The organism is Streptococcus sobrinus DSM 20742 = ATCC 33478, assembly GCF_000686605.1.
Taxonomy (GTDB): Bacteria; Bacillota; Bacilli; order Lactobacillales; family Streptococcaceae; genus Streptococcus; species Streptococcus sobrinus.
The window spans coordinates 1-45,206 of sequence record NZ_JMLC01000019.1; the positions used below are offsets into that span (position 1 = coordinate 1).

A 45,206-nucleotide genomic window follows, 5' to 3' on the forward strand; every position below is an offset into this window, starting at 1 on the left:
CAAATTGAGAGCATGCATTGGCAGTTGGATGTTGTCTTTCGTGAGGACGCCAACAAGACCTTGAATAAACAATTAGCTTTTAACTTGAACGTGCTGGATAAGTTTTGTTTAGCTGTGCTTAAACAGTTAGATGTTGGCAAGAAAATGAGTTTGAGACGGAAAAAATTCAACTTAGGGATGAACTTTGACCAGTATTTGAAGAAATTAATCTAGTCAAAAAAGTGATCGTCTATGGTAAAACAGAGAAGAAACATTCATGCGTTTGTCGTGCTTAATAGATGACCATAAGAGGTGGGCTTGACCACCTCTTTTTTTCTGTTTAACAGGATTTGGAAATCGACCAATTTAGGAACCATGGCCCAGAGATCTCTCGATTTTATTGGGCTTGCTCAAGGTTTATAGAGCTATGTGGCTTTCATTTCCTGGTTGACATTTCACAAAATGCTTATGATATAATGAGCTTACGATACTAAATAAATGAGGGTAGTTTATGGCTAAAAGTTCATCATATATTAAAGACGATCCATCCGGTTTCCCCTATGATTTTTACCAGACCCACTTAGCCTATGGACAGCCAGGAATCATGTACCACTGGCATCCTGAATTGGAAGTTTCTTACATCAGCAAGGGCAAAGGGACCTATCGCATAAATTATGAAGCTTTTGACTGTCAAACAGGGGATATCATGTTGATTCAACCCAATGCCATGCACTCTATTCAGGTAGCTACTGGACAAGAACTGACCACAAACACCTTTGGTATCAATCTGGACAATCTGGGGCGCTCTATTATTGACAAGTATAGTCAACGCTACCTACAACCTCTGCATAATGGTCATTTTAAATTGACGCCCCATATTCAACCTGATATGCTTGGTTACCAAGCCATTAAAACCTGTCTCTTCGACATTTTTACTTTAGTTAGTGAGCAGTCACTTTATTTTGATATGCTTTTAAAATCCAAGTGCCACGAACTGCTCTACCTACTCTTTAAGTACCGCTATATCAATCGCCACTATACAGACAATACCTATCAGAACTATCAAAAACTTAGGGAACTGATTGATTATATTAATGAGCATTATGCTGAGCATTTGACCATTTCCTTTTTAGCTGACTACTTTGGTTACAGCCGTACCCACTTCATGAGTATCTTTAAACAGCACACCGGCAGTAGCTGCCTTGAGTTCATCCTACAGTTGAGGCTCAACAAGGCCTGTGAACTGCTTGTGCAGACTAGCCTCACTATTCAGGATATTACGAGTCAAGTCGGCTTCTCCAACCAATCTAACTTTAATCGTCAGTTCAAGAAATACTATAAACTGACTCCCAGACAATATCGGCAAGAGTTTTCAGGAAAAATTTTGCGAGAATAGTGTTCCACTCCAAAACAAGATTACTCTATTCTGGGAAAACACAAAAAGGCTCTATATATCCTAAAAGGGATAATGAGCCTTTTCTTATCAATACTATTTGAAAATCAAAATCAGATAATTTGTGCTTACTAGTTTGCTTGACATTTTTAGAGGAATAGCGAACGAAGTGAGCTTGAAATGATATCTTCGCCCTAGTGATATGATTCACAACACCTGCGGGGTTGCGAATTACGGGAAATTGAGACCTTTAATAGAAGCTCATCATCAGCAAGGGAGTAAAGACATCAGCTGCTAAAGCAGCAAATGCCGCAGTAGTTGATTGCAGTCTTGGCACCACTTCGAGGTGCAGAAAGGACAGCTAGTCACCCTTGCTGGGGTAGTAAAATAGTCCGGTGGACTATTTTAGCCCGACACCTTGAAATTGGAAGTGAGGGACCACGAAGGTCTTGGAAGGTTTTGATGACTGTCAAAGCCCTTTCTATCTGACTCCCTAACGCCAATCGCTATGACGATTGACTAGCTCCCTCACTAACTCAGTTAGGCCAGTAAAATTGACTGTCCTAACTTCGTGTCACCATAAAACGCCTTTGGATTTAATAACCCCTTCCTCAAACGGTTTGTTCTTGCGTCCACACTAGTTAGAAGTGGCTGTTTTTTGCCTGAGCCTAGAAATGAAAAAGCGAAGGCTATCGAATTTTGAATTTGGTTAAGTATAAAAAGCTGTTATGGCATTACCACTGTCATCAAAGTCAGAGTAGTACTCAAAAATTATAAACCTTTCCTTTTATGCATGACAATGCAGCTCCTTCAGCCTTACCATGATAGATTGGAGGCATAATGCTTTTTCTTAAGGAATACGATCAGCAGTATAGCTATCATCCGATAAAATACGGGACAGAAAACGACGTGTCCGCTCTTCTTTAGGCGCTGTGAAGAACTCCTGAGGAGGAGCTGATTCAATGATATGACCACCATCCATAAAAACGATATGACTGGCAACATCTCTTGCAAAACTCATTTCATGTGTCACTACAATCATGGTCACACCCTCCTCAGCCAGTTGCTTCATAACCCCTAAAACATCTCCAATCAATTCTGGATCCAATGCAGATGTTGGTTCATCAAAAAAGATAACATCAGGCTTCACTGCAATCGCACGCGCAATGCCGATACGCTGCTGCTGACCACCAGACAGCTGATTAGGATGATAATCCTTATAACTTAGCAGTCCTACCTTCTCTAAAGCTTTTAAAGCTACTGTTTCTGCTTGTTCCCTTGGAATTTTTCTAGCAATAACAAGACCTTCCAAAATATTTTCCAGGGCTGTTTTGTTAGCAAAGAGATTATAATGTTGAAAGACAAAAGCTGTCTTCTTCCGAATAGTCAATATCTCTTTACGATTCAGGTCAGCTAGGTCATAAGACTGATTATCCAAAGTTAGCCGACCTTGATCGGCCTTTTCGAGATGATTGAGACAGCGCAATAAGGTTGTCTTCCCTGAACCACTAGGTCCCAGTATAACAATAACATCTCCTTTATTAACCTTTAAATCAACCTTATCAAGGACAGTCTTATCTCCAAATTGCTTTGATAATTTTTTAACATCTAACATAGATCCTCCTTAAGAAAAGTGCTTCTCTAAGGCTGAGAAGCCCCATTGGATGAAACCGCAGATAATAATATAAATAATGAAAATTACCAGATAAGATTCAAAATATTGGTAACCGTGAGCTGCTTCTACCTTGGCAATCGCCGTTATATCCTTAACCGTCATCACAAACACCAATGATGTCCCCTTAACGATATTAATGACTAGATTACAGAGATTGGGCAGAGCGTTTCGTAAAGCCTGAGGAAAGACAATCCTAAAATAGCTCTGAGTAGTGGTTAAACCAATAGACTGAGCCGCCTCTAGCTGTCCTTTATCAACAGTTAAAATAGCCGCACGTAAAATTTCTGATAAAGTTCCCGTTGTCATTAAGCTAAAGATAATAAAAGCATAATAAATAGGATTGAGTTTAAAAATATCAAGGCCGCTTGATTTTAAAAACGCATTTAAAATACTGGGTAAAAGACTGTAGAAAAATAAGATTAGGAGTATCGGCGGGGTTGCACGGATAAAGGCCAAATAGACTACCGAAAAAGCCGTCACACCTTTGATTTTATAAATTCTTCCTAATGCCAAAAAAAGGGCCGGTAAAAAACTTAATAGAAGCGAGACGACCATGATAGCTAAAGTAACAGGAACGCCTTTTAAGGAGAGTAAAAAAGTATGAATAATATAGTTAAAATCCATAAGCCCTCCTAACTATTTTCTAGATCTAGATGATGCTCCAGCAGATGAGAAGCCACTGATAAAATCAAGGCGAGTCCCCAATAAATAAAGGCAACAGCTGTATAAGTTTCCAAGGAATAATTGCCCAGATTACGGCTAATTAGTAAATTACCTGCTCCCATGACATCTACCAAACCAATCGTATAAGCTAAGGCAGCATCCTTCATCAAATTTAAAATAGCTGTTGTAATATTGGGCAGGGCAATTTTAAAAATCTGCGGTAACAAAATTCGTCTAAAGGTCTGATAGCCTGTCAAACCAATACTGAGGCCAGCTTCCATTTGTCCCTTAGGTACCGCTAAATAAGCAGCTTTAAAAACTTCTGACACAGATGCAGCAAAGAGTAACACCATGGTTACAACAACAAAAATCGTTCGTGACCAACCATCAACATCCAAATGGAGCCACCATGTCAAAAATTGAGGCAATCCATAAAAAACCAGAAAAAGCAAGACAATCGGCGGAGTACACCTTAGTGTAAATACATAAGCCCTAGCAAAACCAGCTAAACCAGTATCAGAACCTACCTGTGCCCAAGTCAGACTAGCTCCCAAAAGTGTTCCTAAGAACACCGTTAAAGCAATAACCCACAAGGTCACAGGGAGGGCAGACAAAATAATTGGAAGAACCTTAAAAATATAAGACGGTGTATAAGAAACCATGGCTTCCCCCCTTTATTTTGTTACATAATTGAAAACATCTTCTCCAAAATATTTCTTTGATAGCTTAGCTAGAGTTCCATCATTTTTCACTTCTTTAATAGCTTTGGTATAGTCCTTAACAAATTTTTTGTTGGATGTATTGCGATGAATCAAAGGGTAAGTCTCAATTCCTTTATAGGGAACCCACGTCAGCTGATCAGCGTATTTATGGTAAGCACCGTCCTTATCCTTAACAGCTTGTTCAAACGACAGCTTTATATCAAAATAAGCATCATAGCGTCCCTCAAGTACCCAAGCATAGGCATCCGCCATGGTAAAGCTTTCAGCAGCTTTAAGGTCTATGGTATGTTCCTTGTGTTTCTTATTATAATCTTCAATTACATTCCATTGGGCATTTTGAGGAGAAATAGGAACTAATTTGCCGCTTGATTGGGCAAAGGAATCAATATCTTTAAATTTTTCTTTATCGTCCTTGCGAATAGTAAAGCCAATAACACTGGCACCAATCGGATCATCAGGAATAATAAATTTTTGCGCCCGCTCCTTTGTATACCAAGCACCCTTAATCCCGATATCATATTTTCCGGATTCCAAACCAATTAGCAAATCTTCATCACTTGTACCGGTATAATCGAACTTATATTGAGGTAACTTCTTATCAATCGCTTTTAGAACCTCAACTTCATACCCTGTATGTTTTCCTTTATCATCAACATAATCATAAGGAGCATAATTCTGCGTATGGGCAATTTTTAAGGTTGTTACCTTATCACTATTAACTCCTTGTCCTGCAAAATGACGGCCGATAAAGGTACCGCCAATAAGTAAAACAAGAATTCCGCCTGCTATGAACCATTTTTTTGTGTTATTTTTTTGTGCCATCCATTGACCTCCATTCTACCAAGCAGCTGCTTCTTTTACCCAAGCTATGCGCTCAGCGCCGATATCACTTGGAATCGTGCAGTCAGCACCAATAATAGTGGCTCTCGTACCTGCTTCTTGTAAAAGTTCTTTCACACGCGCTTGAACTTCCTCTTTACTGCCACTGTACAACACTCCCTCTTGAGTATTGACAAAACCACCTAAAACAGGTTTTCCGCCAAAGAGCTCTCGTCCCTTGGACAGACTAACTCCTTCAGGCTTTACTGCCCAGTTATATACCTGCGCTGGATAGTCTTTAAAGAAACCGATATTGTTAGTAGCACCCTCATAGCCACAAATGTGAAGCACACTCACCCCGTCTATCTGATGAGCTGCTTCAAGAATTTTTAAATCACTCGGAGCTATGTAATGGCGGTAATCTTCGTCAGAAACTCTATCATCTTGAATAGACTGCACACTGAGATAAATACCATCAATTTTAGCTTCAGTAATTATCTTTCTGACTAAAATGGCAATATCACCAGCAATCGTATTTAGCACCCTTTTCAAGATTTGTGCATTTTCATGCAGAAAATCAGCAATAAAAGTATCTCCACTTGCTATCTGACCAGCTAACTGCCATTTGAAATAAGTTACAGGAGCGAAAATATTATAAATCGCAACGATGTCCTCCGTAAAACTATTTTTAATAGCCTTAACCAGCTCTACCTGTTGCTCAAACCAAGGATGGTCTTCACCAATAGAACTGATTTCAGATAAGTCTTGAATAGAGGAGACTCCTGTAGTAATTAGAGGGTTGGGATAAGTGAAAAAGCCATCGCTCATAATCTTAATAAAGTCAGGATCTACTTCCTTAATAAATTTACGATGTCCTTCAAGGTTCTTCTGAAAAATAGTGTGGTTATTAAGCCCTTGACCTAATTCATCTTCTGGCAAAAAATGGTACCAAAAACCGACCGGCACTCTGTCCACAGATTCTCCATGAAAGGCTTTTATGACTCTCTCTTTTCTACTGATAACCATAGACTTCCTCCTATAACATCCATTGCTTTTCTAAAAATATAAGTGTATTGAGACACCTACAAAACTTATTTTCATTCTATCACCTTCTAAGAATCTGTCTAATCTATATTTTTTATTCTCCGCTATAAATTTTTCTTATAGATAGCGTCGTGAGGCTAAAGTATTTTCAAGCGAGAACTATTGAACCAGTCTCCAATCACAAGCATTCAAAGAAACCTGATCCCCTGTTAAATCAGACGCCAATAATTGTTACCTCACCTTGGTAAACTTGTTGTCTTCTATTTTTTTCTGCAACCTCAAACAGTGCTCCTAAACTGGCACAAAGCTAAGACTTTAGAGTTCCCCAATAATATTGACTTCCTTTGCTTTTATTCCTTCCTATTCCCCTGAAATGAAGCCCATTGAACAGGTTTGGGCGGAGATTCGTAAAGACGGCTTCAAACACAAGGTCTTTAAAAACCTTAAAGAATATCATTAATCAGCTACAAGCGGCATCCAAGGACTTCATTGGCAGGATTTACAAACGATTGTCCACCAAAAGTGGACGGCCATTCTTTTCGAAAATATGACTTTCTTAAAGAGGAAAAAGATTTTCAGATTGTAATCTTATACTCTTTGAAAAACAAAATTAGCATTTGGGATATTTCTTAGGTTGTGCGGACGCAAGCAACCTCCTCCGGAGTTTCATTGCTAGTTTTTGAGCCTAGGGTCTCAAAATTTCCGTTATTCGTAACAGCGCAACTGTTACGAATAATACCACAAGGGCGAAAGTATCCCAATTTGTCTATTCTGTTTACATTAACTGAGATTAGAACAATGGATATTCTTTTGTAATAACTGCTATTTTTGAATTTAAATGAGTATTAACTAGAATCTTGGTTAAAATTTTTAAAAGGATGGTGGGGTTAGCTAATGACTATCTCAGTATCATGAGTACACATAAAAAGCCACTAGGAAACCTAGTAGCTCTTTTTATCCAAACTCAGCTACAAGCTTACTTTTTAAGGTTGTAGAATGAGTTGATTCCTTTATATTGAGCAACTTCACCAAGTTGATCTTCGATACGAAGCAATTGGTTGTATTTAGCCATACGGTCCGTACGTGACAGTGAGCCTGTCTTGATTTGACCAGCGTTAGTTGCAACTGCGATGTCAGCGATTGTTGAATCTTCAGTTTCACCTGAACGGTGTGATACAACGGCAGTGTATCCAGCTTCCTTAGCCATTTCAATAGCTTCGAAAGTTTCTGTCAAAGTACCGATTTGGTTAACCTTGATAAGGATTGAGTTTGCGGCACCTTCCTTGATACCACGTGCAAGGTAGTCAGTGTTTGTAACGAAGAAGTCGTCACCAACCAATTGAACACGGTTACCAAGACGTTCTGTGAGGGCCTTCCAACCTTCCCAGTCGTTTTCATCCATAGCATCTTCGATTGTGATGATTGGGTATTTGTTTACCAAACCTTCGATGTAATCGATTTGTTCTGCTGCAGAACGTTTAGCACCTTTTTCACCTTCGAATTTAGTGTAGTCGTAAACGCCATCTTCGTAGAATTCAGATGAAGCACAGTCGAAACCAAGCATGATTCCTTTTTCACCAGCTTCGTAACCAGCAGTTTCGATAGCCTTAAGGATAGTTTCTACACCATCTTCAATTCCGTCGAAACGAGGTGCGAATCCACCTTCATCACCAACGGCTGTTTCAAGACCACGTTCTTTAAGGATTTTCTTCAAAGCATGGAATACTTCAGCACCCCAACGAAGACCTTCCTTGAATGTTGGTGCGCCAACAGGCATAATCATGAATTCTTGGAAAGCAATTGGAGCGTCAGAGTGAGAACCACCGTTGACGATGTTCATCATTGGCGTTGGAAGAACTTTAGTGTTGAATCCGCCAAGGTAGCTGTAAAGTGGGATTTCAAGGTAGTCAGCGGCTGCGCGTGCTGCAGCGATAGACACACCAAGGATGGCATTAGCACCCAATTTACCTTTGTTAGGAGTACCATCAAGAGCGATCATTGCACGGTCGATTGCTTGTTGGTCGCGTACATCGTAACCGATGATAGCTTCTGCGATGATGTTGTTTACGTTGTCAACAGCTTTTTGAGTACCAAGCCCGCCGTAACGAGATTTGTCACCATCACGAAGTTCAACTGCTTCGTGTTCACCAGTAGAAGCTCCTGAAGGAACCATACCACGTCCGAAAGCACCTGATTCAGTATAAACTTCTACTTCAAGTGTTGGGTTACCGCGTGAGTCAAGGACTTCGCGTGCGTAAACATCAGTAATAATTGACATTACAATACTCTCCTTATGAGTTTAATTTTTTTACACCATAATAGTAACACAAACTTTGTTAATTCGCAAACAAGAACCGTATCATCTAAGAACTAAAACTGCCTAGCCATAAAGGTTCGTTGCAAAAGGAAAACCGATTATATATCCCACTTTCTCTGACACAAACAAGTCTTAGTAATTCACTTATCTTCAAATTCCAAGAACTAAAAACTAATAAGACTATTTTTCAAAATTTCTAAGCCCCTATTTCAAACTGGCTTAAGGCGGTCTAGCCATTCTCTCCTATTTTATGGTAGAATGAGTCTACGAGGTAATCTATGGACAATATAGAAAAGAAATTAATGGCTGCTGCTTCTGGGGAAACCAGACTCAAGCCTGATGAACAACGCCAGTACATTGGTACTTTTAGAGAGCGTGTCCTCTTAACTATTGATAAAAATATGGGCAACCGTGACGATGTCAAAGCGGTTTTTCCAAAAATCTTAGAGGATTTAAAGAGCAAGTACCCCGTCATCAAGATTAAATCCTGTGCCAATCTGACCCAGACCAATCAGGTCATCTACATGAAGATAGCTCAGGAAGCGGGTATCAGTTTCACCAATGTCAATGAAAAGGGCCAACACCTTTTTGACCTAATTATCCATACAGACAAGGCTGTTAATCTAGAGGAGACGGATATTTTCAAGGTCTATCCTCAGTACTTCCAAAAACCATCTGAGTCTGTCCCTGTAAAAAAGAGTTTCTGGAAAAAACTATTTAAGTAGGCTAATTGGCCGATGTCATTAAGTTAAGCCGCTTCATTCATTTTTTAGAATGGAGGGGCTTTTTTATTTTAGCTGACCTATAGCCAAGGACTATACCACTGAACTATAATTAACTATTTTTCAAATGGAGTCAGACAAGGTACAATATTTTCATAACATTTAGTAAAAAAATGAGGTGAGACAGATGACACAAGCAAAATTTCAACTGGTAGGATCACTCCTGCGACCGGCTAATCTCCGTCAGTATAAGACAGAAATTGAGCAACGCGATGATATTAGCTATCCCTTCTACGATGCTCTTCCTGGCTATCAAGAAACGGAAACTGCAGATATCAAAGAAATTGTGGCCCAACAAAAGGCTCATGATATTTCTCCCTTGACCGATGGCGAATTTGGCCGCTCCATGTGGCATCTGGACTTTATCTGGGGGCTCCAAGGTATTGAACGCTACATCGCCCAACAAGGTTATACCTTCCAAGACCATGAAGAGGGAGATTTTGAAACCCGAAAGGATATTGGTATCCGCATTACCACTCCACTTTCCGGTAAAAATCACCACTTCCTTGATATTTACAAGTTGGTGAAGGCAGAGGCTGGTGACCAACCGACCAAGCAAACCATTTGGGGACCTGCCCACGCTTACACAGAGCTGGCAATTTTCGATGAGCTTGCTGGGCCCGACCAAGTTTACAAGACTAATGAAGAGCTCAGGGCTGGACTCATTGGGGCCTATAAGGAATTTTTGAGCGAATATAAGGAAGCTGGCGGGGAAATCGTCCAATTTGATGACTGTCTCTGGGAGCTCTTTGATGCTAGCAATCCGCTGACACCATTTGCCGGTCTTAGCAATGAACAACTGGCTGGATTAGCAGACGACTTTATAGCCATCAACAATGAAGTCGCTGACTACGGCCACCAAATTGGACTCAAGGTCTGGACCCACAACTGTCGTGGTAATTACGAAAGTCGTTCGGCAACTGGTGGAACCTATGAGGCCATCGCTAAGAAATTCCTGGCCAACCAGCACTACGACCGCTTCTTCCTAGAATGGGATAACGATACCTCCGGCGACATTAAGGCACTGGAAGCATTGAAAGATAAGGATGCTGAGGTTGTTCTAGGGCTGATCTCTTCGAAAACAACTGACCTAGACGACGAAGAGCGAGTTTACAAGTTGCTGGAAGAAGCCAGTCAAATTCTATCTAAGGAACGCCTCTTTCTCTCCCATCAATGTGGCTTTGCTTCCTGTGATTCAGGAAATGAATTAGCCATTCCCCAACGATGGAAAAAGATTGAACAAGGTCAAAAAATTGCAGAAAAATTCTGGTCATAATCATAACCCCCCGTCAAACGAGTGGTTTGCACAGGGGCTATAAGCCCCAAAAGCTAGCCAGCGCCTAAAGACGCTGGCTTTCACTTTGTTCAAGCCTCACTGCTCTTGACGCGTCACTTGCCTCTTAAAGAGGCATTCGTATTACTTGCCATCACCCCTAAAGGGGTCTTCATATTCTTTGACGCTCAATTTATCAAGTGCAATATCATGTTTTTCTTGCTCTTGAATATATTTTTTAATAGTGGCTTCATTGAGTCCGACCGTACTCACATAATAGCCCTCTGCCCAGAAATGCCGATTCCCAAATTTATAGTTGAGGTTGGCGTGTTTGTCAAACATCATGAGAGCACTTTTACCTTTCAAATAACCCATGAAACTTGAGATACATATCCTTGGTGGGATGCTTACTAACATATGAACATGATCTGGCATCAGATGACCTTCGATAATGTCTACACCTTTATAATCACATGGCCTATGAAATATCTCTCCGAGACTACTCTTGTATTGATTATAGATGACTTTTCGTCTATACTTAGGGGTAAAGACGATGTGGTACTTACACATCCACTTTGTATGTGATAAACTATGTGCTTTTTTGGCCCCTCAACTTTTTTATTTCAAGGCTTCGGCAAAAATCATCCTCTGGATAATTTTTCTTCTCCTCCCGTTTTACAATCGGCTTGAACACCTTTATTGTAGCTCGTTTGGAGTTTTTTTGTGTATAATTATTGATGCACACCCGCATAGCGGGTGGTTTAGTTGTTTCGCACCTACGGAGCGAAACTGACTAAAGTCGCTAATTAAACATCCAATCTAGACCCCAACCTAGATTGGATTTTCTATGCCTCTTGGCGACTGCGAAGCAGAGCTTAGAGGCATTGATACAGTTTGAACAATAATGAGAACTAGGCTCCTAACTAATTTTTGGAGATTTTCGAAGACAGAAATCTAGGGCCACTACTCCTCTTCCCCCCCCCAGGATGAGAATTTCTTTCTAAATGACTTGCTTTATGCTAAAATCGGATTAAGTGAGGAGCAATATACATGAAAAATAATTATATCCACGAAATTAAGGTTTTTGAAAATCACGAACTGGAAACCCTTGACTATGGTCACGTCCTTGTAAAGACGCAAATCGTCAAATCATCTCTCAATTACTACGGCCATGCTCACGGTGGTTATCTTTTTACCTTGTGCGACCAGATTAGTGGCCTAACGGTAATTTCTACTGGCTTTGATGCCGTTACCCTCCAATCTAGTATCAATTATCTGAAAGCTGGAAACTTGGGGGATAAGCTGACTATTGAAGGAAACTGTACCCACGACGGTCGCTCAACCAAGGTTATCGAAGTTACTATCCGCAATCAAGATAAGGATATGGTGGCTAAGGCCAGTTTCACCATGTTTGTGACAGGCCAGCATCAAGAAGAAATTATCAAGTAGGATATATTTTGCAGGTTGTTACTACTAGTCTGAGACCGAAAAAGTCAAGTTGAATTTTTGACCCACCCACCACTACCTCATGGACAAAAGGGAAACAAAACCATCTAACTAGAAAAAGAGTGCTTTTTCGACACTCTTTCCTAGTCTTCAAAAAAATCTCTAAAGTCTGTTTGAATAAATCTAATATCGGGATGGCTTCTGGCCACCTCGTTTTTTGTCTTGTCTAGCCAGATGATTTTATTAGGATTCTCTTGCAAAACCAAGCCTGCCAAGGGATAGACTTCCAAGGTTGAGCCAATGACCAGAATACAATCACTCGACTGGGTCCAAGAAGCCGCTAATGCCAAATTACATGAATCAATGGCATCACCATAGAGGATAATCTGGGTGTCAACGTGGTCAGCCAAGATAGCCAAAGGGTCCCTGCTTGTCAGCCCGTGAGCGTGTTCCATAATGGCTTGCTCATCTCGCAGGTCAATTTCTTGCAGACAGATTTGACAAATTCCCTTATCGGCCTTGCCATGAAATCCAATCACATCCTTGGAACCGGCTAGGCGGTGCAGGCCATCAATATTTTGGGTCAAAACTGGAACAGTCTGTTTGGCGATCCAACGATGGACCTTGTTAGGCTCAAGCTTTTGGAGAAATTGCTGCTTGTGCCAGATCCAGAATTCCCTAGAATAGGCTTGGAAAAAGGGGCGGGACAAAATCTCCCGGGCTTGAAAATAACGATTATTAAGCTCCATTCCTTGCATGGTCGTGTAGTCAGGCACACCCGATAGAGTTGAAACACCAGCACCCGTAACAACTAGGGGCTGTTGAGCATCTTTGATTCGCTTTTCGAGGTCTTTTTGAGTCATAGTTTCCTCCAATCTCTTAGCTTTATTATACTACTAAATATACCTGTTTTAGATATTGCAGAGTCCTTAGGTATAAAAAAAGAGCTCCTAGGAGCTCTCGCTTATTTTGAAAAAGGAAGATAATCCTTGCTAAAGACGACTTGCTCTTCGGTCAGGCCCGTTAACTTAAGAAATTTAGCCTTGAAATCCTCCAAGGAATCTTCGGAATGACCATACCATTCGTCTCCGCTAGTGATGTACCACTTGGCAAGAGACTTGATTTCCTCAGTCACCTGAGGTATAGCAGACTTGTCTTTAAAGTTAACCATATAGACAACTTCAAAGACAGATGCTGCCATTTTATTTTTTAGACTTCTAAGTTTATCAAAAGCCATCTGTTTACCTACTTTCAATAAGTTAAGGAAATAGTCCAGAGAATGGCTCTATCTCCTAGGGCAACCACTAGTGTGGTTTGCCTAAACTTCTTACTAAGCCAGATATGCGAGCATTATTGGCTCTCTTATCTGGCTGTTGCTAAAGGATGCTGATTGCAAAGGACTTGCTATCAGTTTGTCCAGCCCTAACGAGACTGACATTTCGCTTGTCCTCGAAGTAATCGGACTCATCCAGGCAAGTTGAGAGACCACTCCAAGGCTCTAGAGCAACAAAGGGACTGTGGTTGGTCGTGGACCAGAGCACCAGATAAGGAAAATCCTCAAAATCAAGCCGAATGCCTTTATCATGTTTGCGAGAACGCAAACTAACCCGACGGGATTTAAGCTGATCCAAAGTGATAGCATCCTGGGTAAACAAGTCGTAGTTCAGCCCCAAGATCTTCTGCCGGTCTAGAAACGGACTACGGTCCTGCAGGTCTAGAAGGCCAGTATCCGGAAAGGACTTGGGCACTGAGCAGGTTTCCTCCTGCTCAAACTCTAAATAATAATCTTCATAATTTTCACCCGCTAGCAGGGGACAATTGAAACCTGGGTGCCCGCCAATAAAGTAGGGCATAGTTTTTTCGGTCTCATGATTAGTCACCAGGTAATCAACCCTTATGGTCTTGCCTGTCAGCCTGTAGCGGTTTCGTAACTCAAAGTGATAGGGATAGGCCTTGAGCATTTCTTCGGTCGCCTTAATAGAGAAGGTCACCGAATCATCAGTCACTTCATCTAGGGTGAAATACTCTTTTCTAACCAAGCCATGCCGAGGCATGGAGCCTGTAAAATGAGGCCGTTCTGCCGGTCGATAAACCGTCCAATTGAGCCTGAGACTACCACAGATGGGAAAGAGGACCGGTGCTTGACCCGACCAGAAGTCAGGATTACCCTGCCAAAGATATTCTACCCCATCCTTATCTTTAATGGAAGTCAAAGCTCCACCAAAGTCACTAAACTGGACCTGCAAGTCATCATTTTTTAAACTTACTACCATAAACTCCTCCATAGACTGAAGGAGGCTGGAATCTGCCCAAGCCTCCTAATCACATATAAACCAGCCAGTCTACTCAATTTTCTGAGTCTGAGCTAGTTGCTTGTACCAGTAGGCACTCTTCTTAGGATAACGTTCTTGGCTATCGAAATCAACATAGAAGAGGCCATAACGTTTTTCATATCCGTTGGACCAGGAGAAAACATCCATGAGCGACCAGATAAAGTAACCCTTGACATTGGCTCCATCCTTGATGGCATCCGAGAGGACCTCCAAGTGCTGTTTGACATAGTCAATTCGAGCATCGTCGTAGACAGTATTATCAACAAATTCATCCTTGTAGCCCAGGCCGTTTTCGGTGATATAGATTTTCTTGTAGTTGGGATAATCTCGTTTGACCCGCATGATTTGATCATAGAGGCCTTGAGGGTAGATAATCCAATCCCAGTCAGTCTTAGGAACATTGGTTGGAGCAACTCTGCGACCAACTCCCTTGATTTGATACTTGGAACTGCCTTTCTGCCCCTTACCGTTGTGAATGATTTCAGTCTCGCCATCAAAGGCAGCCATCCAGTCACTCATATAATAATTGATACCTAGAAAATCATTCAAGTCCTTGGCAGCTTCCAGAGCTTGGAAATCTTCTGGCCGTAAATCCAATTCTCCGCCATTGACTGCCAAGATGTGTTTGACTCCTTCCATGGTCCGGTCAGAATAATGCCCCAGATAGGTGGCATCAAGAATAAATTTATTATGAATAATATCTTCCAACTCGGCAGCACGCACATCGGCCGGATTATCAGGATCAAGAGGATACTTGGTTGGCAGAGCGTGAACCACACCAATTTCACCAGAATAACCTGCATCCTTGTAGAGTTTGACAGCACTGGAGTGGGCCAGCATCATATTATGGTGGGATTGAAAGACCTTGGCCAGGTCGTATTTAATACCCGGAGGAAATTTACCAACTAGGTACTGACCATCACCGATAGGACCAATTTCATTGAAGGTGGTCCAATAGTTGACCTCAGGGAATTCCTTAAAACAGAAGGCTGCATAATCTACGAAATGGTCGATATTTTCCCGATTGAGAAAGTCACCATTGGAATGGAGAGCTGCAGGTGTATCGAAATGGTGGAGGGTCACAAAGGGCTCAACATGTCGCTTGTGACATTCGGCAAAGAGCTTATGGTAGAACTCTACCCCTTTTGGATTGACCTGACCATAGCCGGTCGGGAAAATACGGGACCAGGCAATAGAAATCCGAATCCCATTAACCCCAAACTCCTCAGCCAATTTCAAATCAACTGGATATTTATGATAGAAATCACTAGCCGGTTCAGCCGTGTACCAGTAGTTTTCTTCCAAATACTTGTCCCAAGCCACAGGACCTTTACCATCCGTCTTGGTTGCCCCTTCCGCTTGGTAGGCCGCCGTCGCCCCACCAAAAATAAAGTCTTTTGGCAAAGTTTTCATTTTCAAACCACTCCTTAATCTTTAAACTGTTCTTCTACGAAGGCCAAGGCTCCTTTACCATCACGAGTCAATTTAATATATTGGGCCCCTTCTGTTTTGGCTAACTTAATACCCAACTTGTCGGTTTCAGCCTTCATATCGTCGTAGTTGGATGCCACTTGAGGGGCTAGAACAACCAATTGATACTGAGGTAGAATTTCACGGTGAGCCCCGTAGCTACCAGCGGCTGCCTTAACCGGTACATTGTATTCAGCGGCTGCCTTATTGAGAGCATTAGCCAAGAGTCCACTCGTACCACCACCAGCACAGAGGACTAGTACATTGGTTTCTTCTTGAATGTTTCCACTTCCGCCATTAGACTTGGCTTCTGAATTTTCTAAGATAGCATCAGCCTTCTTAGTATCAAAGTTGGCAGCGACCTTTTCCTTGAGAGAGTCTGCTACATCTCCACCTGCTGCTTCTTCCGCTAAAATTTGTTCATCATAAACCTTAAGGAATGGATAATAGATAGCAATATCAACAACAATCAAGAGAGCAGCAAGAGCAAATGATAAAGTTGCAAAACCTGTCCCCATAACAATTCCCAAAGGACCCGGAGTTGTCCAGGGTAGGTTGACACTAAAACTATTCATGTCCAGAGTATCAACAAAGAATTTGAACAACCAAACATTAACAATTGGTGTTAGAACAAATGGAATAAAGAAGACAGGATTTAAAACGATAGGTGCTCCAAAGAGAATTGGCTCATTAACCCCAAAGAAAGTTGGAACAACTGAGGCACGCCCGATGGCCCTGTTTCGTTTCGACTTAGTCAACCACATGAACATAAATGGTACAACCAGAGTTGCCCCTGTACCACCCATCGTAGCAATGAACATTTGAGTACCGGAGGTGATTACCTTGTCAGCATGTTGGCCAGCCTGCAATAATTGGTAGTTAGTTTCGACATTGGCATAAGAAATTGCAGCAATCGCTGGTTCAACAATAGATGGACCATGGATACCAACAAACCAGAAGAGAGCATAGGCACCAAAAATAATGGTAATTCCAAGATAACCATCTGCTGCCGAGAACAAGGGAGCCAAAAGGGTTCCAATTGATTCCGCGACATTTACACCGATAAGGGTGTGCACCACTAATTGAATGGCATAGAGAATAATGATTGAGAAGGCAAAAGGGAAAATATCTTTAAAGACTTGAGAGATATTTGGTGGAACCTCCTCAGGCATCCGAATGGTAACATTGTGTTTGACACAGAATTTATAAACATTAACAGTAATAAAGGCTGCAATGAAGGCAGTTAAAAGTCCCTTTGTCCCCATAAAGGCACTAAGGAAGCCACCTTCTTTGGCAGGATCTGCCGCCATAATCAGGAAGCCCGCCATTGAGGCCAACATGGTCGAAATAAAGTTAATTTGATTGGTGCTTTCCAAACGACGATTCATAGAATCTGTCAGAGATTTTGCCGTCGTTCCAGCAACCAAGAATCCGATAATTCCCATGGTGTAGTTGTAGGGAGTCATCAGACCATTTTCAATAGCTTTTGGCCAAGTGAAACCAAAAATATTTGGTACATAGGCAATTAAGAGGAAGATACTCGAAAACAGAATTACTGGCATGGCTGAAATGAAGCCATCACGAATAGCCCGCAAATAAATATTTCGAGACACCTTCTCAAAGAAAGGTTTTCCCTTTTCAATTTGAGCAATTAAGGTATTCATAGTTAATTTCCTCTCTTATATAGTTCGACAATGTGGTTAATCAAGTCTTTGATGACCATGGTCGTCATCAAGTGGTCTTGACCGTGCATCATGGTTACGCTGAAAGCAATGTCATCGCCAGATGCTTCTTTTTGTAGCAAACTGGTTTGAGCATTGTGAGCATCAACCAAACAAGCATCCGCTTCAGCAATTAGCCTATCTGTCTTTTCGTAGTCACCAGCCTGAGCCGCCTTCAATGCTTCAAGTAACTTTGAGCGGGCATCACCAGCATAGGCAACAATTTCGAAACCTAATAAGGTCGTTTCTTCTCTGTTCATAGTTTTCCTCCCTCTATGTTGCTTTAGAGAATTGGCTTATAGTAAGCGTTGAATGTGTAAGGCGATATAAAATCTTTCGCTTCGGTAGTTATCTATCCCTGTTTCGGTTGTAATAATCCGATAGATTTCATCAGCAATTTGATAAGCCTTTGGATAGGTCTGCTTTATCTGATCTTCCATTTCTAGCAAAGACAAATTATCGTCTCGACTTCTATCCAAGTATTCAATGAAATAAGTCAAATGAACCATCAAGCGGTCATAGAAATTGACATTAGTCTTAGTCCGTTTAATATCATATTGTTCCAGAATCTTTTGAACTTGTTCTAGAATCGTTTTCGCCGTACGGACCTTTAATTTTTTATCATCCACTTTTAAGCTCTTAGCATTAATAAAGTGCAGAGCAATTTTTCCAATCTCATCATCAGGGAAGTCAGCCAAGAGCTTACTTCTAAAGATTGCTAAAGCTTCTGTAGCCATCTGATACTCTTCTTGGTATTCTTGCGATAATTGACGAATATCACTCTTTTGATAGGTATTATCCAAGATAGCTTTGTATGAGCAGTAAATATGGTCAGTCAGGGTTACATACAGATATTCTTGAACAGGGTAATGATATTTGCTGGATAAGCTGTCAATTGCATCATAGGTGACCGTAATAAAATCAAGAGGGACATCCCTTAAGAGTGTCAAGAAATTTTCTTTGGACTCTGAGCTCTTTAGTGAAAATACTTTTTCAATTTTGTCGCTAACAATTAAGTCGCCTTTGGACTTCTTATATGTAATTCCCAACCCCATAACAACTGCTTGCTCTCCGTATTTATTTTTTACAAGGGCTACGTTATTATTCAGGGCCTGAACAATCCGATACATGGTTTTCCTCCTTTCTAATTTCAAACAAAAAGAGACCACAAACAAACCCAAGAAATTTACTAATTCTCCGATTCATTTGTAGTCTCGCCTAGTCTGATTAGTTACGATCCACCCTATTCAATTATGTACTTATATTAACATAAACAAGGAAAAATGTAAACCCTTACTTTTCATGATATTTTCAAAGATAATTTCAAGTAACCTTAGAAATACAATGCTTATCATTAAATGCTAGGCACTTCTCCTTCTCTAAACACAAATCACTTATCTACTGCTTTTAAGCCTTTTCCTGCCAAGAGGTGGCTGTTGCTTGTAGGATCTTGTTCAATTGGTCAATGTTTTGGAAACCTGTGGTCCGCAACCACTGACGGGCTGCTTCAGGACCATTTTCAATATAATCTTTAACGCTACCTGCCCAAGTGGCACGGCCACAGAGAACCCCGTTGAAATTAGCTCCAGACTCATGAGCAAAGACCAAGGTGTCTTGGAAGAGTTTAGCTGAAACACCTGCACTGAGGTAGATATAAGGCAGGTTGGTTGCTGCTTCTTGTTGTTTGAAGTAGTCAGCAGCTTCTTCCTTACTGTAGACCACCTCTCCATCACCAAAGCCTTGGACAAAGTTCATATTAACCGGAACTTCAACCTTGAGCACATCAATGTTAAAGCGGGCTTCTGAGAAAACCTTCATAGCCCCTAGAACCTTGTGCGGTTTAACTTTAGCAAACTCTGCACTCTTGGTATCCGCAATCTTTTCGTCATAGGCCAGAATTTCCAAGAAGAAAGGAATATCTTCGGCAAGGCATTCAGAGCCAACTCGTTCAATATAGGCTTGCTTTTGCTGATTGAGCTCTTCGCTACTATCCACATCATAGTAGAGCAAGAATTTAACAGCATCAGCCCCCTGCTCTTTCAAACGTTTTGCCGACCAGACATCCAAACAATCTGGCAGACGCTTGGTACTAGTAGTATCATAGCCCGTTTTTTCGTATGCTAAGAGAAGACCAGCATTTTTATCTAAAACCTTGGTCGCTGGCAGGCCATATTCAGGGTCCAAGAGCATGGATGAAGCATAGGGTGTTAATTCTTCTGCCACCAACACTTTCAACTCTTCCATTTGGGCAACGCTTGGCTCAGCATCTTGGTACTGAGCCATCAATCGCTTGAGGGCCCCCCTTTGGTCAAAAGCCAAGGCCGAAATGATGCCCTTGTCATCACTTAATTTTTCCATGTATTTGCGTTTTCCTTCAGTCAATACCATTTTACTTCCTCACAATATTTGAATTTTTCGTAACAACTAGGTTTATGGTCAAAATTATGGTCAATGAAAATCAAAAACAGACACGGGACTCACTAGAGAGGCAAGCTAACGATGCGATATTCTTGATTTTCCAAAACCATTAATCGTGGTATTCGCCACGGTTCCACTTATCAAGGAATTCCTTGAAGAAATCTGGGTCAGTCTGGTCTTTATTGGCTGTTTGCAAATGTTCGATTTTAGCAATCAGCTTCTTATTTTCTGGCGTTTCCTTATAATCGGCATTGATAAAGGCATCAATGATGTCATTCATCAAGAGGCCGCCAGTAATCTTGCCCCCGAAACCAATAACATTGGCATTTAGTTCTTCTTTGGCATAGAGGGCTGTCGTCATGTCTCTAACGAGGGCTGAGCGAATGCCAGGAACCTTGTTGACGGCATTATTAATCCCAACACCTGTCCCACAGATACAAACTCCTAGGTCAGCCTTACCGCTTGCAACTGCTTCACCAACCCGTTTACCATAGATAGGATAATGAGTCCGAACATGGTCATAGGTCCCAAAGTCAAGCACTTCATGACCTTTCGACTTCAGGAATTCAGAAACGGCCATTTTTTCATCCGTTACGATATGGTCACAACCAATAGCAATTTTCATTTTTTTCCTCCAATTCAAGTCAGTTCCCTAGCACATCTTATTTAGCATATCGACACGGATTTGGTGACGGCCACCATCATAGTGACCTTCAACGAAGCCCTTGGCGATATTCTTAGCCAACTCATCTCCAACAATTTCAGCTCCCATGGTAATCATGCGGGCATTATTGTGGGCCCGAGTCATATAGGCTGAGCGTTCGTCGGAAACTTCCGCTGCTACCATGCCTTTAATCTTGGTAGCTACCATGAAGGGACCAGCCCCATAGGCATCCACTACAATTCCTAGGTTACCTTCAGCCGCATTGACTTCCTTAGCCACAGCCAAGGTAACATCTACAAAATCTTCTTGGGAACTGTCGCTGACATCACGGACATCCAGCCCCTTATCTTCTAAATAAACCTTGATAAGGTCTTTTAATCTTTTGCCTGCCTGATCGGCACCAAGTACAATAGCCATTTTCGTTCTCCTTTGTTTGCTTTTGTTTGCTACGAGATTATAATAAACCTAAACAAACATTTTGTCAAGAAGAAATTGAACGTTTTTGTTTGTTTTAAAAACACGCTGCAAACCCTTTCGAATTAATACTTCTCGACTTTCTTTACAAAAATCTTCGAAAATTTTTATAAAAGTTTCTTGTGACTTTTTGTTTGTAAATGTGTTTTTTGCTTGTTTAATATGATATAATGGCATCACAATAAAGGACAGGAGTAGCTGAATGATAAAAAAAGAACGCTTAAATTGGATATTGGAACAGCTATCCCAGCATTCTATCATTACGGTCAATGACATTATGAATGCTCTCGATGTCTCCGATATGACCGTCCGTCGTGATTTAGCTCAATTAGAAAAAGAGCACCGTTTAATCCGTATTCACGGGGGTGCTCAAAGTCTTAATCAATTAAACCGTCAAGAAAAGACCAACCTGGAAAAGCAATCCCAACAGGTGGCTGAAAAGCGACAGATTGCGGCTTTTACCGCTAAGCGGATTCAAGATGGGGAGACTATTTTTATCGGCCCTGGAACGACACTAGAATTTCTGGCTCAGGAATTGGTCGACCGCAAGTTAAGGATCATTACCAACAGTCTGCCCATCTTTGAAATTTTGCAGGACAGTCCCAGCGTTGACCTACTCCTGATTGGTGGCGAGTACCGTCCCATTACTGGGGCCTTTGTTGGCTCCCTAGCTAGCAATAATATTGACAGCTTGGTCTTCTCCAAGGCCTTCATTGGAGCCAATGCCATCTATAAGGACGCTGTGGCCACCTATAGTGAGTCCGAAGGTACCATCCAAGAATTAGCTCTCAATAAATCCATTGAAAAATACCTCCTGATTGACCACAAGAAATTTGACTCCTACGACTTCTTCGTCTTCTATAAAACTAGCGATTTCAACTATGTCATCACCGATAGCAAACTGAGCGATGAGACCAAAGCTGAATATGAGAAACTGACCCATATTCTGAAAGCCGAGAAGAACTAAAATGCCCTATTAAAAGACCATCAAGTTTTAAACCTGATGGTCTTTTAAAGATTAGACGAGTAGGACTTTGGCATAAAGGGTGCTTTTTCGTATATACAAAATGATACTTCTATGCTATAATAGTCATAAATAAAAGTTGGAGGTTTAACCATGCCATTAACTGTCAATAAGTGGGGAAATAGTATTGCTATTCGTCTTCCCAAGCAATTAGTCCAAGAACTCAAACTACAAAAAGATGATATTTTAGATTATAAAATATCAAATAATAAATTAATTTTAGAAAAAAAATCCGAAATTCCCGAATTAACTGTTGAAGACCTTTTTAAGGACTACAAGGGAGAACCCGTAGATACGACTCCCTTTATTTTTGAGAGTAAGGGAAATGAACAATGGTAGAAATCAAGCAAGGAACTATAATAAAAATTAATCTAGACCCCAAGGAGGGACATGAACAAAGGGGCTATCGTCCTTATGTCTGTTTGAGTCATAGTGTGGTGCAAAATTATTCCAATATAGCAATCTTTGCACCAATCAGTAATACCAAGCGTGACTACCCTTTTTATGTCCCCCTCAAAGGTACCAAATCAACTGGCAAAGTTTTACTTGACCAGCTGGTAACAATTGATTTCAGAGCGAGAAAGTATAAATTCGTCGAAGATATTGCAGATTCTTTGCTCATTGAACTCCTATCACGTGTTAAAGTCATTTTTGAGAAAGAGTAGGGATTTCCATTTATAATGGCCATCAAGTTCAAATTTGGTGTTCTTTTCTTGTTCAACGTTCAATATTTACCAATGTCATTATTTGACAAGACTCCTAAAATTCGATAGATTAACTATGACATAAAGAAGTCCTGCCTTGACATTTGGCAACGGAAAAGCCCCCTACGTCTCCCACAAAGTGAAGTAGGAGGCTTTTTACTTGGCTTCGGTTGCCAAGTTCCGACCTAGTGACACCTAAACGTCACCTTTCTTATCTAGCCATTTAGAATTACTCAATTAGTTAATGATTTATGTTCATTTTCCTAATGTAGTCGTATTGAGAGAGTAAGTTGCTAATTTTGAATTTCAAAGAGTATTACTTAGGCGGTGTAGTTAGTGCCAGAAAGTGTTATAACATATCCGCTTCCACCAGAAAACGGCCAGAAATCTCTAGTCGTTTTTATCTATTTTTAAAATTAAAGCCAGCAAAATCTATCCTCCCCCTCACCCCTCTTCATCTGCCTGAAAATTGGTGGAGTGGCTTGACTTCCATTCTTTGATGTAGTTGAGGCGGTCCTTGATGCGGCTTTCATTGCCCTGGTCGGTTGGTTGATAATAGACATGGTCGGCCACGCTTTGGGGACGGGTTGGCATGGTGGTTAACTTATCATCATAGAAATGAGCTAGCTGATAGCCCTTGCCATAGCCAACTTCCTTCATCAGCTTGGTTGTGGCATTTCGCAAATGCAAGGGAACGGGCTCATTGAGGGTTTTCTTGATGTCTTTTTGAACGGCGATCCTAGCCTTATAGGTGGCATTGGATTTTGGGGCCAAGGAGAGATAAATCACGCACTGGGTCAAGTGAACATCGCACTCAGGCAAACCGATATAGCGACAGGCCTGAAAGACATTAATAGCTAGGTTGAGGGCATTATTATCGGCCAAGCCAATATCTTCGCTAGCAAATCGCACCAGACGTCTAGCGATATAAACAGGGTCTTCACCACCCGCCAACATTCGTCCCAGCCAATAGACGGCTGAGTCGGCATCACTATTTCGCATGGATTTGTGGAGAGCGGAGATGATATTGTAGTGCTCCTCGCCATCCTTATCGTACTGCAGGGTCTTGTTGCTCAGGAGGTCTGCGACCAATCTTTCGGTGATGGTGACTTCGTCCTGCTCCCTATCGCTGTTGAGCACCAGCATTTCTAGGGTATTGAGGGCGGTCCTGGCATCGCCATTGGCGTAGACGGTTAGGCTATCCAGGAGTTGGTCAGAGATTTGTACTTGAGTATTGGGAAAGGCTTGCTGGGAATTAAGAACTCGCTTAAGGAGGCCAAGAATATCCTCCTTAGTCAAGGATTTCAAGACAAAAACACGGGTCCTGGACAGGAGGGCATAATTGACCTCAAAGGAGGGATTTTCGGTCGTTGCCCCAATCAAAATGATACTTCCCTTTTCGACGTAGGGCAGAAAGGCATCCTGCTGGGCCTTGTTAAAGCGATGGATTTCATCAATAAAGACAATGGTCTTCTCACCAAAACTGCGATTTTCCTCGGCCTCATTCATGATGGTCCGAATCTCCTTGATACCATTCATGACGGCACTAAAGGTAATAAACTTGGCATTGGTTTTCTTGGCAATGATTTCTGCTAGGGTCGTCTTGCCAACACCAGGTGGGCCCCAGAAAATCATGGAGGAGACCTGGTCTTTTTCAATCATTTCTCGTAAAAATTTTCCCTGACCAACTAGGTGGTCTTGGCCGACAAAATCGTCCAAAATTTGCGGTCGCATCCTGCTGGCTAAGGGAGCAGATTCTTGCATATCTGCATCAAAAAGCGAGGCTTGGGGCATACTGTTTCTCCTCATTTAGGCTATTTTCCAATGACCAAGCGGCGACTATAAACAGCCTGACCAGAGTGCATGACGATGTCATCAACCGTCGAAACAATTCTGACACCACGGGTAACTGCTGGAGTCCAGTTGCGGTCAATAACGTCAGCTAAGTCAGCTTCATCCAGTTGAGCAAAATAGGCCTTGGTCCGCTCCATACTGGCCTGCAAGTAATCCTTAAGAACCTGCTTGTCCGAGACAACCACTTTAGCTGCCTCTTGAGGAGTGTGTCGCCAATCCTGGGTATCGTCTGGAAGGTCGAGATTAAACCGTTCCTTGAAGCCGGCTGTCTCATACAGTTGGGGCAAACCTGCCAGGGGTGAAATTTGGTAATCCAAGACCCGACTGCTGTGCCAGATAAGCCAAGTTACTGATTTAATCAGGGGTTTTGGCATGGTATTGGCTTCTTCTACTGTCATCTGGTCAAGGGTTTCAAGAAAACGCTCTTGGGCACGCTCTAAAGTGTCTATGGATAATTCTAAGGGAGACATATCTAACCTCTTTCTAGGGGGACTAGGTTAAGCGGGACAAAGAAAAAACTTGCCACTCAGCTACAAAGGCGTAAACAGACATGAGCTGTAAAAAATCGCCAGCCCCTCCGCTTTTTTAAGTACATATTTATATCCCTAGCTTACTCCTGCTTGGGCATTTCTGCAAGCTTTTACTGAAAAACCAGACGACTTAGGCTGTCTGGTCTTTTTTCTAGTTTTGGTCTACTTGGATTGGAAAATGCAAACTTGATAGAGGTCAGGCAAGCAGGGAGTGGCCGTTTCAAGTCTGCTAGCCCTTTGATTTCCATCCGGCAAAAGCTTGCTTGTCTTCCATGAGCCCACTTAAAAAGTAAGGAACTTTATAAATTCGACAAACATCCTTCTACAAAAAGAACTAAAACTAATCAAAAAACGAATGAATGTCAGTTATATTATCAATAACCACTATTATCATTCGCTTTTTATTATTCACTTTTGGCTTGGCTGACTTTTCAGTGAACTTGACTTCCTGAGATTTTTCCAACTAGCTTAAAAATCTGCCCGTCTAGGCTAATCTGTCAACTTGAGGCAGAAGGCATCCCAGGCTTGGAGTTTTTGCTTGTTCAGAGCTACTGCCACATCGGTATTGCTGATGAGGATGTCCTCAAAGGAGTCTGACCAGGCGAAATTCTGCTCTTGATTAGAGAAATTAACGACAACCAGATGGCTTTCCGAGTCCCGGACTCGTTTATAGGCAAAGACCTTGTCCGCCGTTTCTAAAAGCTCAAAATCTGCATCAATCAGCCAATCATTATCCTTACGCAGCTGAACCAGTTTTTGATAGGTATAAAAGATGGAATCTGGATCTGCTAGGGCAGCTTGAACATTGATGCTTTGATAATTGGGGTTGACCGGCAGCCAAGTCTTATCGGCACTAGAGAAACCAGCCTGCTTAGTGCTGTCCCACTGCATAGGAGTTCTGGCATTATCGCGACCAATCATGCGAATACTATCCATGATGGCAGCCATATCCTGACCCTTTTCCAAAGCTTCATGGGCAAAATTCAAGGATTCAATATCATCAATTTGCTCCAGGTCGGCAAAGGGATAATTTGTCATGCCAATCTCTTCCCCCTGATAAATGTAGGGAGTCCCTCGCATAAGATGAAGGAGGATAGCCAGAGCTTGGGCCGATTTGACACGGTTGACACCCGTGTCTCCCCAGATAGAAAGAACCCGAGGCAGGTCGTGGTTATTCCAGAAGAGGGAATTCCAGCCTTGACCCAATTCTAGCTGGGTCTGCCATTTGTTGAAAATCGCTTTGAGAGCTGGAACATCCAATTCCTTGGCATAATCCCATTTAGGAACATCGGGCTTATGTTGCAGGCCAATATGCTCAAATTGGAAAACCATGGACAACTCATGATGGTCGGGATTCGAATATTGCTTGGCAATCTCAGGACTGGCTCCCCAAGTTTCCCCCACCGTCATCAGGTCATGCTTGCCAAAGGTCGCTTGGTTCATTTCCTTTAGGTAATCGTGAAGCTTGGGACCATTGGTAGAGATGCCCTGGTCAGGAATTTTGCCAATCATATCAATGACATCCATGCGGAAGCCACCGATACCCTTGGCAATCCAGAAATTCATCATGTCATAAACCTTCTGGCGGAGCTGAGCATTTTCCCAATTCAAATCGGGTTGTTTCTTGCTAAAGAAATGCAGATAGTATTGGCCTGACTTTTGGTCGTACTGCCAGGCCGAGCCACCAAAGATGGAATCCAGATCATTGAGTTGGTCTCGCCAGATATAGAAATCACGCTCTGGGCTAGTCGGATTCTCCCTAGCTTCGACAAACCAGGCGTGCTCATCCGAGGTATGATTGACCACCAGATCCATGACAATCTTGATATGCCGCTGATTAGCTTGGTCCAGCAATTCCTCCATATCGGCCATATTACCAAAGATGTCGGCAATAACCTCGTAGTCTGAAATATCGTAGCCATTGTCATCCATAGGGCTTTGATAAACGGGAGACAGCCAGATAGCCGTAATCCCCAGCTTTTGCAGGTAATCCAATTGGCTGATAATCCCTTGCAGGTCGCCGATACCATCACCATTGGAATCTTTAAAAGACTTAGGATAAATTTGATAAACGGTTGCCTTGTGCCACCAATGTTTTTCCATTGTTTTTTCCTCACTTTTAGAAATCGTTTTCACACCCACTACTATACCTTTTTTAAGCTGGATAGACAAGGAAATTAAGGAAACAGACCCTCAGTTCAGTAATTTTTTGCCATTAAATACTATGGGTGGATGATGGGCTTAACATTTTACCGGATAACTTTTTCAGTATCCTTGGCAAAGAAGTGACCCTTGGCAACATTGAAGGCCAACTTGACTTCTTGACCAGGTTCGTGGAAATCACGAGCTTCGACTCGAGAGGAGAATTCATAATCTCCATGTTTCAGATAAAGCATGGTTTCAGCTCCCAATAGTTCAGATACCTGTACTTCTGCTGTTACAATAGCCTCCGGGTAGGCATCAAGAGCAATATGATTAGCTGAAATATCTTCTGGACGAATACCAAAGATTAGCTTTTTATCTAGGTAGCCTTTGGCTTCTAGGAGCTTGGCTTGTCCTTGAGGAAGAGCAATCTTAAAGCCGTTTTCCCCAACCAGACAGTCTTTTTTAGCGGTTACTTCAAAGAAGTTCATGGCTGGACTACCGATGAAACCAGCGACAAACTTATTAGCAGGTTGGTTGTAAAGTTCTTGAGGAGTTCCGATTTGCTCCACCCGTCCAATGGTACCTGAGCTATCTTCGTTCTTGGTTGAACTCATGATAACAATACGGTCAGCCAAAGTCATGGCTTCAGTTTGGTCGTGAGTTACATAAATGGTTGTTGAACCAATTCGACGGTGGAGCTTGGCAATTTCAGCCCGCATAGAAACCCGCAACTTGGCATCTAGGTTGGACAGGGGTTCATCCATGAGGAAAACCTTGGCATCACGAACGATAGCTCGTCCCATGGCAACCCGTTGCCGTTGACCGCCAGACAAGTCTGCTGGTTTTCTTTCGAGAAACTCTGTCAGGCCAAGAATTTGAGCGGCTTCTTTAACCCGTTTATCAATATCATCTTTGGAGTACTTCCGTAATTTTAGACCGAAGGCCATATTGTCATAGACAGTCATATGGGGATAGAGGGCATAGTTTTGGAAAACCATAGCAATGTCGCGGTCTTTAGGGGCTAGGTCATTGACGACCTTGCCATCAATTTTCAATTCACCCTTACTGATGTCCTCTAGACCCGCAACCATCCGCAGGGTGGTTGATTTCCCACAGCCTGAAGGGCCAACAAAGACGATGAATTCCTTATCCTTGATAGAGAGGTCAAAATCTTCTACAGAATAGTGACTACTATTAGGATATTTTTTGTAAATGTGGTTTAAGTTTAATTCTACCATAGGCTTCTTCTGCTAACTCCTTCTCATTCAAATGTGATGGTTTGACCATTTTCAGTAACCTGATAGGTTAAATCATTTAAATTAATTTCAGCTTGGGCAAGGACACTATTATCTCGGTTACCACGTTTAATGATGATGGTATTCTCATCTTTTACTGTTGTCTCTATGCTTCCATCTAAGTCAAAAGCTGACGATTGATTCCGGTAGCTAAATAAATTTAGCAGAGCCTTAACGACAGGTCGTTGGACTTCTTGGGCAATTTCCTGACTACTATAGTAGTGGCGGTTGATATTACGACCTTCCTTGGTCTTTTCCAAGAGTTCTAGGTCATTCTTACCTGCCAAGAGGCCAACATAGTAAACTTGAGGGATACCTGGAGCAAAGGCCTGAATCAGACGGGCTAAGAAATACTTCTTGTCATCATCTCCCAGAGCTGAATAGTAGGTCGAATTGATTTGATAGATGTCGAGATTATTGTACTCCGCTGTCGAATACTTGCGGTTAACATTGGCGCCGACCTTATAGAGCTGGTTGGAGGTATAATCAATTTCCTCATCGGTCAAGATATCCTTGACATCCACAACTCCGATACCATCATGCGTATCCAGGGTCGTGAACTGCTTCATCGGGCTTTTGGCCAGCCAGTCTGCCAAGCGTTGAGCCTGACCACTGTAGAGGGAATAGAGGGTCACCATAGGCAGGGCAAAATCATAAACAAAATAATCGTGGTCAGCAATCTTGAACTGAATGGAATAGTGTTCATGAATTTCTGGCAAAATATCAGCCCCTGCTTCTTTAGCGATGGCCTGAACCTTGGTCAAAAGATCCCAAATTTCTGGTTCAACAAAGAAATCATTGCTATCCAATTTCTTGACAGCGTAGGCGAAGGCGTCTAGGCGAATCAGGTCACAACCGTTGGCAGCAAGATTTTCGATGGTCTTTTTGATAAAGTCCATGGTCACCTCCTTGGTGACATCAAGGTCGATTTGCTCTTCGCCAAAGGTATTCCAGAGGTGCTCCTTAGAGCCGTCGGCGAAGATAATTTCCTGCATGGGAGCCTTATCCTTACGCTTGTAAATTAAATCAATGTCTGCCTGAGTTGGACGATTTTCTGGCCAGAATTTTTCCCAACGTAAAAATAAGTCGGCATAGGCGGAAGCGTCCTTTTTCTCTTGGAAATCCTTATAATACTTGGATTGGCGAGAGATATGATTAATCATAAAATCAAACATCAGATAGTATTTGTCACCCAAACGTTTGACATCATCCCAATCACCAAAGGCAGGATCTACCTGGTCATAATCAACTGGAGCAAAGCCACGATCTCCCGTTGAAGGGAAGAAAGGTAAGAGGTGGACGCCACCAATGGCATCTCCAAAATACTTACTGATATTTTCATCCAGTTCTTTCAGGTTCTTGCCCAGGCTATCTGAGTAGGTTATGAGCATGGTTTTATTTGTGAGTGTCATAGCAATCTCTTTTCTAAGCTTTATGTCTTCTAGTTATCACTTAACAGCCCCATTGCTCATTCCTGAAATGATATTCTTTTGGAAAATGAGGTAGACAATGGTAATGGTTATAATACCAACGATGTAGGAAGCAAAGCTTGGTCCATAATCGTTGAAATATTGACCGGTATAGTTGTATTGGAAGAGGGGCAGGGTCCATAATTTGGAATCCTTGTTCAAAATCAAGAGGGGGAGCATGAAGTCATTCCAGAACCAGAGGGCATTGATGATGAGGGTTGTCGCATGCATGGGTTTGAGCATGGGGAAGACTACCTTAAAGTAGGTCGTGAACTTATCGGCCCCATCAATTTCAGCGGCTTCATCCAGACTATCCGGCACGCTCATCTTGATATAGCCGACATAGAGGAAAAGGGTCTGCGGAATGGCATAGGTCAGGTAAAGAATAATCAAGCCCCACATATTAGCCAGACCCAACCGATTCATCATCACGGTAATAGGAATCATGATAACTTGGAAAGGAACGAAGATCCCCAGAATCAGCAGGCTGTACATAATGGTAAAAGCCTTCTTACGAGACATATTGCGGGCAATCGCATAGGCTGCTGCTGGAATAAAGAGCATGACCACCGCAACCGAGACAACGGTAATAATGGTCGAATTCCAGAAGTAACTGCCGATGCCATCGTTTAAGAGCCTGTGATAGTTATCAAGGGTGAAAGGATTGGGCCAGGAGAAGAAATTCTCCATAATATCCTTGGTGGTTTTACCCACTACAGAAATTATAGGGCCCAAAAAATGACCTAAGTCTACTTAATGTCAGACTTAGGTCTTTTAGTCTCTATCATCATAACCCTTGGGATGGCTGGAATGCCAAGCCCAGGCGGTTTGGATGATTTTTTCAATATTGTCGAATTCGGGTGCCCAACCAAGAACTTCTCTGGCCTTAGTCGAATCGGCAACTAGGGTATCGGGATCACCGGGACGGCGGTCAGCCTTCTCAGCTAGAATTTCCTCACCCGTCACCTTGCGGGCAGCTTCCAAAATTTGCAGGTTAGAAAAGCCAGTCGCTGAGCCGAGATTGAAGGCGGTAGACGGATTTCCTTGCCGCAAATAATCCAAAGCCAAGAGATGGGCCGAAGCTAGGTCAAAGGGGTGAACATAGTCACGCACATTGGTGCCATCTGGGGTATTATAGTCATCGCCGAAAATCATGATTTTCTCCCGCACCCCTTGAGCTACTTGGAGAATGATTGGCAGAAGATGGGTTTCAGGACCGTGATCCTCACCGATAGAACCATCTGGCTTAGCCCCAGCAACATTGAAGTAACGCAGAGGCACGAACTTGATGCCATAAGCCTGGTCGGACCATTTCATGATGGTCTCCATCATGAGCTTACTTTCGCCATAAGGATTGATAGGATTTTGTGGTGTAGTTTCCTTGATGGGAATTTCCTGAGGGATGCCATAGGTTGCTGCAGTTGATGAGAAGACAATATGTTTGATGTCAAACTCATTCATAACTTCCAAGAGTTTGATCATGCCAGACGTATTGTTGTCAAAATACTTGAGCGGTTTCTCCATGGACTCTGCCACCAGAGAAAAGGCTGCGAAGTGAATGACTGCATTGAGGTCAGGAGTTTCTCGGAAAACCCGCCGCATGAAATCTTGATCGGCTAAGTCTCCTTGATAGAATTTGGCAGAAGGATGAACAGCGGCCCGGTGACCGGTCACCAAACTATCAACCACGACCACCTCTTCTTGCCCCTTTTGAACCAGATAATCCACCATATGGGAACCGATGTAGCCGGCTCCTCCCAAAACTAAAATTGCCATTTGCTAAGTTCCACTAGGGTCAAGGCCCTTCCTTTCTTATTTACTACTCAATCCCAATTGTCTCAAGAAAACGATGGAAAGCCGCTTGCCCTTCTTGGCTACGCTTGTAGACACCAGCATCTTCTAGGACACGTACAAAAACTTGACCGACAGCCTTTTGCAGAACTTGATGGACATTGTCGGGGCTAATGTCAACTGAAGCCTTCAAGTCATCTGCCCAAGCCTTATGATAGTCAGCAATTTCATTATACTGGTTTGTCAGGTAGTTTTCAACCTCAGCCAACTCTCCTTTGAGACGAGGTGGCAGAATGGCCAGCCCCATGACCTCAATCAGGCCAATATTTTCTTTCTTAATATGTTGAACATCAGGGTGAGGATGGTAGACGCCATCTGGGAACTGCTGGGAGGTATGATTATCCCGCAGAACGATGTCCAATTCAAATTGCCCCCGACGTTTTCTGGCAATTGGAGTAACGGTATGGTGGGGCTCTTCTTGGCTGAAGGCAAGGACATCTGACTCGGGGTCACTATAATGACGCCAAGCCTGACGAATCACTTCCGCCAAGGCCACGAGTTCTTCCTTATCTTTACCAGCCAAGCGAATCACCGACATAGGCCATTTGACGATACCTGCTGAGATTTCGGGAAAATCCTTAAAGTGGAAAGAATAGTCAAGTCCAGCCTTTTCCATAGGAAAGACATGACGACCGCCCTGATAATGATTGTGGGTCAGGATAGAACCTCCGACAATGGGCAGGTCCGAGTTTGACCCAGCAAAGTAACCCGGAAATTGATCAACAATCTCTAAAAGCTGGGCAAATGTTTCCTGGGTAATCTGCATGGGAACATGCTGGTGGTCAAGGAAGATACAATGCTCGTTAAAATAAGCGTAAGGTGAATATTGGAAGCCCCATTCCTGTCCTAGCAAATCTAGGCGAATAATTCGGTGATTGGCTCTAGCCGGATGGTCAATCCTTCCCTGATAACCCTCATTTTCCATACAGAGTTGACACTTGGGATAGGAGGATGCCTTAGCCTGCTTAGCTGCAGCGATGGCCTTGGGGTCCTTTTCCGGCTTGGATAAATTAATGGTAATCTCCACATCACCGTATAGGGAATCCTGGATAACCGCTTCATTTTCGAAGGAGAATTTTCCAGTCAATCGGGCTATGAGCTGATGAAAGGAGCCATTAAAAAGTTGGAGGAGGAACTTCCGACTGCCTTCTTTCTAGCCAATGATGCCTTGGCTATCAGTGCCCTAAGAGCCCTTCAGGAAGAAAATCTGCCAGTTCCCAAGCGCGTCAGTCTCATCTCCTTCAATGACACTCCGCTGACAAGAGAGGTTTTCCCCAGTCTATCTAGCGTCACCGTCTATACCAAAGACATGGGACGCTGTGCCGTTGACGTTCTCAATCGCCATATTCTCAAGAACGAGACTGTCCCAACCTTAACCAGACTAGCTACTAAGCTGACTTTGCGAGATAGCAGTCTATAACGATAAAAGGCCTAGCAGTTTCCGCTGCTAGGCCTTTTATTAGTTTTGAGGGGGTCGTCATGCTAGTTTAGACTAGGAAAGTCAAGATTAATGGATGGCCCCGAAAACCTAGACCAAGTAAGCCAAAATGGATAGGTGGTCATGAAAATCTAGGACAGACAAGTTACATTGCTACACTTACGAATTTTTGACCCGAGATGCTAATGGTATTGGGGCTTCATTCTCCTTGTAGAGCTCTCAAGCAGGCTTCCAGATTTTTGGAGCCAGATTTCTTAGGCTTGCAGACTGGCGACGATAGTTTTCACCAGCTGGTCTCGACTCAAGCCATTTTTAGCCATGAGTTCTTGACGGTCATAGCGGTCGTGGAAATGTTTGTCGATGCCGTAATTTTGCACCCTGATGTCGCTATTACCCAGGTAGCTGGCAATAGTTTGGCCGTAGCCACCTTCAAGTAGGCCATCCTCCAGGGTAATCAGCAGTTGGTGATTGGCTGGCAGGGAATCCAGCAACTCCTTGTCCAAACCGGTGATAAATTTAGGATTGACCAAGGTAGGGGTAATCCCGTGTTGCTCTTCTAAGACCTCGGCCACTTCTTGGGCTAGGCCATAGAAATTGCCAAGACCAAAGATAGCCACTTGAGATCCTGCTTGTGTCACCTGATTCTTATTTAAGACGGAATAATCCGTCTTGTCAGGCAGACCAGTTTCCTTGAGCGGACCAACAGGAATTCGGATGGCAACCGGATGGTCCTTCTGCTCAATAGCCCAGTCCAACATGGCCAGGTGCTCTTCCTTATTGGTTGGAGCCAGATAGACCACATTAGGAATATGGCTGAGAAAGGGAATATCAAAGAAGCCCAGATGGCTCTCATCATTCATGGCATTAACTGAAGCCATATGAATCAGAGCCGTCACCGGCTGATTGTTGAGGGCAATGTCGTGCCACCATTGGTCATAGGTTCTTTGCATGAAGGTCGAAGCCACATACCAAACAGGCTTGGCCCCATTCTTAGCCAATCCTGTGGACATGGTGGCTGCTTCTTGTTCGGCAATCCCGACATCAACAAATTGCTGACCAGCCTCATCTCGCTGTCCCTGACTAAAGAGGAACATGGGCGTGCCAGCATTGACTGCAATAACCCTTGGATCCTGCTTGATTTTCTTAAGGAGGAAGTCAGCCGTCACCGAGTTATAGTTTGGTCCATTGGAACCGCCTAAATATTGGCCCGTTTCAGGATTGAAAGGACCGCCAGCGTGGAAGGCTTCGCGATTCTTTTCCATAAAGGGAACCCCGTGACCCTTCTGGGTGTGAATATGGAGAAGAACAGGGCGGTCACTATCCTTGACCTCCTGGAAGAGGGCAATCAGGGCAGGCAAGTCATTTCCCTCGTCCAAATAATGATAGTCAAAACCTAGAGCCTTGAAGAGATTATCCTTAGCTTGACCATTGGACTCCCGCAAGCTCCGAAGAGCTGTGTAAATGCCACCCTTGGGATTGACAGCGATAGACTGGTCATTATCATTGACAATGACAATGGTATTGGTGCCGGTCGTCGCAATCTGGTTGAGGCCTTCATAAGCCATACCACCCGACAGGGAACCATCGCCAATGATGGCGACCACATTGGAGTTTTCCCCCTTTAGGTCTCTGGCCTTGGCAACACCAGATGCCAAGGAGAGGGAAGTTGAAGTATGGCCAACTGTAAAGAGGTCGTGCTCACTCTCCTTAGGGTTGGTGTAACCCGAGACATCATCATAGTGAGCTGGATCCAGAAAGGCTTGAGCCCGCCCTGTCAGCATTTTATGAACATAAGACTGGTGGGAAACATCAAAGATAAACTTATCGATGGGTGAATTGAAGACATAGTGGAGAGCCACCGTCATCTCAACCACACCAAAGTTAGGCCCATTATGGCCACCGTGCTGACTGATCTTTTCCAAGAGAGCCTGCCTGGCCTCAAGGACAACTTGCTCTAACTCGGCCTGAGACATGGTCTTCAAGTCCGCTGGTGATTTAATCTTTTCTAGCATAGGATTCCTTTCTTATTAGCAAATTTTGCTTTTATTATAAACCTTGGAGTTAACTCCAAGTCAATCAAAACTTAAAAATAAACGCTAGTCAAGAGCTGTTAGCCATTTTTCCAGAGTGGCCTGACTGGAAAGGACATCACCTGGCAGGGGTTGCTCAGCTAAAAGTTGGTTAAAGAAAGTTTGTGATTGCGCATAGGTCGAGCCGCCCGATGTCGCAAAGGTCGCTACCCTTTTGCCAGTCAAATCCAACTTTTCGACGACAGTCTCCACAATCCGAGGTGGAATCCCCCACCAGATAGGATGACCAATAATGATAGTGTCATAGCCTGAAATATCAGGAAGGTAGCCTACGAATTCAGGACGACTGGCAGGATTATTCTGCTCTTGATTGGCACGACAATTATCATCGGTCCAGGTCAAATCAGATTGGCTATAAGGTTCTTCCGCCTGAATGGCATAGGTATCAGCTCCCAGACGGCTGGCAATCGTTTCAGCAAGTCGCTTAGTTGTTCCAGTAATCGAAAAATAAATAACTAAAGTCTTTGACATGATTTGCCCCTTTCGTAAGATAAGCAAGCATTTTCGGCTCTCTTCGCTGACTGTCGCTAAAAAGAAAAATCCCCTAGCCTTCTACCTAGGAGAAGGGCTAAGAGGTTGTGCTTATTCATGCTTGGCTAGGCCTGACCTGCTTAGCTTCATTATAACAAAAAAAACCAAACCGCATAGGGTTTGGAATTGAATAAAATTTATACCATTAGATTAATCATCCCGCTTATAGCGACGATCTTCCAAGAGTCGCAAGAAATGGTCGTTAGGCACTTGGCCATTGTGATATTTCTGATAGACCTGCTTGACGGCATCCGTATGCTTGGCATAAAGATCCTTGCGCAGCTCCAATTGTTCCCGATGGAAGGCCTGGGTTTCAGCCCGATTCTTTAGGAGCAGCTCCTGCATTTCCTGGCGTTCATTTGGATCTTGGATAGCATCCAAGCCCCAGGCAATCCGCTTGGCCGCATAATCCTGATACTGACGAACCCGTTTTCTTTCTTGCTCAAAATGCTTGTGCAAAATGGCCGAAATATCCTTTGGAGAATGGAAAATTTCCCGAACAGCCGTAATTGGCTCCGCATCGACCACCGTATAGGTAAGGGCACCCAAGTAGGGCATGAGGAAAACGGTGATGGCACCCGCCGCAATCAGAACAGAAGCAATCTCGCTGGACATAAAGCCATCATTGACCGCAATCCCCGTAATCCCAACGATTAGGGGTAGGGCTGTCGTACAGTAGAAGGCAACCGAAAAACGATTGTGAATGGTCAGGCGCTTCTCTGGATCGCGCTCCAAGGAGAGCGAAATAACGATAGGAATGGCCCGAATCAAGACTAAGGCCAAAATGAAGGCTACCAGCAGGCCTGGTCGTTCTGCAACTGCCATGAGATTAATACTACAACCCGAAATCACAAAGAAAAGAGGAATCAGGAAGCCGTGAGCAATCCCATTAATTTTCTTCTCTAAGGTGTGGCTATTTTCTGGAATCACAAACCTGAGGACAAATCCCGCCGCAAAGGCTCCCAAGACAATATCCAACTCGAAAACTGATGAGAAGGCAACCAAAACAATCAAGAGAAGAATGGTTACCCGCACCGTCATCTGGGAATTGGTATCCGCCTTGGAATGAAGAAACTGGTAGAGAGCACCACCGCGTTGAACGGCCTTATTGCCCAAGGTAGCCAACCAGACACAAATCAGCAGGAGACCACCAAGAATGGCTGCTGTCTTCCAGGTTGACCTGGCAGAAAGCAAGATAGCCATGGCAATGACTGTCGCTACTTCTCCCCAAGTTCCATAAGCAATGATGGTATTGCCAATCTGGGTTCCGGTCAGGCCCCGTTCCTCCAAAATGGGCATAAGGGTTCCCAGAGCCGTTGTCGTAAAGAGCAGGGCTGTGGCAATCAAGCCTTGTTTGCCCGAAGCAATATCCGGCATGATAAAAGCCACAATCAGACCAATAACCAGGGTAAAGGCCCAGGTCCAGAAGCCCTTCTTTCCCTCTTTTCCGACAATGACCTTGGGGTCAATTTCATAACCCGCCAAAAGAAAGAGAAAGGCACAACCCAAATCAGATAGGAGCTTGAGAGCTTCACTATCCGAATTTATCCAGCCGAGCGCATGGGGGCCTAGAGCTGCACCAGCCGCAATCAAAATCACCGTCTCAGGCACGACCTGTCTGGGAATCAACTTGGCCACCATAGGGGTCACTGCTGCTATAAAAGTAATTATTGTTAATGAAATAAAAGTTCCTGTCATAGAATACTCCCAATATCCAAGCCCAGCAACAAGGTTACTTGAGCAGACATTCAGCTAACATTATACCATTTCAATGGCCAGCTTGCAGAAGCGAGACCCTAAGACCGGATAATATTGGACCATTGGCTTACTTTCGCCAGTAGATTTAGCGAGGGAAGCTAGGCTTGCTCGCAGCAATCTTTTAATCCCTCCCTAAGGTTTGCTTGCCAGCTCATCTACTGCTTGGCTTTAATATAGTCTACCAACTGCAACACCAAATCGTACTGCATAAAGGGAGTAATCAAGTAGATACCCTTAAAATAGGTGAGCGCCTGATCAATCAACTTTTTACTCTCTGCCAAAGCAATCTCTTGACACTTAGATTTATCATCCTTGACCCTTGCCAGTTTTTCGAGAAAAGCCTCTGATAATTTAATCCCCGGAACCTCGTTATGAAGGAAGAGGGCATTATTATAACTGGTGATTGGTAATATTCCAATAAAGAAGGGTTGCTCATAAGATTCACTTAAATCCGCCAACTGCTTGATTGTCTCTCCTTCAAAAATGGGCTGGGTAATAAAACAATCGGCTCCTGACGTGATTTTCTTCTCAATAAGACGACCGCTTCGAGCTAAATTGGGAACATTGGGGTTAAAGGCTGCAGCTACAGTAAAACTAGTTGCCTTTTTCAAGGAAGCTCCACTATAGCTCTTTCCCTGATTAAGTTGCTTGATGAGTTGAATCAGTTTAAAACTTGTCACATCATAGACACTAGTCGCCCCAGGAAAATCTCCCAGTTTAGAGGGATCGCCAGTCACAGCCAAAATGTGATCAAAACCTAGTAAATCCATACCCAGTAACCTCGATTGCAGCCCAATCATATTATGGTCACGACAGGTCAGGTGTAAGAGAAAAGGTGTTGAAATTTCATCTCTTAGGAGGGAGGCGAGACTGAGATTGCAAATTCTGGTGTGGGCCAGAGAGTTGTCTGACAGGGTAATGGCTGCCACACCACTAGTATCAAGAGCCTTAACACCTTCCTTGAATTTAGCAATTTCTAGGTTTTTAGGGGGATCCAATTCTGCGACAATAGTCACCTCCCTTTTAACCTTGTCTACTAAGGTCTCCCCTGTCTTAACCTGTCTTAAGAAGTCTGCTTCCTTAGCCAAGGGAGTCAAATATTTTTCCTGGACTGGCTTGAGGCCACCCAAGGCCCTCTTTACAGCACGGATATGGGCTGGAGTCGTCCCACAACAACCACCAATAATGCGGGCTCCCTCTGCAGCCAGTAGCCTTGCCGATTGACCAAAATAGTCAGCATTAGATGAAAACTGATAGGTGGAATCTGTAGCCGTATCTAAGGCTGGCAGACTGGCATTGGGATAGACTGCTAAATAGGATTGGGCGAAAAGGGGAATCTGCTTGAAAGATTGAATCATGTGGTAGGGCCCCAGATGGCAGTTCAAACCGACAACATCTGCTCCCAACATAATCAGTTGGCTAAAAATATCAACAAGGGACTGCCCTGTCCCCGTCAGGCCAACCTCTTGCAGGGAAAGGTTGGTAATTAGTGGTAGCTCTGTTAAAGGACGAAGGGCCTTAACTACTGCTAGGAGCTCTTCAGCATCATAATAAGTTTCTAAAAGCAGGCCATCCAGGACACCCGTCTCCAAGAGAAACTGAGCCTGTTCCACGGTCTCTCTGACAATTTCCTCTAAATCTAAGTCACACTGGCGAATCCCTCTGGAGGCACCGATGGTCCCTAGGACAAAGGTTTTATCACCTGCTGCCTCCCTTGCTAAACGAGCACCTGCTTGATTGATTTCTTTGACCTGGTCGTCAAAACCATAATTTTTTAATTTATGCCGTTTTGCCCCATAGGTATTGGTCTGAATGATATCTGCCCCTGCCTCAATGTAGGCAAGGTGAATCTTTTTGATATCAGCGGGGTGGGAGAGATTATAGGCTTCATAACAATTATCCAGACCATTGCTATAAAGTAGTGTCCCCATGGCACCATCAGCAACCAATATCTCATTTTTTAAACGTTCCAGAAGTTGTGCCATATCTGCTCCTTTCTCCATACCTTAATCTTTGCCGAACTTATGGCGAACAATCTTGGTCGCAGCTACCAAATTTTTAAGGGCCGCTACCGTCTCTCTTTCCTTGCGGGTCTTGAGACCACAATCTGGATTTACCCAGAATTGGTCCAAGGATAACTGGTGGAGGGGCCGCTCAATATTACTAATCAATTCATCCAAACTTGGAACCCGTGGTGAATGAATGTCATAGACTCCCAGACCAATTCCAAGGGGATAGGTAGCAGTCTCAAATGCTTCAATAATTTCGCCATGACTCCTACTGGTTTCAATCGAAATCACATCAGCATCGAGGGCACGAATAGACTCAATAATTTCCGAAAAGTTGGAATAACACATATGGGTATGAATTTGAGTCGTGTCCTTAACCGATGAAGTCGCCAGGCGAAAGGCTCTCACAGAGTCATCCAGATAAGCTTGTTGCTTGTCCTTGCGCAGGGGGAGGCCCTCTCTCAGCGCAGCCTCATCCACCTGGATTATAGGAATTCCAGCATCCTCTAAAAGCTCAATTTCCTTCCTAATAGCCAAGGCAATCTGGTTGAACAAATCAGGCCGTGAAATATCATTGCGTTCAAATGACCAATTTGTGATGGTAATCGGCCCAGTCAGCATCCCCTTTACCGGCCGTTTTGTCAAACTTTGGGCGTAGACCGTCTCCTTGAGCGTCAGGGGTTGGATATGTTGGATATCCCCATAAATGATTGGAGGCTTTACTGCCCTAGAACCGTAGGACTGAACCCAGCCCCCTTTTGTTGTGGCAAATCCAGCCAACTTTTGACCAAAAAATTCCACCATGTCCACGCGCTCAAATTCTCCGTGGACTAAGACATCAAGATCTAGGTCCTCCTGAATCTTAATCCAACGAGCAATCTCAGACTTAATGAAATCCTCATAAGCCTGATTGGAAATTTCTTGTCCTTTCCAAGCTCGGCGAATCCGTCTGACCTCAGAAGATTGAGGAAAGGAGCCTATCGTTGTCGTTGGTAGAACCGGTAATCCAAGCTTCTCTTGCTGGAGTGGGTAGCGGTCCTTGAAATCCAGATGGCGCTTCTGAGGAATCTTTCCCAAGTCCTCTAAGGCCAAATTCCGAAAGTCCGCCGCCTGAAGTGCCTTAAAGTCGGCAACTTTTTGAGTAAATTTTGGACTGCTAAAACCTGTTTCAAGCTGGTCGGCTAGAAGGCGGAGCTCCTCTAATTTTTCGTCCGCAAAGGCCAAACCATTTTTTAAGAGGGGATTGAGACCAGTCTCTCCTTTTTTCGTTACTGGAACATGGAGCAGGGAACAAGAAGGCTGGATATGGACCGCTTTGACCTTGTCTGAAATCTCCAAAACCAAGTCTCGACTGGCTTCTAAGTCAGCACCCCAAACATTGCGACCATCAATAACACCAGCAAAAATTTCCTTATCTGAGAAATAACCAGCCTTGACAGCGGCCAAATTTTCCTCTAAACCATGGACGAAGTCCAGACCCAGGCCTGCAACTGGTAAGTTGCCCAGAATTTCTGGGTCAACCAAAGCCTCAAAATAGGTCTGGAAAATCAGCTTGGCCTCGGGGACTTGCTTAGCAAAATAAGCATAGACATGCTTGGCTGCCTCTAAGTAACTATGGCCTTCATCCGTCACAAAAATTGGCTCATCGACCTGGATATAGCTGGCACCAGCCTCAACAAGTTCCTGAAAAATCTGCCGATACAGGGGCAAAAGACTCTTGATAGCTGCAGTGTAATCTTCAATCCCTGAAGAGAGGGCCACAAAAGTGATTGGCCCGGTGATAACCGGTTTGGCCTTGTCACCAACAAGTTCTTTTGCCTCCAGATAGAGCTCCAAAAGTCGATTAGATTTTAAACTCGGTTTTTGCTTTGACCACTCCGGCAAAATATAGTGGTAATTGGTGTTAAACCATTTTTTCATGGCCGATGCCACATTATCCTTATTACCACGAGCAATCGCAAAATAGAGACCCAAATCATGGGCTTCCTTGGCAAAGCGCCTTGGAATAATATTAAACTGGTAGGATAGATCCAAAATATGATCATAGAGAGAAAAATCCCCAACCGGGATCAAATCAAGGCCAGCATCTGCCTGCTTTTTCAGGAAGGTCCGGCGTAAACTCTTCATCTCAGCTAGCAAATCAGCCTGAGACAGCTTCCCACTCCAATAGGATTCAATAAGCTTCTTCCACTCACGGTTTTCACCAAGTCTTGGATAACCTAAATTCGACACCTTAACCATAGCTACCTCCTATAGGGATATATTTTCAAAGTATACCCTTTTATTTTTTATGGAATCTATTTTATAACCTTTTATATCAGTAAATCAATAGTTTTCAGCTTAGAACTTTTATAGACCGCCCTATAGTTTATAACTAAGTAACAAGCAATTGTTATAGTTACCAGCTATACCCCCATCCTTTCTCACTCTCAAAACCAAGCAAATTTAGCCAAAGAAAAAGGGGAGCTTAGTCCCCAAAAATTTTATTTATATCCAAATCTAGTAGAATCCCATTGCAGCTTTAGCGAATCAATTCAGACCCTTTAGAGGCTAGTAGCTTAGCACAGTTAAGATTGCTCGAAAAACTGCCATTTGCTAAAGTAAGCCGATGATGCGGGTGTCACCAATTAAGTCATAGAAGTCTCAAACTAAAAGAAAAGCATGACAGACTCGAAGACTGCCATGACTTTAAAGCTTTTCTCAGAAAACCATACTGCTGCAAGTAATCAGAAATGGCTGCCATATCATTTGAATTTTATCTCTCCTGATTCCTTATTTTTAATTTTTCTAACCGTTTTCGACCTATGTCTAACATTTCTTTATCAAAGTTTGACCATTGACCAAAGAGAAGGGAAGCTAAAATCTCAGCTGCTGCCTGACTGTCTTTCTTAGAATCGAAGACACATTGTCTGTCTCTCTAAAAGATTTGAATCCGATTAAATATCTGCTCTTTCTCCAGCTGTTTTAAATTATCTACAAGATGGTCAACGATGTCGTCATGATATTCTCTGGGAGTCGCCCGTGCTCCATCTGGTGACTGAGCAAGCATCTCTTCATAGCGAATTAAAGTACTTAAGTAAGACAATTTCGGCTTAGTCGCAATAATAGCTAGTTCAACTTGATAGCCTTTAGACTTTAAATTAAGTAAGGGCAGTCTTTTTAGGAACTGTCACCGTTCTCAAAGTACCTTCTATAAGAAGGTGATAACCCCTATCACTGACCCTATCAATCAAGGCTTCAACCATCAGGCCAGCAAATTCTTTGGTGTATTCCACACTATCTTTACCATATTTTTGCTAAAGCGCTGAAAAATTAGGATGCTGTGGGCAAAAACTGTCACCATCAATGACAATGATATTTCCTTGATAAGCTTCCTGCTTAATGCGATGAATGGTTGTCTTTCCTGCACCACTTTGTCCCCCCAATAAAATAGCAGTAGGATGTTCACTTGGCTTCTTTCCTCGAATTAAAGCACGACTATTACGAGTTAAAGCTCTATTTAACTCAGCTTCGGTAAATTTGGCCACTATCATTAGACAGCTACTCCTTGTTTAGCCATACTCAACATGCGCTCTATACCATCTAGATAGCCCATATAGCGTTCAAATTCCTCAAATGTATTGACAAGATAAATCTTCGTGTGAACTAAATCTGCTAAATCATCACCCATTAACACCCAAAGATTCGCCTCATCATCCACGGCAATCCCTTGCTCATCTTGAAAAGCATACAATCGAGCTAGGAGATTGACTCCTCTTTCTTTAGCCAACTCGATTTTTAAAGTCAATTGATAATCTTCAATCGGTCTTAATAACTTTTCTTTTCCCACAATATCTATGTAGGAAACATTGAATTTCTTGCAAATCAAATCTAGTAAGTCAGTTGAGACTGAACTTGTCCCATTCTCATACCGACTGAGACTGTTACGTGAAATTCCAATAATCTTAGCAAATTCTGGTTGGGTGAGCTCCCTTTTTTTACGCAAGGCTTTAATATTTTCTCCAATCATAGCTAGTCCTCCATTAGTTTAAATTATTATATCACAAAAACAAGAAAACGCACCAAATTTGGTGCGCCGTTCTCTGTAATTGGACAAAAGCAAGGGATTTCAAATGTCCACATGCCTTACAATTCCCAATAATCAATTTCTGAATCTCTTTCTTCTAATTCCAGAAGGGCTAGCAATAGCTCTTCACGCAGTTGGTCAAGGCTTAGGCTGTTGACATAATCTTCTAAATCTTCCATTTTGGCCTGGCGTTGGGCTTCTTCCTCAGCTTCTTGATGCTGACAGTCAGCCATAAAATCTTGGTAGGCTTGGGGGAGGGCTGTGAAATACAGAGCAACCATGTGCTTACAGATAACCCGCCGTCCTGCTGCAAAGGGACAATCACAAGTAGACTTTCTCGGATGCTTGGGATTTATCTGAACCCAATAAGGCGTGTCGCGTTTCCCCTTGACTCTGCCTTCAATAACATCTTTGCCAGACTCATTGAAAGAAAGAACCTGCTTAGTCTCAAAGTAATCAAGACCCCTCGCCAGGGATTTTCGACTGGCTAAATCAATTAGTGACATAAGAACCTCGTTTTGTCTTTCTCTTCTTTATTAAATGGGAATTTTCCTCTTCAAGAAGCTTGCAATTCTCGAAGTCTAAATAGGTTGTCTTTGAATAAAAAAATGGAGTCTAGGAAGACCCCATCAATACTAATGTTTATTCTGCCAAAAGTTATTGACTTAGTATCCCACATTATGATTATACTCTTGTGCAATAACTGTCGCAATAAAATCTAACTGACTTGGATGTTCAAAGTGACTCTACTTTGAAGAAAATCGCAATGTTCTGTGAACAAAGCTTGGAGCATTTGATTGTCCACCAGTAATCATCCAAATTCTCGGATGCTTCTTTCTTCGCAGAAATTTTTTTAACGTTTTTGTGGAGGTATAATCAAAATAGGAACTAGTAAATGAAAATAGAAGAATTAGTTGCTTTTCGTTTGAATTCAATATATAGGCCCCGTTGTAAAATGAGGTGCAACAAAAAAAGACAAGCTTATCTGATATACTAAAGTTGCGAAACAAAGTATAAGGAAAGAGATAAGCATGTCCACCACCAATTGTACCACAAAACAACCCTATTGCCACCTCTCAGAGGTAGAACGAGGAAAAATTGAGGCCTTCCTATCAGAAGGGGTGAAACCAGCTGAGATCGCTAGACGTTTGGGAAAAAGTCGCTCCACCATTTCACGTGAAATCAAGCGTGGGACGACAAAACAAGTCAAGCAGGTCAATGGTAAAAAGATCTACTTTGACCACTACTT

At 42.9% G+C, this 45,206-nt stretch carries 39 protein-coding genes and 5 pseudogenes; 11 read left to right on the plus strand and 33 right to left on the minus strand.

What is annotated here, in order from left to right; translation table 11 throughout:
* Positions 1-213 (plus strand): annotated as a pseudogene (locus tag BS63_RS01000000110980) (ISAs1 family transposase); the annotation flags it as partial.
* A 277-nt stretch (positions 214-490) separates the two neighbouring features.
* The gene (locus BS63_RS0107015) at positions 491-1,375 is read left to right on the plus strand and encodes an AraC family transcriptional regulator (protein ID WP_002963377.1); all 885 of its coding nucleotides are present in this window, start codon (positions 491-493) and stop codon (positions 1,373-1,375) included.
* 847 nt (positions 1,376-2,222) lie between these two features.
* On the opposite strand, the gene BS63_RS0107020 is transcribed toward BS63_RS0107015, so the two are convergent.
* Genes BS63_RS0107020 through BS63_RS0107040 form a run of 5 tightly spaced genes read right to left on the minus strand, consistent with a single transcriptional unit; the run spans position 2,223 to position 6,277 of the window.
* Positions 2,223-2,987, minus strand: coding sequence for an amino acid ABC transporter ATP-binding protein (locus BS63_RS0107020; RefSeq protein ID WP_002961373.1), 765 nt, complete (start codon positions 2,985-2,987; stop codon positions 2,223-2,225).
* A gap of 9 nt (positions 2,988-2,996) precedes the next feature.
* Positions 2,997-3,671, minus strand: a complete 675-nt coding sequence (locus BS63_RS0107025) for an amino acid ABC transporter permease (protein WP_002961371.1) — start codon at positions 3,669-3,671, stop codon at positions 2,997-2,999.
* Positions 3,672-3,679: 8 nt separating this feature from the next.
* On the minus strand, positions 3,680-4,372 hold the full coding sequence (locus tag BS63_RS0107030) for an amino acid ABC transporter permease (protein ID WP_002961369.1): 693 nt from the start codon (positions 4,370-4,372) through the stop codon (positions 3,680-3,682).
* A 12-nt stretch (positions 4,373-4,384) separates the two neighbouring features.
* A complete protein-coding gene (locus BS63_RS0107035) occupies positions 4,385-5,254 on the minus strand; it encodes a transporter substrate-binding domain-containing protein (protein ID WP_002961367.1) in 870 nt (289 codons plus the stop codon).
* A 15-nt stretch (positions 5,255-5,269) separates the two neighbouring features.
* The gene (locus BS63_RS0107040; protein ID WP_028798513.1) at positions 5,270-6,277 is read right to left on the minus strand and encodes a uroporphyrinogen decarboxylase family protein; all 1,008 of its coding nucleotides are present in this window, start codon (positions 6,275-6,277) and stop codon (positions 5,270-5,272) included.
* Positions 6,278-6,592: 315 nt separating this feature from the next.
* Here BS63_RS0107040 and BS63_RS1000000112280 point away from each other — a divergent pair.
* A pseudogene (locus BS63_RS1000000112280) lies at positions 6,593-6,881 on the plus strand (hypothetical protein); the annotation flags it as partial.
* A gap of 390 nt (positions 6,882-7,271) precedes the next feature.
* Here BS63_RS1000000112280 and eno read toward each other — a convergent pair.
* Positions 7,272-8,573, minus strand: a complete 1,302-nt coding sequence (gene eno / locus BS63_RS0107050; RefSeq protein ID WP_002961436.1) for a surface-displayed alpha-enolase — start codon at positions 8,571-8,573, stop codon at positions 7,272-7,274.
* A gap of 317 nt (positions 8,574-8,890) precedes the next feature.
* Between eno and BS63_RS0107055 the strand changes: the two genes are divergently transcribed.
* Positions 8,891-9,337: a DUF1694 domain-containing protein gene (locus BS63_RS0107055; protein WP_002961432.1), complete on the plus strand. Its 447-nt coding sequence runs from the start codon at positions 8,891-8,893 to the stop codon at positions 9,335-9,337.
* 184 nt (positions 9,338-9,521) lie between these two features.
* Positions 9,522-10,670, plus strand: coding sequence for a cobalamin-independent methionine synthase II family protein (locus BS63_RS0107060; RefSeq protein ID WP_002961430.1), 1,149 nt, complete (start codon positions 9,522-9,524; stop codon positions 10,668-10,670).
* Between the two features lie 141 nt (positions 10,671-10,811).
* Here the strand turns inward: BS63_RS0107060 and tnpA are convergent, their stop codons facing one another.
* Positions 10,812-11,237 (minus strand): IS200/IS605 family transposase, encoded by a 426-nt coding sequence (tnpA, locus tag BS63_RS0107065; protein WP_019773605.1) that lies wholly within the window; start codon positions 11,235-11,237, stop codon positions 10,812-10,814.
* Between the two features lie 480 nt (positions 11,238-11,717).
* Here tnpA and BS63_RS0107070 point away from each other — a divergent pair, with 480 nt between their 5' ends.
* Positions 11,718-12,116, plus strand: coding sequence for a PaaI family thioesterase (locus BS63_RS0107070; protein ID WP_002962917.1), 399 nt, complete (start codon positions 11,718-11,720; stop codon positions 12,114-12,116).
* Between the two features lie 140 nt (positions 12,117-12,256).
* Here the strand turns inward: BS63_RS0107070 and BS63_RS0107075 are convergent, their stop codons facing one another.
* The 10 genes from BS63_RS0107075 to lacA form a co-directional block, all read right to left on the minus strand.
* Positions 12,257-12,976 (minus strand): Sir2 family NAD-dependent protein deacetylase, encoded by a 720-nt coding sequence (locus BS63_RS0107075; RefSeq protein ID WP_002962915.1) that lies wholly within the window; start codon positions 12,974-12,976, stop codon positions 12,257-12,259.
* 101 nt (positions 12,977-13,077) lie between these two features.
* Positions 13,078-13,350: a DUF3884 family protein gene (locus BS63_RS0107080; RefSeq protein ID WP_002962913.1), complete on the minus strand. Its 273-nt coding sequence runs from the start codon at positions 13,348-13,350 to the stop codon at positions 13,078-13,080.
* A 139-nt stretch (positions 13,351-13,489) separates the two neighbouring features.
* On the minus strand, positions 13,490-14,386 hold the full coding sequence (locus BS63_RS0107085; RefSeq protein ID WP_002959745.1) for an aldose 1-epimerase family protein: 897 nt from the start codon (positions 14,384-14,386) through the stop codon (positions 13,490-13,492).
* Between the two features lie 69 nt (positions 14,387-14,455).
* Positions 14,456-15,859, minus strand: a complete 1,404-nt coding sequence (lacG, locus tag BS63_RS0107090) for a 6-phospho-beta-galactosidase (protein ID WP_002959743.1) — start codon at positions 15,857-15,859, stop codon at positions 14,456-14,458.
* Positions 15,860-15,873: 14 nt separating this feature from the next.
* Entirely contained in the window at positions 15,874-17,580 is a 1,707-nt protein-coding gene (locus BS63_RS0107095; protein ID WP_019772430.1) for a lactose-specific PTS transporter subunit EIIC, read from the minus strand.
* Positions 17,581-17,582: 2 nt separating this feature from the next.
* Entirely contained in the window at positions 17,583-17,897 is a 315-nt protein-coding gene (locus BS63_RS0107100; protein ID WP_002959739.1) for a PTS lactose/cellobiose transporter subunit IIA, read from the minus strand.
* Positions 17,898-17,933: 36 nt separating this feature from the next.
* Positions 17,934-18,767: a PRD domain-containing protein gene (locus BS63_RS0107105; protein ID WP_002959738.1), complete on the minus strand. Its 834-nt coding sequence runs from the start codon at positions 18,765-18,767 to the stop codon at positions 17,934-17,936.
* A 277-nt stretch (positions 18,768-19,044) separates the two neighbouring features.
* Positions 19,045-20,025 carry a tagatose-bisphosphate aldolase gene (gene lacD / locus BS63_RS0107110; RefSeq protein WP_002959735.1) on the minus strand — a complete coding sequence of 327 codons (981 nt, stop codon included), beginning with the start codon at positions 20,023-20,025 and terminating at the stop codon, positions 19,045-19,047.
* 139 nt (positions 20,026-20,164) lie between these two features.
* Positions 20,165-20,680: a galactose-6-phosphate isomerase subunit LacB gene (gene lacB, locus BS63_RS0107115; RefSeq protein ID WP_002959732.1), complete on the minus strand. Its 516-nt coding sequence runs from the start codon at positions 20,678-20,680 to the stop codon at positions 20,165-20,167.
* Positions 20,681-20,707: 27 nt separating this feature from the next.
* Complete coding sequence (lacA, locus tag BS63_RS0107120; RefSeq protein ID WP_002959730.1) at positions 20,708-21,136, minus strand: galactose-6-phosphate isomerase subunit LacA; 429 nt, start codon at positions 21,134-21,136, stop codon at positions 20,708-20,710.
* Between the two features lie 259 nt (positions 21,137-21,395).
* On the opposite strand from lacA, the gene BS63_RS0107125 reads away from it, so the two are divergent.
* From BS63_RS0107125 to BS63_RS0107135, 3 genes are all read left to right on the plus strand, one after another.
* Positions 21,396-22,160, plus strand: a complete 765-nt coding sequence (locus BS63_RS0107125) for a DeoR/GlpR family DNA-binding transcription regulator (RefSeq protein WP_019769317.1) — start codon at positions 21,396-21,398, stop codon at positions 22,158-22,160.
* Positions 22,161-22,310: 150 nt separating this feature from the next.
* Positions 22,311-22,556, plus strand: a complete 246-nt coding sequence (locus BS63_RS0107130; RefSeq protein ID WP_002959726.1) for an AbrB/MazE/SpoVT family DNA-binding domain-containing protein — start codon at positions 22,311-22,313, stop codon at positions 22,554-22,556.
* Positions 22,550-22,882 carry a type II toxin-antitoxin system PemK/MazF family toxin gene (locus BS63_RS0107135; RefSeq protein WP_002959724.1) on the plus strand — a complete coding sequence of 111 codons (333 nt, stop codon included), beginning with the start codon at positions 22,550-22,552 and terminating at the stop codon, positions 22,880-22,882. Before BS63_RS0107130 ends, BS63_RS0107135 begins: the two co-directional genes overlap by 7 nt.
* Before the next feature lie 483 nt (positions 22,883-23,365).
* Here the strand turns inward: BS63_RS0107135 and BS63_RS0107140 are convergent, their stop codons facing one another.
* The 8 genes and pseudogenes from BS63_RS0107140 to BS63_RS01000000110985 form a co-directional block, all read right to left on the minus strand.
* Complete coding sequence (locus BS63_RS0107140) at positions 23,366-24,715, minus strand: replication-associated recombination protein A (protein ID WP_028798514.1); 1,350 nt, start codon at positions 24,713-24,715, stop codon at positions 23,366-23,368.
* A gap of 20 nt (positions 24,716-24,735) precedes the next feature.
* Positions 24,736-25,245 (minus strand): DinB family protein, encoded by a 510-nt coding sequence (locus tag BS63_RS0107145; protein ID WP_002959718.1) that lies wholly within the window; start codon positions 25,243-25,245, stop codon positions 24,736-24,738.
* Positions 25,246-25,794: 549 nt separating this feature from the next.
* Positions 25,795-27,408 carry a glucan 1,6-alpha-glucosidase DexB gene (gene dexB, locus BS63_RS0107150; RefSeq protein WP_028798515.1) on the minus strand — a complete coding sequence of 538 codons (1,614 nt, stop codon included), beginning with the start codon at positions 27,406-27,408 and terminating at the stop codon, positions 25,795-25,797.
* Positions 27,409-27,554: 146 nt separating this feature from the next.
* Positions 27,555-28,688 (minus strand): ABC transporter ATP-binding protein, encoded by a 1,134-nt coding sequence (locus BS63_RS0107155; RefSeq protein ID WP_002959714.1) that lies wholly within the window; start codon positions 28,686-28,688, stop codon positions 27,555-27,557.
* A gap of 23 nt (positions 28,689-28,711) precedes the next feature.
* Positions 28,712-30,157, minus strand: a complete 1,446-nt coding sequence (gene gtfA, locus BS63_RS0107160; RefSeq protein ID WP_002959712.1) for a sucrose phosphorylase — start codon at positions 30,155-30,157, stop codon at positions 28,712-28,714.
* Between the two features lie 36 nt (positions 30,158-30,193).
* On the minus strand, positions 30,194-30,904 hold the full coding sequence (locus BS63_RS0107165; RefSeq protein WP_231910498.1) for a carbohydrate ABC transporter permease: 711 nt from the start codon (positions 30,902-30,904) through the stop codon (positions 30,194-30,196).
* A gap of 84 nt (positions 30,905-30,988) precedes the next feature.
* Entirely contained in the window at positions 30,989-31,990 is a 1,002-nt protein-coding gene (gene galE, locus BS63_RS0107170; protein ID WP_002959708.1) for a UDP-glucose 4-epimerase GalE, read from the minus strand.
* A gap of 43 nt (positions 31,991-32,033) precedes the next feature.
* Positions 32,034-33,107, minus strand: a pseudogene (locus tag BS63_RS01000000110985) (UDP-glucose--hexose-1-phosphate uridylyltransferase); the annotation flags it as partial.
* A gap of 18 nt (positions 33,108-33,125) precedes the next feature.
* Between BS63_RS01000000110985 and BS63_RS0107180 the strand changes: the two are divergent.
* Positions 33,126-33,485 (plus strand): annotated as a pseudogene (locus BS63_RS0107180) (substrate-binding domain-containing protein); the annotation flags it as partial.
* A 272-nt stretch (positions 33,486-33,757) separates the two neighbouring features.
* On the opposite strand, the gene BS63_RS0107185 reads toward BS63_RS0107180, so the two are convergent.
* The 8 genes and pseudogenes from BS63_RS0107185 to BS63_RS0107235 form a co-directional block, all read right to left on the minus strand.
* On the minus strand, positions 33,758-35,515 hold the full coding sequence (locus tag BS63_RS0107185; RefSeq protein WP_002959700.1) for a 1-deoxy-D-xylulose-5-phosphate synthase: 1,758 nt from the start codon (positions 35,513-35,515) through the stop codon (positions 33,758-33,760).
* A gap of 84 nt (positions 35,516-35,599) precedes the next feature.
* The gene (locus tag BS63_RS0107190) at positions 35,600-36,064 is read right to left on the minus strand and encodes a flavodoxin (protein WP_002959698.1); all 465 of its coding nucleotides are present in this window, start codon (positions 36,062-36,064) and stop codon (positions 35,600-35,602) included.
* Between the two features lie 210 nt (positions 36,065-36,274).
* Positions 36,275-37,822: a cation:proton antiporter gene (locus BS63_RS0107195; protein WP_080566223.1), complete on the minus strand. Its 1,548-nt coding sequence runs from the start codon at positions 37,820-37,822 to the stop codon at positions 36,275-36,277.
* 215 nt (positions 37,823-38,037) lie between these two features.
* Positions 38,038-39,867: a bifunctional homocysteine S-methyltransferase/methylenetetrahydrofolate reductase gene (locus tag BS63_RS0107205; RefSeq protein ID WP_002959692.1), complete on the minus strand. Its 1,830-nt coding sequence runs from the start codon at positions 39,865-39,867 to the stop codon at positions 38,038-38,040.
* 21 nt (positions 39,868-39,888) lie between these two features.
* Positions 39,889-42,132, minus strand: a complete 2,244-nt coding sequence (gene metE, locus BS63_RS0107210; protein ID WP_002959690.1) for a 5-methyltetrahydropteroyltriglutamate--homocysteine S-methyltransferase — start codon at positions 42,130-42,132, stop codon at positions 39,889-39,891.
* Between the two features lie 514 nt (positions 42,133-42,646).
* A pseudogene (locus BS63_RS1000000112285) lies at positions 42,647-43,424 on the minus strand (zeta toxin family protein).
* Positions 43,424-43,900, minus strand: a complete 477-nt coding sequence (gene pezA / locus BS63_RS0107230; protein ID WP_002959682.1) for a type II toxin-antitoxin system antitoxin PezA — start codon at positions 43,898-43,900, stop codon at positions 43,424-43,426. Before pezA ends, BS63_RS1000000112285 begins: the two are co-directional and overlap by 1 nt.
* Positions 43,901-44,016: 116 nt before the next feature.
* The gene (locus BS63_RS0107235) at positions 44,017-44,463 is read right to left on the minus strand and encodes an SWIM zinc finger family protein (protein ID WP_002959681.1); all 447 of its coding nucleotides are present in this window, start codon (positions 44,461-44,463) and stop codon (positions 44,017-44,019) included.
* A gap of 519 nt (positions 44,464-44,982) precedes the next feature.
* Here BS63_RS0107235 and BS63_RS0107240 point away from each other — a divergent pair.
* On the plus strand, positions 44,983-45,206 hold a 224-nt coding region (locus BS63_RS0107240), incomplete at its 3' end, for a helix-turn-helix domain-containing protein (RefSeq protein WP_428835826.1).

Bases quoted from the DNA above. Each gene is read 5' to 3' on its own strand.
- BS63_RS0107015 (WP_002963377.1), top strand. From the start codon at position 491: ATGGCTAAAAGTTCATCATATATTAAAGACGATCCATCCGGTTTCCCC.
- BS63_RS0107020 (WP_002961373.1), bottom strand. From the start codon at position 2,987: ATGTTAGATGTTAAAAAATTATCAAAGCAATTTGGAGATAAGACTGTC.
- BS63_RS0107025 (WP_002961371.1), bottom strand. From the start codon at position 3,671: ATGGATTTTAACTATATTATTCATACTTTTTTACTCTCCTTAAAAGGC.
- BS63_RS0107030 (WP_002961369.1), bottom strand. From the start codon at position 4,372: ATGGTTTCTTATACACCGTCTTATATTTTTAAGGTTCTTCCAATTATT.
- BS63_RS0107035 (WP_002961367.1), bottom strand. From the start codon at position 5,254: ATGGCACAAAAAAATAACACAAAAAAATGGTTCATAGCAGGCGGAATT.
- BS63_RS0107040 (WP_028798513.1), bottom strand. From the start codon at position 6,277: ATGGTTATCAGTAGAAAAGAGAGAGTCATAAAAGCCTTTCATGGAGAA.
- eno (WP_002961436.1), bottom strand. From the start codon at position 8,573: ATGTCAATTATTACTGATGTTTACGCACGCGAAGTCCTTGACTCACGC.
- BS63_RS0107055 (WP_002961432.1), top strand. From the start codon at position 8,891: ATGGACAATATAGAAAAGAAATTAATGGCTGCTGCTTCTGGGGAAACC.
- BS63_RS0107060 (WP_002961430.1), top strand. From the start codon at position 9,522: ATGACACAAGCAAAATTTCAACTGGTAGGATCACTCCTGCGACCGGCT.
- tnpA (WP_019773605.1), bottom strand. From the start codon at position 11,237: ATGTGTAAGTACCACATCGTCTTTACCCCTAAGTATAGACGAAAAGTC.
- BS63_RS0107070 (WP_002962917.1), top strand. From the start codon at position 11,718: ATGAAAAATAATTATATCCACGAAATTAAGGTTTTTGAAAATCACGAA.
- BS63_RS0107075 (WP_002962915.1), bottom strand. From the start codon at position 12,976: ATGACTCAAAAAGACCTCGAAAAGCGAATCAAAGATGCTCAACAGCCC.
- BS63_RS0107080 (WP_002962913.1), bottom strand. From the start codon at position 13,350: ATGGCTTTTGATAAACTTAGAAGTCTAAAAAATAAAATGGCAGCATCT.
- BS63_RS0107085 (WP_002959745.1), bottom strand. From the start codon at position 14,386: ATGGTAGTAAGTTTAAAAAATGATGACTTGCAGGTCCAGTTTAGTGAC.
- lacG (WP_002959743.1), bottom strand. From the start codon at position 15,859: ATGAAAACTTTGCCAAAAGACTTTATTTTTGGTGGGGCGACGGCGGCC.
- BS63_RS0107095 (WP_019772430.1), bottom strand. From the start codon at position 17,580: ATGAATACCTTAATTGCTCAAATTGAAAAGGGAAAACCTTTCTTTGAG.
- BS63_RS0107100 (WP_002959739.1), bottom strand. From the start codon at position 17,897: ATGAACAGAGAAGAAACGACCTTATTAGGTTTCGAAATTGTTGCCTAT.
- BS63_RS0107105 (WP_002959738.1), bottom strand. From the start codon at position 18,767: ATGTATCGGATTGTTCAGGCCCTGAATAATAACGTAGCCCTTGTAAAA.
- lacD (WP_002959735.1), bottom strand. From the start codon at position 20,025: ATGGTATTGACTGAAGGAAAACGCAAATACATGGAAAAATTAAGTGAT.
- lacB (WP_002959732.1), bottom strand. From the start codon at position 20,680: ATGAAAATTGCTATTGGTTGTGACCATATCGTAACGGATGAAAAAATG.
- lacA (WP_002959730.1), bottom strand. From the start codon at position 21,136: ATGGCTATTGTACTTGGTGCCGATCAGGCAGGCAAAAGATTAAAAGAC.
- BS63_RS0107125 (WP_019769317.1), top strand. From the start codon at position 21,396: ATGATAAAAAAAGAACGCTTAAATTGGATATTGGAACAGCTATCCCAG.
- BS63_RS0107130 (WP_002959726.1), top strand. From the start codon at position 22,311: ATGCCATTAACTGTCAATAAGTGGGGAAATAGTATTGCTATTCGTCTT.
- BS63_RS0107135 (WP_002959724.1), top strand. From the start codon at position 22,550: ATGGTAGAAATCAAGCAAGGAACTATAATAAAAATTAATCTAGACCCC.
- BS63_RS0107140 (WP_028798514.1), bottom strand. From the start codon at position 24,715: ATGCCCCAAGCCTCGCTTTTTGATGCAGATATGCAAGAATCTGCTCCC.
- BS63_RS0107145 (WP_002959718.1), bottom strand. From the start codon at position 25,245: ATGTCTCCCTTAGAATTATCCATAGACACTTTAGAGCGTGCCCAAGAG.
- dexB (WP_028798515.1), bottom strand. From the start codon at position 27,408: ATGGAAAAACATTGGTGGCACAAGGCAACCGTTTATCAAATTTATCCT.
- BS63_RS0107155 (WP_002959714.1), bottom strand. From the start codon at position 28,688: ATGGTAGAATTAAACTTAAACCACATTTACAAAAAATATCCTAATAGT.
- gtfA (WP_002959712.1), bottom strand. From the start codon at position 30,157: ATGACACTCACAAATAAAACCATGCTCATAACCTACTCAGATAGCCTG.
- BS63_RS0107165 (WP_231910498.1), bottom strand. From the start codon at position 30,904: ATGGAGAATTTCTTCTCCTGGCCCAATCCTTTCACCCTTGATAACTAT.
- galE (WP_002959708.1), bottom strand. From the start codon at position 31,990: ATGGCAATTTTAGTTTTGGGAGGAGCCGGCTACATCGGTTCCCATATG.
- BS63_RS0107185 (WP_002959700.1), bottom strand. From the start codon at position 35,515: ATGCTAGAAAAGATTAAATCACCAGCGGACTTGAAGACCATGTCTCAG.
- BS63_RS0107190 (WP_002959698.1), bottom strand. From the start codon at position 36,064: ATGTCAAAGACTTTAGTTATTTATTTTTCGATTACTGGAACAACTAAG.
- BS63_RS0107195 (WP_080566223.1), bottom strand. From the start codon at position 37,822: ATGACAGGAACTTTTATTTCATTAACAATAATTACTTTTATAGCAGCA.
- BS63_RS0107205 (WP_002959692.1), bottom strand. From the start codon at position 39,867: ATGGCACAACTTCTGGAACGTTTAAAAAATGAGATATTGGTTGCTGAT.
- metE (WP_002959690.1), bottom strand. From the start codon at position 42,132: ATGGTTAAGGTGTCGAATTTAGGTTATCCAAGACTTGGTGAAAACCGT.
- pezA (WP_002959682.1), bottom strand. From the start codon at position 43,900: ATGATTGGAGAAAATATTAAAGCCTTGCGTAAAAAAAGGGAGCTCACC.
- BS63_RS0107235 (WP_002959681.1), bottom strand. From the start codon at position 44,463: ATGTCACTAATTGATTTAGCCAGTCGAAAATCCCTGGCGAGGGGTCTT.